This window comes from Massilia sp. BAP21 (assembly GCF_057801335.1).
Map to the genome: position 1 here is coordinate 2,749,159 of NZ_CM173596.1, position 57,026 is coordinate 2,806,184.

At 65.5% G+C, this 57,026-nt stretch carries 49 protein-coding genes and 2 tRNA genes (2 of these 51 only partly in view); 31 read left to right on the forward strand and 20 right to left on the reverse strand.

All coding sequences use genetic code 11. From position 1 onward, the window contains the following. Positions 1-770: the 3' end of a TonB-dependent siderophore receptor gene (locus ACWYRN_RS12165; protein WP_488692648.1), read on the forward strand. It extends 1,438 nt beyond the left edge of the window; only the last 770 of its 2,208 coding nucleotides appear in the window; its start codon lies beyond the left edge, outside the window; it ends in the stop codon at positions 768-770. A gap of 24 nt (positions 771-794) precedes the next feature. Beyond that, complete coding sequence (locus ACWYRN_RS12170; protein WP_488692649.1) at positions 795-2,078, forward strand: PepSY-associated TM helix domain-containing protein; 1,284 nt, start codon at positions 795-797, stop codon at positions 2,076-2,078. 212 nt (positions 2,079-2,290) lie between these two features. On the opposite strand, the gene hemL is transcribed toward ACWYRN_RS12170, so the two are convergent. Continuing rightward, entirely contained in the window at positions 2,291-3,586 is a 1,296-nt protein-coding gene (hemL, locus tag ACWYRN_RS12175) for a glutamate-1-semialdehyde 2,1-aminomutase (protein WP_488692650.1), read from the reverse strand. A gap of 18 nt (positions 3,587-3,604) precedes the next feature. After that, positions 3,605-4,429, reverse strand: coding sequence for a bifunctional hydroxymethylpyrimidine kinase/phosphomethylpyrimidine kinase (thiD, locus tag ACWYRN_RS12180; RefSeq protein WP_488692651.1), 825 nt, complete (start codon positions 4,427-4,429; stop codon positions 3,605-3,607). Between the two features lie 95 nt (positions 4,430-4,524). Between thiD and ACWYRN_RS12185 the strand changes: the two genes are divergently transcribed. From ACWYRN_RS12185 to ACWYRN_RS12210, 6 genes are all read left to right on the forward strand, one after another. Further along, the gene (locus tag ACWYRN_RS12185) at positions 4,525-4,677 is read left to right on the forward strand and encodes a rubredoxin (RefSeq protein WP_488692809.1); all 153 of its coding nucleotides are present in this window, start codon (positions 4,525-4,527) and stop codon (positions 4,675-4,677) included. A gap of 325 nt (positions 4,678-5,002) precedes the next feature. Then, entirely contained in the window at positions 5,003-5,398 is a 396-nt protein-coding gene (locus ACWYRN_RS12190) for a response regulator (protein ID WP_488692652.1), read from the forward strand. 22 nt (positions 5,399-5,420) lie between these two features. Then, on the forward strand, positions 5,421-5,789 hold the full coding sequence (locus ACWYRN_RS12195) for a response regulator transcription factor (protein WP_374041351.1): 369 nt from the start codon (positions 5,421-5,423) through the stop codon (positions 5,787-5,789). After that, positions 5,789-6,355, forward strand: coding sequence for a chemotaxis protein CheW (locus ACWYRN_RS12200; RefSeq protein WP_488692653.1), 567 nt, complete (start codon positions 5,789-5,791; stop codon positions 6,353-6,355). The genes ACWYRN_RS12195 and ACWYRN_RS12200 overlap by 1 nt, the downstream gene beginning before the upstream one ends. A gap of 82 nt (positions 6,356-6,437) precedes the next feature. Beyond that, complete coding sequence (locus tag ACWYRN_RS12205; RefSeq protein ID WP_488692654.1) at positions 6,438-8,771, forward strand: methyl-accepting chemotaxis protein; 2,334 nt, start codon at positions 6,438-6,440, stop codon at positions 8,769-8,771. 14 nt (positions 8,772-8,785) lie between these two features. Then, positions 8,786-14,545: a hybrid sensor histidine kinase/response regulator gene (locus ACWYRN_RS12210; RefSeq protein ID WP_488692655.1), complete on the forward strand. Its 5,760-nt coding sequence runs from the start codon at positions 8,786-8,788 to the stop codon at positions 14,543-14,545. Between the two features lie 94 nt (positions 14,546-14,639). On the opposite strand, the gene ACWYRN_RS12215 is transcribed toward ACWYRN_RS12210, so the two are convergent. Beyond that, complete coding sequence (locus ACWYRN_RS12215) at positions 14,640-16,106, reverse strand: cryptochrome/photolyase family protein (protein ID WP_488692656.1); 1,467 nt, start codon at positions 16,104-16,106, stop codon at positions 14,640-14,642. 256 nt (positions 16,107-16,362) lie between these two features. Here ACWYRN_RS12215 and ACWYRN_RS12220 point away from each other — a divergent pair, with 256 nt between their 5' ends. The 6 genes from ACWYRN_RS12220 to ACWYRN_RS12245 are packed head-to-tail and all read left to right on the forward strand — an operon-like array spanning position 16,363 to position 20,958. Then, positions 16,363-16,983 carry a YqgE/AlgH family protein gene (locus tag ACWYRN_RS12220; protein ID WP_229437482.1) on the forward strand — a complete coding sequence of 207 codons (621 nt, stop codon included), beginning with the start codon at positions 16,363-16,365 and terminating at the stop codon, positions 16,981-16,983. Between the two features lie 2 nt (positions 16,984-16,985). Continuing rightward, positions 16,986-17,378: a Holliday junction resolvase RuvX gene (gene ruvX, locus ACWYRN_RS12225; RefSeq protein ID WP_488692657.1), complete on the forward strand. Its 393-nt coding sequence runs from the start codon at positions 16,986-16,988 to the stop codon at positions 17,376-17,378. Further along, positions 17,365-17,892 (forward strand): bifunctional pyr operon transcriptional regulator/uracil phosphoribosyltransferase PyrR, encoded by a 528-nt coding sequence (gene pyrR, locus ACWYRN_RS12230; protein ID WP_229437298.1) that lies wholly within the window; start codon positions 17,365-17,367, stop codon positions 17,890-17,892. Before ruvX ends, pyrR begins: the two co-directional genes overlap by 14 nt. Beyond that, a complete protein-coding gene (locus ACWYRN_RS12235; RefSeq protein ID WP_488692658.1) occupies positions 17,876-18,853 on the forward strand; it encodes an aspartate carbamoyltransferase catalytic subunit in 978 nt (325 codons plus the stop codon). The genes pyrR and ACWYRN_RS12235 overlap by 17 nt, the downstream gene beginning before the upstream one ends. Before the next feature lie 11 nt (positions 18,854-18,864). Continuing rightward, positions 18,865-20,148, forward strand: coding sequence for a dihydroorotase (locus ACWYRN_RS12240; RefSeq protein ID WP_488692659.1), 1,284 nt, complete (start codon positions 18,865-18,867; stop codon positions 20,146-20,148). 60 nt (positions 20,149-20,208) lie between these two features. Then, complete coding sequence (locus ACWYRN_RS12245; protein WP_488692810.1) at positions 20,209-20,958, forward strand: lysophospholipid acyltransferase family protein; 750 nt, start codon at positions 20,209-20,211, stop codon at positions 20,956-20,958. Positions 20,959-20,965: 7 nt separating this feature from the next. On the opposite strand, the gene ACWYRN_RS12250 is transcribed toward ACWYRN_RS12245, so the two are convergent. Continuing rightward, positions 20,966-21,811, reverse strand: a complete 846-nt coding sequence (locus ACWYRN_RS12250; protein ID WP_229437294.1) for a symmetrical bis(5'-nucleosyl)-tetraphosphatase — start codon at positions 21,809-21,811, stop codon at positions 20,966-20,968. Between the two features lie 237 nt (positions 21,812-22,048). On the opposite strand from ACWYRN_RS12250, the gene rfbC reads away from it, so the two are divergent. From rfbC to ACWYRN_RS12285, 7 genes are all read left to right on the forward strand, one after another. After that, the gene (gene rfbC, locus ACWYRN_RS12255; RefSeq protein WP_488692811.1) at positions 22,049-22,600 is read left to right on the forward strand and encodes a dTDP-4-dehydrorhamnose 3,5-epimerase; all 552 of its coding nucleotides are present in this window, start codon (positions 22,049-22,051) and stop codon (positions 22,598-22,600) included. Positions 22,601-22,912: 312 nt separating this feature from the next. Continuing rightward, the gene (locus ACWYRN_RS12260; protein ID WP_488692812.1) at positions 22,913-24,010 is read left to right on the forward strand and encodes a glycosyltransferase family 4 protein; all 1,098 of its coding nucleotides are present in this window, start codon (positions 22,913-22,915) and stop codon (positions 24,008-24,010) included. A 76-nt stretch (positions 24,011-24,086) separates the two neighbouring features. Next, positions 24,087-24,398, forward strand: coding sequence for an H-NS histone family protein (locus ACWYRN_RS12265; RefSeq protein ID WP_229437292.1), 312 nt, complete (start codon positions 24,087-24,089; stop codon positions 24,396-24,398). A gap of 286 nt (positions 24,399-24,684) precedes the next feature. Continuing rightward, positions 24,685-26,070 carry a phosphomannomutase/phosphoglucomutase gene (locus ACWYRN_RS12270; protein WP_488692660.1) on the forward strand — a complete coding sequence of 462 codons (1,386 nt, stop codon included), beginning with the start codon at positions 24,685-24,687 and terminating at the stop codon, positions 26,068-26,070. An 11-nt stretch (positions 26,071-26,081) separates the two neighbouring features. Further along, positions 26,082-27,062, forward strand: coding sequence for a lipopolysaccharide heptosyltransferase I (gene waaC, locus ACWYRN_RS12275; protein ID WP_488692661.1), 981 nt, complete (start codon positions 26,082-26,084; stop codon positions 27,060-27,062). Further along, the gene (waaA, locus tag ACWYRN_RS12280; RefSeq protein ID WP_488692662.1) at positions 27,059-28,342 is read left to right on the forward strand and encodes a lipid IV(A) 3-deoxy-D-manno-octulosonic acid transferase; all 1,284 of its coding nucleotides are present in this window, start codon (positions 27,059-27,061) and stop codon (positions 28,340-28,342) included. Before waaC ends, waaA begins: the two co-directional genes overlap by 4 nt. A gap of 97 nt (positions 28,343-28,439) precedes the next feature. Further along, positions 28,440-28,934, forward strand: a complete 495-nt coding sequence (locus ACWYRN_RS12285) for a YcxB family protein (protein ID WP_488692663.1) — start codon at positions 28,440-28,442, stop codon at positions 28,932-28,934. Between the two features lie 233 nt (positions 28,935-29,167). On the opposite strand, the gene ACWYRN_RS12290 is transcribed toward ACWYRN_RS12285, so the two are convergent. From ACWYRN_RS12290 to ACWYRN_RS12320, 7 genes are all read right to left on the reverse strand, one after another. Beyond that, complete coding sequence (locus ACWYRN_RS12290; protein ID WP_488692664.1) at positions 29,168-30,088, reverse strand: M48 family metallopeptidase; 921 nt, start codon at positions 30,086-30,088, stop codon at positions 29,168-29,170. Positions 30,089-30,132: 44 nt separating this feature from the next. After that, a complete protein-coding gene (locus ACWYRN_RS12295; RefSeq protein WP_290422285.1) occupies positions 30,133-30,825 on the reverse strand; it encodes a lysophospholipid acyltransferase family protein in 693 nt (230 codons plus the stop codon). Positions 30,826-30,893: 68 nt separating this feature from the next. Continuing rightward, positions 30,894-31,451, reverse strand: a complete 558-nt coding sequence (gmhB, locus tag ACWYRN_RS12300) for a D-glycero-beta-D-manno-heptose 1,7-bisphosphate 7-phosphatase (protein WP_488692665.1) — start codon at positions 31,449-31,451, stop codon at positions 30,894-30,896. 12 nt (positions 31,452-31,463) lie between these two features. Next, positions 31,464-33,560 (reverse strand): glycine--tRNA ligase subunit beta, encoded by a 2,097-nt coding sequence (glyS, locus tag ACWYRN_RS12305; RefSeq protein WP_488692666.1) that lies wholly within the window; start codon positions 33,558-33,560, stop codon positions 31,464-31,466. 25 nt (positions 33,561-33,585) lie between these two features. Beyond that, positions 33,586-34,500, reverse strand: a complete 915-nt coding sequence (gene glyQ / locus ACWYRN_RS12310; protein ID WP_488692667.1) for a glycine--tRNA ligase subunit alpha — start codon at positions 34,498-34,500, stop codon at positions 33,586-33,588. 103 nt (positions 34,501-34,603) lie between these two features. Next, on the reverse strand, positions 34,604-36,184 hold the full coding sequence (gene lnt / locus ACWYRN_RS12315) for an apolipoprotein N-acyltransferase (RefSeq protein WP_488692668.1): 1,581 nt from the start codon (positions 36,182-36,184) through the stop codon (positions 34,604-34,606). Then, positions 36,184-37,068, reverse strand: coding sequence for a CorC family transporter (locus ACWYRN_RS12320; RefSeq protein ID WP_229437282.1), 885 nt, complete (start codon positions 37,066-37,068; stop codon positions 36,184-36,186). Before ACWYRN_RS12320 ends, lnt begins: the two co-directional genes overlap by 1 nt. Positions 37,069-37,231: 163 nt before the next feature. Here ACWYRN_RS12320 and ACWYRN_RS12325 point away from each other — a divergent pair, with 163 nt between their 5' ends. Both ACWYRN_RS12325 and ACWYRN_RS12330 read left to right on the forward strand, forming a co-directional pair. Further along, complete coding sequence (locus ACWYRN_RS12325; protein ID WP_488692669.1) at positions 37,232-37,684, forward strand: (2Fe-2S)-binding protein; 453 nt, start codon at positions 37,232-37,234, stop codon at positions 37,682-37,684. Positions 37,685-37,693: 9 nt separating this feature from the next. Next, positions 37,694-39,928 (forward strand): xanthine dehydrogenase family protein molybdopterin-binding subunit, encoded by a 2,235-nt coding sequence (locus ACWYRN_RS12330; RefSeq protein ID WP_488692670.1) that lies wholly within the window; start codon positions 37,694-37,696, stop codon positions 39,926-39,928. Between the two features lie 159 nt (positions 39,929-40,087). Here the strand turns inward: ACWYRN_RS12330 and ybeY are convergent, their stop codons facing one another. From ybeY to miaB, 3 genes are read right to left on the reverse strand one after another with little or no spacing between them, the layout of a single operon-like run. Next, positions 40,088-40,558, reverse strand: a complete 471-nt coding sequence (gene ybeY / locus ACWYRN_RS12335) for an rRNA maturation RNase YbeY (protein ID WP_488692671.1) — start codon at positions 40,556-40,558, stop codon at positions 40,088-40,090. Then, entirely contained in the window at positions 40,539-41,612 is a 1,074-nt protein-coding gene (locus ACWYRN_RS12340; protein ID WP_488692672.1) for a PhoH family protein, read from the reverse strand. Before ACWYRN_RS12340 ends, ybeY begins: the two co-directional genes overlap by 20 nt. Next, entirely contained in the window at positions 41,609-42,970 is a 1,362-nt protein-coding gene (gene miaB / locus ACWYRN_RS12345; protein WP_488692673.1) for a tRNA (N6-isopentenyl adenosine(37)-C2)-methylthiotransferase MiaB, read from the reverse strand. Before miaB ends, ACWYRN_RS12340 begins: the two co-directional genes overlap by 4 nt. Before the next feature lie 627 nt (positions 42,971-43,597). On the opposite strand from miaB, the gene ACWYRN_RS12350 reads away from it, so the two are divergent. Further along, positions 43,598-43,987 (forward strand): hypothetical protein, encoded by a 390-nt coding sequence (locus tag ACWYRN_RS12350; protein WP_229437276.1) that lies wholly within the window; start codon positions 43,598-43,600, stop codon positions 43,985-43,987. 329 nt (positions 43,988-44,316) lie between these two features. Then, a complete protein-coding gene (locus ACWYRN_RS12355) occupies positions 44,317-44,880 on the forward strand; it encodes a DUF1697 domain-containing protein (protein WP_488692674.1) in 564 nt (187 codons plus the stop codon). A gap of 31 nt (positions 44,881-44,911) precedes the next feature. Here ACWYRN_RS12355 and ACWYRN_RS12360 read toward each other — a convergent pair whose 3' ends face one another. Beyond that, on the reverse strand, positions 44,912-45,187 hold the full coding sequence (locus ACWYRN_RS12360; RefSeq protein WP_488692675.1) for a hypothetical protein: 276 nt from the start codon (positions 45,185-45,187) through the stop codon (positions 44,912-44,914). A 632-nt stretch (positions 45,188-45,819) separates the two neighbouring features. On the opposite strand from ACWYRN_RS12360, the gene ACWYRN_RS12365 reads away from it, so the two are divergent. Then, positions 45,820-47,778, forward strand: coding sequence for an AAA family ATPase (locus tag ACWYRN_RS12365; RefSeq protein ID WP_488692676.1), 1,959 nt, complete (start codon positions 45,820-45,822; stop codon positions 47,776-47,778). Positions 47,779-48,112: 334 nt separating this feature from the next. Here the strand turns inward: ACWYRN_RS12365 and ACWYRN_RS12370 are convergent, their stop codons facing one another. Beyond that, the gene (locus ACWYRN_RS12370; protein ID WP_488692677.1) at positions 48,113-49,813 is read right to left on the reverse strand and encodes a cation:proton antiporter domain-containing protein; all 1,701 of its coding nucleotides are present in this window, start codon (positions 49,811-49,813) and stop codon (positions 48,113-48,115) included. 173 nt (positions 49,814-49,986) lie between these two features. Between ACWYRN_RS12370 and ACWYRN_RS12375 the strand changes: the two genes are divergently transcribed. The 5 genes from ACWYRN_RS12375 (at position 49,987) to ACWYRN_RS12395 (ending at position 55,225) form a co-directional block, all read left to right on the forward strand. Further along, a complete protein-coding gene (locus ACWYRN_RS12375; RefSeq protein ID WP_488692678.1) occupies positions 49,987-51,168 on the forward strand; it encodes a lipid-transfer protein in 1,182 nt (393 codons plus the stop codon). After that, positions 51,168-52,313: an acyl-CoA dehydrogenase family protein gene (locus ACWYRN_RS12380; protein WP_488692679.1), complete on the forward strand. Its 1,146-nt coding sequence runs from the start codon at positions 51,168-51,170 to the stop codon at positions 52,311-52,313. Before ACWYRN_RS12375 ends, ACWYRN_RS12380 begins: the two co-directional genes overlap by 1 nt. A 79-nt stretch (positions 52,314-52,392) precedes the next feature. Next, complete coding sequence (locus ACWYRN_RS12385) at positions 52,393-53,544, forward strand: CaiB/BaiF CoA transferase family protein (protein ID WP_488692680.1); 1,152 nt, start codon at positions 52,393-52,395, stop codon at positions 53,542-53,544. A gap of 31 nt (positions 53,545-53,575) precedes the next feature. Next, positions 53,576-54,844, forward strand: a complete 1,269-nt coding sequence (locus tag ACWYRN_RS12390; protein ID WP_488692681.1) for a DUF445 domain-containing protein — start codon at positions 53,576-53,578, stop codon at positions 54,842-54,844. A 72-nt stretch (positions 54,845-54,916) separates the two neighbouring features. Continuing rightward, the gene (locus tag ACWYRN_RS12395; RefSeq protein WP_488692682.1) at positions 54,917-55,225 is read left to right on the forward strand and encodes a putative signal transducing protein; all 309 of its coding nucleotides are present in this window, start codon (positions 54,917-54,919) and stop codon (positions 55,223-55,225) included. A gap of 337 nt (positions 55,226-55,562) precedes the next feature. On the opposite strand, the gene ACWYRN_RS12400 is transcribed toward ACWYRN_RS12395, so the two are convergent. The 4 genes from ACWYRN_RS12400 to mutL form a co-directional block, all read right to left on the reverse strand. Beyond that, positions 55,563-55,639 (reverse strand) — tRNA-Met (locus ACWYRN_RS12400). Positions 55,640-55,708: 69 nt separating this feature from the next. Further along, a tRNA-Met gene (locus ACWYRN_RS12405) sits at positions 55,709-55,785 on the reverse strand. 81 nt (positions 55,786-55,866) lie between these two features. After that, positions 55,867-56,829 (reverse strand): tRNA (adenosine(37)-N6)-dimethylallyltransferase MiaA, encoded by a 963-nt coding sequence (miaA, locus tag ACWYRN_RS12410; protein ID WP_488692683.1) that lies wholly within the window; start codon positions 56,827-56,829, stop codon positions 55,867-55,869. A gap of 2 nt (positions 56,830-56,831) precedes the next feature. After that, a protein-coding gene (gene mutL / locus ACWYRN_RS12415) for a DNA mismatch repair endonuclease MutL (RefSeq protein WP_488692684.1) crosses the window boundary here: on the reverse strand, positions 56,832-57,026 show its final stretch. It continues 1,725 nt past the right edge of the window; only the last 195 of its 1,920 coding nucleotides appear in the window; its start codon lies off the right edge, out of view — the gene reads right to left on this strand; it ends in the stop codon at positions 56,832-56,834.

Below are 57,026 nucleotides of genomic sequence, written 5' to 3' on the forward strand. Positions count from 1 at the left end.
CCTACACGGTCAAGCACGACCACGAAGTCACGCCCTACGCCGGCCTGGTCTTCGACATCAATTCCAACTACTCGGCCTACGCCAGCTACACCGACATCTTCCAGCCGCAGAACCGGCGCGACCTGGCCGGCAACCTGCTCGACCCGGTGGTCGGCAAGAACATCGAGGCCGGCATCAAGGGCGAGTTCTTCGAGAAGCGCCTGAGCGCCTCGCTGGCCGTGTTCCAGATCAAGCAGGATGGCCTGGGCCAGGAAGCGGGCCTGGTCGACCGCGACGGCGCCGGCCCGAACGCGCCGGAAACCTATTACCGCGCCGTGGCCGGCGCCAAGAGCCGCGGCTTCGAGTTCGATTTGAGCGGCCGCCTGGCGCCGGGCTGGAACGCCACCGCCGGCTACACCCAGTTCCGCGCCAAGGATGCCGACGGCAACGACTTCAACAGCATCTACCCGCGCCGCCTGCTGCGCGTGTTCACCACCTACCGCCTGCCCGGCGCCTGGGACAAGCTGACGATCGGCGGCGGCGTGAACTGGGAAGGCCGCACCTGGACCGTCGACCCGCTGGCGCCGCCGACCACGAACGGCATCATCGAGCAGAAGGACTTCGCCCTGGTCAACCTGATGGCGCGCTACGAATTCAGCCCGCAGCTGTCGGCCCAGCTGAACCTCGACAACGTGACCGACAAGACCTACTTCGGCATGTTCGCGGCCTACGGCGGCGTCAACTACCGCGCACCGCGCAGCGCCTCGCTGACCGTGCGCTACCGCTTCTAACCGGTTCGACAGAGAGAGGCCGACATGCGCGCATCCTGGACCCTGGTCCACCGTTATCTCGGCCTGCTCACGGCCGCCTTCCTGTTCCTGAGCGGCGTCACCGGCGCCATCATCTCCTGGGACCACGAGCTCGACGACCTGCTCAACCCGCACCTGATGGAGGCGCACACCCCGGGCAAGCCCCAGGACGCGCTGCTGCTGGCGCAACAGGTCGAGGCGCGCTACCCGGACATCCGCGTCTCCTACATTCCGCTGCACGTGGAAGCAGGGGAGTCGCTGGCGCTGGGCGTGTCGCCGCGCTACGACGCGAAGACCGGCGAACTGACCCGGCCGGGCTTCAACCAGGTCTTCGTCGACCCGGTGACGGGCGCGGAACTGGGCAAGCGCGAGTGGGGCGCGGTGTGGCCGATCACGGAGGAGACCTTCGTTTCCTTCCTCTACCGCCTGCACTACACCCTGCACATTCCCGAGATGTGGGGCATCGACCGCTGGGGCATCTGGCTGATGGGCGCGATCGCCATCGTCTGGATGGTGGACAGTTTTGTCGGCTTCTACCTCACCCTGCCGGTGCGCAAGCGCCAGGCGGCGGTGGCGGCGGCGGCCTTGCACAACAAGCTGGAGCCGAGCGGTAAATCCTGGTGGCAGCGCTGGCAGCCGGCCTGGAAGGTGCGCTGGAAGGGCGGTTCGTCGAAACTGAACTTCGACCTGCACCGCGCGTTCAGCCTCTGGACCTGGGTGCTGCTGTTCATCCTGGCCTTTACCGCCTTTTCGCTGAACCTCTACCAGGAGATCTTCTATCCGGTGATGAGCAAGGTGTCGCAGGTGACGCCGACGCCCTTCGACACCCGCAGCATGGCCGACAAGCAGCACCTGATCGAACCGAAGGTGCCGATGGCCGAGGCGGTGAAAGGGGCCAACGTCGAAGGCGCGCGGCGCGGCTGGGAAGACCCGGTCGGCGGCATCTATTACTCGCAGGAGTACGGCATCTACATGGTCAGCTTCTTCCAGCCGGGCGGCGACCACGGCACCGGCGGCGTGGGGCCGGCCCTGCTGTACTACGACGGCGTGAACGGGGCGCTGCTGGGCGAGCGCCAGCCGTGGAAGGGCACGGCGGCGGACATCTTCGTGCAGGCCCAGTTCCCGCTGCATTCGGGGCGCATCCTCGGGCTGCCGGGGCGGATCCTGATTTCCTTCATGGGCGTGGTGGTGGCCATGCTGAGCGTGACCGGGGTGATCATCTGGTGGCGCAAGCGCGCGTCGCGCAGGGTGGTGGTGGCGCAGCGTAAAACAGTCATGGCCAGGGCGTAACCCGTACGGTGGGCACGCCGTGCCCACGCGGATGGCTGCGTCACGTTTGCCGCTGAACGCGGCATTGAAATGATAAAACCCGACACGTTAGCGCGGATCATCCGCATACGTCTCGGGTGGGCGGATGTTTCGATGGTAACCGCGTCAACGAGACGCGCACATCCGCGTGGGCACGGAGTGCCCACCGTACGGTTCAAGCCGCAGGCCTGGCTTCAGACCAGCTTGGCAAATACCCGCTTCGCCGCCTCCACCGTCTCGGCAATCACCGCATCATCATGCGCCGCCGAGACAAACCCCGCCTCGAACATCGCCGGCGCGAAGTACACGCCTTCCTCCAGCATGCCGTGGAAGAAGGCATTGAAACGCGCCTTGTCGCCGGCCATCATCTGGCCGTACGAGCTTGGCACGGTCTCGCTGAAATACATGCCGAACATCCCGCCCACCGAGTCGCCGCAGAAGGCGATCCCCGCTTCCTGCGCCGCCGCCGTCAAGCCGGCAACCAGCTTCTGGCCGGTGGCGGTCAGCTTCTCGTAGAAGCCCGGTTCCTGGATCAGCTTCAGCGTGGTCATGCCCGCCGCCACCGCCACCGGATTGCCCGACAGCGTGCCGGCCTGGTACACCGGCCCGATCGGCGCCATCTTCTGCATCAGTTCCGCCTTGCCGCCGAATGCCGCCACCGGCAGGCCGCCGCCGATGACCTTGCCCAGCGCGGTCAGGTCCGGCACGATGCCGTACATCTCCTGGGCGCCGCCGAGACCAACGCGGAAGCCGCACATCACTTCGTCGAAGATCAGCACCGCGCCGTGTTTGGTGCACAGCTCGCGCATGCGGCCCAGGAATTCCGGCGTGGCGCGGATCAGGTTCATGTTGCCGGCCACCGGCTCGACGATCACGCAGGCAATGCTGTCGCCCATCGAGGCGAATGCCTCTTCCAGCTGGGTGACGTTGTTGTAGTCCAGCACCAGGGTGTGCTTGACGAAGTCTTCCGGCACGCCGGCCGAGGTCGGGTTGCCGAAGGTGAGCAGGCCCGAGCCGGCCTTCACCAGCAGGGAATCCGCGTGGCCGTGGTAGCAGCCCTCGAACTTGACGATCTTGTCGCGCCCAGTGGCGCCACGGGCCAGGCGCAGCGCGCTCATGGTCGCTTCCGTGCCGCTCGAGACCAGGCGCACCTGCTCGATCGACGGCACCAGCTTGATGATTTCCTCGGCGATCTCGATCTCGCCTTCGGTCGGCGCGCCGAACGACAGGCCGTTGGCGGCCGCGTCCTGCACCGCCTTGATCACTTGCGGATGGGCGTGGCCGACGATCGCCGGGCCCCAGGAGCCGATGTAGTCGATGTAGCGCTTGCCGTCGGCATCCCAGAAGTAGGGGCCTTCGGCGCGGGTGATGAAGCGCGGGGTGCCGCCGACCGAGCGGAAGGCGCGCACCGGGGAATTCACGCCGCCCGGGGTGCTTTGCTGGGCGCGTTCGAACAGGATGTCGTTGCGGGAGGTGTGTTCAGTAGTCATCTTGGGAACCTTGTCTTCTTATTGCCGGCCCAGTACGAACTGGGTGCGGTGGAAACGATTGGGGACGAACTTGCCCATGCCGAAGCGGCGGGCATGGCGCAGGGCGCCGTAGGTGTACTCCTGGGCGGCGGCCAGGGCCTCGGGTGCATCCAGCCCCTGCGCCATCAGCGCCGCCAGCGCGCCCGACAGGGTGGTGCCGGCGCCGACGAAGGGCCCCGGCAAATGCTGCCAGTCGATGGTGGTGACCATGCCGTCGCGGTCGAACAGGGAGTTTGCGCGGTTGTGGCCGCTGCCCTGGGTGCAGGTGACCAGCACGTACTGGCAGCCGCGTCCGGTGAGTTCGGCGACCTCGGCCTCGAGCGAGCTGTCGGCGCCCGGCTCGCGCCAGGATTCGGCCATGCGGCCGAGTTCGGATTGCGACAGCATCAGCACCGTGGCCTGGGGCGCCAGGATCTGGCGGATCGCGGCGACCGTGTCCTCGTCGGACATGCCGGCGTCCGGCAGCGAGGACAGGAAAGGGTCGACGATCAGCGGCACGTCGGCGTAGTCGGAGACGATCTCGGCAATGGCGGCGGCCTGCTCGATGCTGGCGATCGCCCCGATCTTGACGGCGGCCACCGGCATGTCTTCGAGCACGACGCGCGCCTGGTCGGCCATCCAGCCGGTGTCGAGCTCGTGCATTTCTTCGACGCGCGCGCTGTCGGCCACCAGCAGGGCGGTAGGAACGGAAAGGGCGTGGCAGCCGTGGGCCGCGAAGGTGGCAAGGTCAGCCTGCACGCCAAGCGCGCCGACGGGATCCAGCACGCCAAAAGTGAGAATCAGCGGAGACGATTGGTTTTGCACGACGGGTAGATTAAGATACCTGATTCCCCATTTTACTAGATAGAAGGAACGACACCGTGAGTAACGAAACGACGGCGACCGCGTACCAGACCTGGATGTGCCTGATTTGCGGCTGGGTCTACGACGAAGAAGCGGGCGCGCCGGAAGATGGCATTGCGCCTGGGACACGCTGGGCCGATGTGCCGATAAACTGGACTTGCCCGGAATGCGGCGCCCGCAAGGACGACTTCGAGATGACGGCGATCTGATACGGTAGGGTGGACGGCTTTGCCGTCCACGCGTCGATAGGCAAGGTGTAATCGGTCGTACCCGTACCGATCACTGGTGCCATCACCAGCACGAATGATCCTAGCGTAGCGATCACCGCGTGGACGGCGGAGCCGTCCACCCTACGATTTCATGGCAAATCTGCCAATCAAGTTATCAAAACCACCCACACCGATAACTGATTTTCTAGCCCTTCCAGCAAGCTTTTTCATCCCCGTTTTGCCCGTAGTTGACTCTGTGCAACACTTTGCGCACAAGCCTACAGCCCTATGCTATCGTTGCGTTCCATGCTGAAGTGAAACGAACATGACGACATCGCAGCACACCAGGCGCCCCACCATCATGGTGATCGATGACAGCAACACGATCCGTCGATCCGCCGAGATCTTCCTGACCCAGGCCGGGTACGAGGTCGTGCTGGCCGAGGATGGCTTCGATGCGCTGGCCAAGATCAACGACCATCACCCGGCGCTGGTGTTCTGCGACATCCTCATGCCGCGCCTGGACGGCTACCAGACCTGCGCCCTGATCAAGAAAAGCGCGCGCTTCCATGCCACGCCGGTGGTCATGCTGTCGTCGAAGGACGGCCTGTTCGACCGGGCGCGCGGCGCGATGGTCGGTTCCAGCGCCTACCTCACCAAGCCATTTTCCAAAGAATCCCTGCTTGCGGCAGTCCGCGAGCATACGGCCCCAGCGGCCTGATTAACCGAGTACGGAGCCCACCGTGGCCATACACAAGATCCTGATCGTCGACGATTCCCCGACCGAACGCTATTACCTGACCGATATCCTGGTGAAGAACGGCTTTTCCGTGTCCACCGCCGAAAACGGCGAAGACGCGCTGCTGAAGATCCGCGCCGACCGTCCCGAGCTGATCCTGATGGACGTGGTCATGCCGGGTGCGAACGGCTTCCAGGTCACCCGTTCGATCGCGCGCGACCCGGAACTGTCCGCCGTGCCGGTCATCATCTGCAGCAGCAAGAACCAGGAAACCGACCGCATCTGGGGCATGCGCCAGGGTGCGCAGGATTACCTGGTGAAGCCGGTCGATCCGGAACAGCTGCTGGCGCGCATCGCCGCCCTCGGCGCCTGATGAGCGCCGCCACCGGCCTGGATGCGGCGCCGGCCGCCCCGTTTTCCTCGGCCACCGCGTCGGCCAACGCCCTGCGCCGCACCCGCCTGCGCGATTACCAGACGCAGCTGCTGGCGCGCGTGCAGGCGGCCCAGGGCGGCGCCGCCCAGGCCGTGCACCAGCTGGGCGTGTCGATCGGCGGCCAGCGCTATCTGCTGGAACTGACCGAGGCCGGCGAAATCGTGCCGCCGGTGGCGCTGGCGCGCGTGCCGCGCACCCAGCCCTGGTACCTGGGCCTGGCGAATATCCGCGGCAGCCTGCTCGGCGTGATCGACCTGGCGCGCTACCTCGACCCGCACCAGGGCGCCGCCGGCCCGGACGCGCGTTTCCTGTCGCTGTCGCCGCGCCTGGGCCTGAAGTGCGCGCTGTTGGTGACCCAGGTGCACGGCCTGCGCCGCGCCGAAAGCATGACGCCCGACACGGGAGGCGGCGCGATGCGCCTGCTCGACGCCGACGGCCAGGCCTGGACCCCGCTGTCGCTGGCCGCCCTGGTACAGGAAGAACGCTTCCTGCAGGTCGGGCTGTAGCCGCCGGCCGGCGCCGGGCAGGAACACCGCAAGCATCACCTTCATCACAACAACAATCCACCCGCTGGACCAGGGAGCCGCAATGGGAATCATGTCGTTGAATTTTCTGTCGAAGGGCAAGACCGGAGACGAAACCGTGCTGTCGTCGCCGGATACCGAGTTTGGTGAAGGCGTCGGCGGCGCGCTGGGGCTGGCCGGCGGCGGCGTCCTGGGCGCATCCGGCGCTGCTGCTGCCCCGGCCGCCGAAACGGCTTCCGGCTCGGCCGGCGATGCCATGCGCCGCCTCGGCCACCTGGTGCGCCCCGGCGCCTCCAGCGCCGACGATGAGGAAGAAAGCAACCTGAGCCTGCCCCTGATCGGCCACCTGTCGCTGCCGCGCCAGCTGCGCATCCTGCTGGTCGCCTTTGGCGGCGGCATCCTGCTGACCATCCTCGGGATGTGGCAGAACGCCAACGTGAATGCCCGCGTCGCCGCCCAGATCCAGGTCGCCAGCGAAATCCAGCTGCACTCGCAGCGCGTCGGCAAGGCCGCGCCGAATGCGCTGTCCGGCAACGCCGACTCGTTCACCCAATTGGCCGAAAGCCGCAACGAAGTGAATCGCGACCTGCGCCTGCTGAGCGGCGGCGGCAGCGTCGGCAACGTCACCGTGCCGGGCGCCAGCGGACGCCAGGGCGCGCTGCTGGGCCGGGTGCGCGCCACCTGGACCGCCTCCGAGCTCGGTTCGGCCAACATCCTGCAGATGAAGGGCGCGCTGATCGGCTTCGACAAGAGCGTGAAACAGCTCGACGCGCTGGCCACCGAGATGCTGGTGCTGACCGAAGACCTGATGGCCCAGAACGTCGAACGCGGCGCCAGCGCGCGCGAACTGGCCGCCATCGGCCGCATGATGATGCTGACCCAGCGCTTGGCGCGCGGCGCCAACAGCTTCTTCGCCATCGGCGTGCCGCGCGACGACGCGGCGGTGCGCATCGGCGCCGACAGCGCCGCCTTCGAGCACGCGCTGGAAACCCTGCTGAGCGGCGCGGCTGCCCAGCGCAACGACGATTTGCGCGACAAGCTGCGCCAGATCCAGGTGCGCTTCGAGGCCTTCCGCAAGGACTTCACCCCCTTCCTCGACAACCCGGTGGCGTACTCGAAGGCGCGCGCCGCGGCCCGCACCATCCACCGCGACAACGAGGAAATGAAGAAGCAGGTCGCGGCGCTGGAAGCGAGCTACCGATCGCAGCAATCCTCGTCGAATCCGTGGTTCTGGCTGCTGGTGGCGGCCTCGGTGTTCACCCTGGCCACGGCGTTCTCGATCAGCCGCGTCATGCTGCAGGACTCGCGCAACCGCACCCGCGGCGCCGAGAACCGCCGCCGCGAAGCCGAGGCCAGCCGCCAGCTGGCCCAGGCCAAGGAAGAAGAAGCCAAGGCCACCAACGACCAGAACCAGGCCGCGATCCTGCGCCTGATGAACGAACTGCAGGACGTGGCGAACGGCGACCTGACCGTGCACGCCACCGTCTCGGAAGACATCACCGGCGCGATCGCCGACTCGGTCAACTTCACCGTCGAGGAATTGCGCGGCCTGGTGCAGCGCGTGACCGGCACCGCCGAGCAGGTGACCCAGGCCTCGAACGAAGCCCAGGACGTGTCCACCGAACTGCTGGGCGCGACCGAGGCGCAGTCGCGCGAGATCGAGGACGCGTCGTCGACCGTCCTGCGCATGGCGAACGAGATCACCGACGTGTCGAAGTCGGCCAACGAATCGGCCGACGTGGCGCGCCAGTCGGTGGTGGCGGCGGAGCAGGGCTCGGCGGCGGTGCAGAATGCGATCCTCGGCATGAACGAGATCCGCGAGCAGATCCAGGAAACCTCGAAGCGCATCAAGCGCCTGGGCGAATCCTCGCAGGAGATCGGCGAGATCACCGAGCTGATTTCCGACATTACCGAGCAGACCAACGTGCTGGCGCTGAACGCGGCGATCCAGGCGGCGTCGGCCGGCGAAGCGGGGCGCGGCTTCTCGGTGGTGGCGGAAGAGGTGCAGCGCCTGGCGGAACGTTCGGGCGAGGCGGCCAAGCAGATCGGCGCCCTGGTGCGCACCATCCAGACCGATACCCACGACGCCGTGGCGGCAATGGAAAAATCGACCCAGGGCGTGGTCGAGGGCGCGCGCCTGTCGGATGCGGCCGGCGCCGCGCTGGCCGACATCTCGCGCGTCTCGAACCGCCTGGCCGAACTGATCCAGGGTATCTCGTACGCCACCGGCTTGCAGGCGACGTCCGCGAACGGCGTGGCGCACAATATGCAGCACATCCTGTCGGTGACCGAGCACACCCAGGCCGGCACGCGCCAGACCGCGCAATCGATCCGCCAGCTGGCAGCGCTGGCGCAGGAACTGAAAAACTCGGTGTCGCGCTTCCGCGTGGCCCAATAATGTAGCCAACGAACATGACTTCATCCCTGCCAGCGAGCACCTTCGATACCGGCCCGTTGTCCTGGGTGATCGGCGAAATCCGGGACGCCCTCGAGCGCTCGGGCAGCGCGTTGAACGACGCCGCGGCGCGTTCGCCCGAGGCGCGGCCGACCCTGCTGCTGCATGCGAAGACCCACCTGCACCAGGCCCACGGCGCGCTGCAGATGGTCGACGTGGAAGGCGTGGAACTGCTGACCGCCGCCGCCGAGCGCGCCCTCGACGGCTTCAAGGACCGCTCGCTAGCCTGCACGCCCGAGAACACGAAGACCGTGCGCGACGCCTACGGCGCGATCGGCGAATACCTGGACGAGCTGGTGGCCGGAGCCGCGCCGCAGCCGGTACGCCCGCAGCCGGTACGCCTGTTCCCGTATTACCGCGCGCTGCAGGAACTGCTGGGCGCGGAGCGGGTGCATCCGTCGGACTTGCTGGTGGTGGACACGTCAGTCACGCTGGACCTGCCGCCATCGAATGACGTTGGCGCTCCAGACTACGCAGGCTGCCGCGCGCGCTTCGAAAAGTCGCTGCTGCCTTATTTGAAGAGTACCGATCCCCGGCATGCGCAGGCCCTGGCCGACGCCATCGCGCCGCTCGCCGCCAGCGGCGACAATCGTGCGCGCACCTCCTGGACGGCGCTGCATGCCTTTGCCGCGCTGGCCGGCAGCGGCGCCTTGCCCGCCGACCTGTACGTGAAGCAGCTGTTCGGCCAGGTCAATCTGCAGCTGCGCCGCCTGTCGCAAGGGCAGGCCAGCCTGCCGGATGCACTGCTGCGCGATGCGCTGTTCTTCATTGCCGCCGTTCCCGGGCATGAGGACGAGGCGGCCGAGGTGGCCGCATTGCGCCGCGCCTTCGGCCTGGACGGCGCCGTGCCCGCCAACTATGCCGAGCGCCGCTACGGCAAGGTCGACCCGGCCGTACTGAAGGAAGCCAAGGAAGCGCTGGCGCGCTCGAAGTCCGACTGGGACCAGCTGGCGGTGCACGCCGACGGCACGCGCGAGGCCGACTTCAACGCCGCCCTGGCCACCCTGGCCGGCGCCAGCGACAAGCTCGGCGCGCCGGCGCTGGCCCAGCTGCTGCGCGAACTCGGCCAGGCCGCCAGCGACTCGATCGCCTCCGGCCGCAGCGACCAGTTCGGGCTGGAGATGGCGGCGGCCATGCTGTTCGTCGAACATGGCCTGGACCAGGTGCGCCAGCTGCCCGAGGACTTCGGGCAGCACGCCGAAGTGGTCGGCCAGCGCCTGCTGGCCCTGGCCGCCGGCGCCACGCCGCCGGACGCGCCGCAATGGCAAAGCGAACTGGCCGGCCGCATCCAGCAGGGCCAGACCGTGGCCGTGCTGGCCGGCGAGATCAAGAGCGGGCTGCGCCAGGTCGAGAAGCTGCTCGACGAATACTACGACCAGCCGCAGCTCAAGCGCGGCGCGTTGGAACAGGCCGCGCCGCTGCTGCATCAGATCGAGGGCGCCCTGCGCATCCTCGACCAGGACGAGGCCGCGCGCGCCGCGGACCACGTGCGCGACGCCGTGCGCAACCTGGGGCAGGGCGATGGCGACGTCGCCGCCCAGGCCGCGCCGCTGCACAACATCGCCCGGAATATCGGCGCGCTCGGCTTCTTCACCGACATGCTGGCCCAGAACAGCGCCAGCGCCAGGAGCCGCTTTGCCTTCGATGCCGAGGTGGGGCTGCTGCGCGAACTGAGCATCGAGCAGGCGCATGCGCAGGAGAATGGGCAACATGCCGCACCGGCCGCGCAGGCTCCTGCGGCACCGGCAGCCGGGCCGGCGCCAGAACCGGCAGAGCAGGCCGCGCAGCCGGACGCCATCGACGCCGAGCTGCTCGAGATCTTCGTCACCGAAGCCGGCGAGGTGCTGGACACGGTGGACGGCACGCTGCCCCAGCTGCACGCCAATCCGGCCGCCCAGGATGCGCTGACCATCGTGCGCCGCGCCTTCCACACGCTCAAGGGCAGCGCGCGCATGGTCGGCCTGGACGAATTCGCCGCCGCCGCCGCCGCGCTCGAACGCGTGATGAACGTCTGGCTGGCCGACGGCCGCGCCGCCACGCCGGACCTGCTGGCGCTGGCCGCGCATGCGCACGCGCAGCTGCTGCCCTGGGTGGCCGAGCTGGCCCGTAGCGGCCAGTCGGCGCGCAGCGGCGCCGGCCTGATTGCGGCGGCCGAGCGGGTGCAGGCCGGCGGGGCCTTCGTGGCGGACAAGGCGGCGGACGAAGCGCCGCAACAGGAAGCGCCTGCCGTCGAGCCCGGGCCGGCCGATGCCGCAGCCGAACCACATGACGAGCTGCAGGCCGCGCCGGAAACCGAAGCCGAACCCGCGCCGGAAACCGACGCCGAAGCCGGGCTGGAAGCGGAGCAGCCCGCCCAGCCAGCCCCGACGAACGTGTTCGCACTGCCGACCGCCACCCGGCCGCTGCCGGCGCAGGACGACAGCGTACGCTGCGTGGGCGCGCTGGAAATCCCGCTGGCGCTGTACAACATCTATGTCGCCGAAACCGACGAGCTGCTGCGCACGCTCGAGCGCGATTTCGGCGAATGGCGCCACGAGCCGGGCCGCGGGGTCACGCCCGATGCCTTGACAGCCGTGCACACGCTGGCCGGCACCTCGGCCACGGTCGGCTTCGGCGCCCTGCGCGACCTGGCCCAGGCCCTGGAAGCCACGCTCGAACACCTGGGCGAACCGGCGCCGCTGCTGGAGGCCGCGCAGCACGACGTGCTCGACGCCGTCCTGGCGCGCGTGCGCGCGATGCTGCAGGCCTTTGCGCGCGGCGAGCTTGCCCCTGGCCAGCCGGAACTGCTGGAAGCGCTGGCGGCGCTGCGCGCCCGCTTCACGGCGCAGCAGGCCGACGACCTGTACGGCGACGTGCCGCAAGACCTGGCGCAGGACCTGGCACAAGACCACCCGCAGGACCCGCAGCAGGACCTGGCCCGGCACCTCGACGCCCTGTTCGCCGCCACCTACGACAGCCTGATGGCCGACCCGCCGCCGGAGACAGTGTCCAGCGCGGCGCCCGCGCCGGCCGCCAGCCCCGCAGGCGCCGCCGCGACCGACGACATCGACGCGCTCTTCGGTTTCGATATCGACGATCTGTTCGACAGCCCGGCGCCGGCCGCCCCGGCGGACGAATCGGTCACCGAACCGGCCACTGAGCCGGCCACCGAGCCGGCCGCCGAATCGCTCAGCGACACCGAAGCGCTGGCCGCGGCCGAAGCCGATTTCGTCGACAGCATCGAGCTGGCCGAACCCGAGCCGATCGAACTGCCGATCGAACTCGACATCGCCGCGCCAGAGGAAGTGCACGCTGAACCCGAGCCGGAACCGGTAGCCGAAGCGGCCGAAGCCGCCGAAGCCGCCGAAGCAGCGGACGCCGCCGATAACCTGGCCGTGCCGGAACTCGAAGCCGTGGCGCTGCCGGTCACCCTGGACGCCTCCATTGCCGCACCGCTGGCCGGCGAGCCCGTCCTGCACGACGAGCTCGACCCCGACCTGCTGCCGGTCTTCCTGGAAGAAGCGGCCGACCTGCTGCCGCAGATCGGCAACGGCCTGCGCCAGTGGCAGCAGGACCCGAGCGACACGGCGCCGGCGCAAGGCCTGCTGCGCACCCTGCACACGGTCAAGGGCAGCGCGCGCATGGCCGGCGCGATGCGCATCGGCCAGCACACCCACGAACTGGAAACCCAGATCGAGAACATGGTCCACGCCGGGACCACGGCGCCCGGCGCCTTCGACGAACTGATGGCCAGCTACGACCAGGCGCTGGTGCTGTTCGAGCAGCTGGTCAAGCCGGCCGCGCTCGAGGCCGAGGGCAGCGAGGCCGGCGCGTCCCAGCCTGCCGCCGTGGCCGACGCTCCGATCCTGCCATCCTTGCCGGCCGCCCCGGCCGACACCCAGGGCGAGGCGCGTACGCCGCTGGTGCGCGTGCGCGCCGACATCCTCGACCGCCTGGTGACCCAGGCCGGCGAGGTCTCGATCACGCGCTCGCGCCTGGAAAACCAGATGGGCGTGCTGAAGACCGCGCTGAACGACTTCTCCGACAACCTGGGCCGCCTGCGCCGCCAGTTGCGCGAAGTCGAGATGCAGGCCGAATCGCAGATCGCCTCGCGCATGTCGATCGCCGGCGAGCGCGAATTCGATCCGCTCGAATTCGACCGCTTCACGCGCCTGCAGGAACTCACGCGCATGATGGCCGAGAGCGTGAACGACGTCGCCTCGTTCCAGGAGTCGCTGGCGCGCAGCGTCGACGGTGCCAACGAGGAACTGGCCGCGCAGTCGCGCATGACGCGCGATTTGCAGCGCGACCTGATGCGGGTGCGCATGGTGCCGTTTGCCAGCCTGTCGGAACGCCTGTTCCGCGTGGCGCGCCAGACCGCCAAGGAAACCGACAAGCGCGTGAACCTGGATATCCGCGGCGGCGGCGTGGAAATCGACCGCAGCGTGCTGGAACAGATGGCCGCGCCTTTCGAACACCTGCTGCGCAACGCCATCGTGCACGGCATCGAGCCGCGTGCAGCGCGCACGCAGGCCGGCAAGAACGAGACCGGCGAAGTGCTGGTGCAGGTCAGCCAGCAGGGCAACGAAGTCGTGCTGCAGTTTAGCGACGACGGCGCCGGCCTCGACCTGGAACGCATCCGCGCCAAGGCGCGCGCGCAAGGGCTGGCCGAGCCGGACGCCGAACTGTCGGACAAGGATGCGGCGGAGCTGATCTTCGCGCCGGGCTTCTCGACCGCCGACACCCTGACCGAGCTGGCCGGACGCGGCGTCGGCATGGATGTGGTGCGCTCGGAAGCCCAGGCCCTGGGCGGACGCGTGGTGATCGCCTCGAACGCGGGGCAGGGCACGCGCTTCACCATCCACCTGCCGCTGACCCTGGCCGTCACCCAGGTGGTGCTGGTGGCCAGCGCCGGCAAGACCTATGCGCTGCCCTCGACCCTGGTCGAGCAGGTGCTGCCGGTGCGCGAACCCGACCTGCAGGCCGCCGCCGCGGCCGGCGTGCTGGAGGTGCAGGGCCAGGTGCTGCCTTTCCACTACCTGCCGGCGCTGCTGGGCGAAGGCGAGACCTTCGAACCCGGCATGCGTTCGCGCCCGGTGATGCTGCTGCATAGCGGCGGCGAGCGCATCGCGCTGCAGGTCGACGAGGTGCTGGGCAACCGCGAGGTGGTCATCAAGAACCTCGGCCCGCAGCTGGCGCGCGTGCCGGGCATCGCCGGCGCCACGGTGCTGGGCTCGGGCGACATCGTGCTGATCCTGAACCCGCTGGCCCTGGGCCGCAACGCCGATACCGCCACGCCGATGGTCGACGTGCCGCTGCACCCGGTGCCGGCGGTGCACAAGCCGACGGTAATGGTGGTCGACGATTCGCTGACCGTGCGCCGCGTGACCCAGCGCCTGCTGGAGCGCGAAGGCTACCGCGTGGCCCTGGCCAAGGATGGCGTCGACGCGCTCGAGCAGCTGCCCGGGGTGCGGCCCGACCTGATGCTGGTCGACATCGAGATGCCGCGCATGGACGGCTTCGACCTGGTGCGCCACGTGCGCGGCGATGCGGCTACCCAGGCCATCCCGGTCATCATGATCACCTCGCGCACGGCGGACAAGCACCGCAACTACGCGATGGGACTGGGCGTGAATGCCTACTTCGGCAAGCCGTTCCAGGAGCCGGTGCTGCTGGGGGCGATTGCGGGCTTGTTGGGTGGGGAGATGCCGCCGGCAAGCGGCAACCAGAATTGGTAGGGTGGACGGCTCTGCCGTCCACGCGTTCACCGACGGTAAAACATCGTGAACGATCATCTGCCGCTTGAACGCGTGGACGGGAAACCCGTCCACCCTACGTCCCTTCGTTCTCCGCTGCGGGCGCCTTGACCACCGCAAACCGCGCCAGCGTCTTCTCGCGCGCCTCATCGTGCTTGACCACCCGCTCGGGATAATCCCTCCCGAGCACCACCCCGCACGCCGCCAGTTCATCCGCCGGCACCAGCCACGGCGCATGCACATCCCGCGCATCGAGTTTCGCCAGCTGCGGCAGATACTGCCGGATGAACTCCCCGCGCGCATCGAACTTCTCCGACTGCCGCACCGGGTTGAAGATCCTGAACCACGGCTGCGCATCGCACCCGGTGGACGCCGCCCACTGCCAGCCCCCGACGTTCGACGCCATGTCGTAGTCGTTGAGCTTTAGCGCAAAGTAGCGCTCGCCCCAGCGCCAGTCGATTCCCAGGTCCTTGACCAGGAAGCTGGCCGTCACCATGCGCAGGCGGTTGTGCATGAAGCCGGTGCGGTTCAGCTGCAGCATGGCCGCATCGACCAGCGGATACCCGGTGCGTCCCTCGCACCAGGCCGCGAACAGCGCATCCGCCTCCGCCCCGGCTTCCCACGCCACCGCATCGAAAACCGGCTTGAACGAACGCTCGGGCAGGTGCGGATGGTGCGACAGGATCATCGCGTAGAAATCGCGCCAGATGAGTTCCGACAGCCACACCGGCGCACCGGCGCCGCCGGCCCCCATGGCCATCATCTGCTGCAGCGTGCGCACCAGGTGGCGTACCGAGGTGGTGCCGAAGCGCAGGTGGATCGACAGCTGCGAGGTGCCGCTCTGCGCCGGGAAGTCGCGCGCCGTGCCGTAGTCGGCCAGGCGCGGCAGGAAGCCTTCGAACAGTTCCGTGGCGCCCGCCATGCCGGCCGGGGCGGGCAGGGGGCCGTCGTCGAAGCCGAGTTCGGCCAGGCTCGGGATGTGCGATTCCCCTGGCGGCGCCAAGGCGGCCGCATGCGGTTCGACCATCCACGGCGCCACCGCTGCCGGCTCGGCCGCCAGGCGCCTGATCCAGGCATTCTTGTACGGCGTGAACACGCCATACACCTTGCCTGCCTGGGTCAGCACCTCGCTCTTCTCGAACACCACCTGGTCCTTGAAACCCAGCAGTTGGCGCCCGTCCGCGGCCAGCGCTTCGGCGACGGCGGCATCGCGTTCGATGGCGCCTGGTTCGTAGTCGGCATTCGCATACACCGCTTCCGCCCCGAGTTCGGCCGCCAGCGCGGGAATGACCGCGCGTGCCGGGCCATGCTTCACGATGAGTCCACCGCCAAGGCGGCGCAGCTCGGCGTCCAGCTCGACCAGGCTGGCGTGGATGAAACGTACGCGGCGATCGTCGCGCGGCAGGCTGGCCAGGATGTCGGTATCGAAGACGAATACGCAGTAGACGGCGCTGGAAGCGCGCAGTGCATGGTGCAGCGCGGCATGGTCGAAAGCGCGCAGGTCGCGCCGGAACCAGACCAGGGACTTGCTTAGTGGAATCATTGTGTGTTCAGTCAACGCGCCGTAGAAGGCGACGCGCTATTTTACTGGCTTGTATCCTTCCGCTTGTATCCTTCGTTACGGCCGCTGTGTGGGCCTGCCTGCCGCGCGCAAACCACGCTGCCGGGTGGCCGCCCGGCGTTTCAGTGTAAACTAATGAAAAACCCAATGTTGTAGTCTGGATACTAGTGGACAATCAGCGCGTCAGCCAAGAGAGAGTCAGCGTATGAAGAAGAGTAAAGTCGTCACCACTCTGCCCATGGCCGGCCTGTCACAGGGAAGTGAAACCCTGGGAAACATCGGTCCGGCCGCGTCTGGGTTGAATTTAGCTAACCATTTCCTCATCGCCATGCCGTCCATGGAAGACCCGATCTTCGGCGGCGCGGTGGTGTACATCTGCGAGCACAACGAAAAAGGCGTGCTCGGGGTCGTCATCAACAAGCCGACCGACATGACCATGGACGTGCTGTTCGACCGCATCGACCTGAAGGTGGCCGACGGCCTGCGTTCCGGCGTGGTGGACGAGCCGATCATGTTCGGCGGCCCGGTCCAGGACGACCGCGGCTTCGTGCTGCACAGCCCGGGCGGGCGCTATTCGTCCTCGCTGAACGTCACCGAGGAAGTCGCCTTTACCACCTCGATCGACGTGCTGGAAGCCGTCGCCGGCGGCACCGGCCCGGAGCGCATGCTGGTCTCGATCGGCTATGCCGGCTGGAGCCCGGGGCAGCTGGAAGAAGAACTCGCGCGTAACGGCTGGCTGACGGTGGGGGCCGACGCCCACGTGCTGTTCGACCTGCCGATCGAGGAGCGCTACAATGCCGCCATCAAACTGCTGGGCATCGACCCGATGATGCTCGCCACCGAGGCCGGCCATGCGTGACAATGCCTGACATCGTTTTTGGATTCGACTTCGGCGTCAAACGCATCGGCATTGCGATGGGCAACACCCTCACCGGGCAAGCCCAGCCGCTTTCCATTGTCGATGCCGTCGACAACGCCACCCGCTTCAAGCTGATCGGCGCGCTGATCGACGAATGGCGCCCGGCGCGCCTGGTCGTCGGCGAGCCGCGCCATCCCGACGGCGCCGAGCACGACATGACCCTGCGTGCACGCCGCTTCGCCAACCAATTGAACGGCCGCTTCAACCTCCCCGTCGAACTGGTCGACGAACGCTATTCCTCCGCAGTCATCCCCGCCAAGCGCGGCGAGCGCATCGACGCGAAAGCGGCCGCCATCATTTTGCAACAGTACTTTGACGACCATGCCAACAACTAACATCGACTTCGATGCCGAGGCGCTGTACCGCACCCTGCTCGAACAGGTACGCACCGGCCTTGCCGGCGTGCCGGATGCCGCCATCGTCGGCATCCATTCGGGCGGCGCCTGGCTGGCCGAGCGCCTGGCCGGCGACCTCGACCTGAAGAACCGCCTCGGCTTCATCGACGTCTCGTTCTACCGCGACGACTACGCGAAAAAGGGCCTGCACCCCGACGTGAAGCCGACCCACATCGGCTTCAACGTCGACGGCGCCACCATCGTGCTGGTTGACGACGTGCTGTTCACCGGCCGCACCACGCGCGCCGCGATCAACGTGCTGTTCGACTACGGCCGTCCGCAATGCATCCGGCTGGCGGCACTGGCCGACCGCGGCGGGCGCGAATTGCCGGTGGCGCCCGACTTCGTCGGCGTGCGCACCACGCTCGAACCGGGCCAATCGCTGTCGCTGGCGCGCGACGCGGCCGGCCAACTTTCGCTGACCATCGAAGACGACAATGCCGAAACTGCATAATCATCCGCAACTCAACAAGAACGGCGAGCTGCAGCACCTGCTGACCATCGAGGGCCTGCCGAAGGCGATCATCCACCACATCCTCGACACCGCCCAGAGTTTCGTCGGCATCTCCGACCGCGAAGTGAAAAAGGTGCCGCTGATGCGCGGGAAAAGCGTGTTCAATTTGTTCTTCGAGAACAGCACCCGCACCCGCACCACCTTCGAGATCGCCTCCAAGCGCCTGTCGGCCGACGTCATCAACCTGAACATCCAGGCCTCGTCGACGTCCAAGGGCGAATCGCTGCTCGATACCATCGACAACCTGGCGGCCATGCACGCCGACATGTTCGTGGTGCGCCACGCACAGTCGGGCGCGCCCTACCTGATCGCCGAGCACCTGAACCGCATGGGCCAGAAGGACATCCACGTCGTGAACGCCGGCGACGGACGCCATGCGCACCCGACCCAGGGCCTGCTCGACATGTACACGATCCGCCACTACAAGCAGGACTTCACCAAGCTGCGCGTGGCGATCGTCGGCGACATTTTGCACAGCCGCGTGGCGCGTTCGGACATCCACGCGCTGACCACGCTCGGCGTGCCGGAAGTGCGCGCCATCGGCCCGCAGACCCTGCTGCCGGGCGGCCTGGAGCACATGGGCGTGCGCGTGTTTAACAACATCGAGGAAGGCCTGAAGGACGTCGACGTGATCATCACGCTGCGCCTGCAGAACGAACGCATGTCGGGCGCGCTGCTGCCCTCGGCCCAGGAATACTTCAAGAGCTACGGCCTGACGCCGGAGCGCCTGGCGCTGGCGAAACCCGACGCCATCGTGATGCACCCGGGTCCGATGAACCGCGGCGTGGAAATCGATTCGGCGGTGGCCGACGGCAAGCAGGCCGTGATCCTGCCGCAGGTGACCTTCGGCATCGCGGTGCGCATGGCAGTGATGAGTATTTTGGCGGGAGGCAGGGCTTGAACTTCGCACGCATGAAACTTCATATCAAGAACGGGCGCCTGATCGACCCGGCAAACGGCATCGACCGCGTCGCCGACCTGTTCATCGCCGACGGCAAGGTGGCGGCGGTGGGCGAGGCGCCAGAGGGCTTCGCGGCCGACAACACCATCGACGCCAGCGGCATGGTGGTCGCCCCCGGCCTGGTCGATCTGTCGGCGCGCCTGCGCGAGCCGGGTTACGAATACAAGGCCACGCTGGAGTCGGAAATGCAGGCGGCGGTGCAGGGCGGCGTGACCACCCTGGTCTGCCCGCCCGACACCGACCCCGTGCTCGACGAGCCGGGCCTGGTGGAGATGCTGAAACACCGCGCGCGCAACCTCGACCTGGCCAACGTCCACCCGCTCGGCGCCCTCACCATGGGCCTGAAAGGCCAGGCGCTGACCGAGATGGCGGAACTGACCGAGGCTGGCTGCATCGGCTTTGCCCAGGCCGAAGTACCGATCCTGGATACCAACGTGCTGCTGCGCGCGCTGCAGTATGCGAAAACCTTCGGCTACACGGTCTGGCTGCGTCCGCAGGACGCCCACATCGGCCGCGGCGGCGTGGCCCACAGCGGCCCGCTGGCCTCGCGCCTGGGCCTGTCCGGCGTGCCGGTGATGGCCGAGACCATCGCCCTGCACACCATCTTCGAGCTGGTGCGCTCGACCGGCGCACGGGTCCACCTGTGCCGCATCTCGTCGGCCGCCGGCATCGAGCTGGTGCGCGCAGCGAAAGCCGAGGGCTTGCCGGTCACCTGCGACGTCGGCGTGCACCACCTGCACATGACCGACGCCGACATCGGCTTCTTCGACTCCAACGCGCGCCTGACGCCGCCGCTGCGCAGCCAGCGCGACCGCGACGCCATCCGCGCCGCCCTGGTCGACGGCACGATCGACGCCATCTGCTCGGACCACACGCCGGTCGACGACGACGAAAAGCTGCTGCCGTTTGCCGAGGCCTCGCCCGGCGCCACCGGCCTGGAACTGCTGCTGTCGCTGACCCTGAAGTGGGCCGAGGAACTGCACGGTAACGAGGCCCTGCTGCGCGCGCTGGCGAAGATCACCTCGCAGCCGGCGCGCACCGCGGGCCTGGCGGCCGGCCAGCTATCCCCGGGCGCGGCGGCCGACGTGGTCGTGTTCGACCCGGATGCCCGCTGGACGGTCGATGGCGCGGCCCTGGCCAGCCAGGGCAAGCACACGCCTTTCCTCGGCTTCGAGGTCACCGGGCAGGTGCGCGCCACGGTGGTGGGTGGGCGCATCGCTTATCTGCGTTCATAACGGCGCTAACAGGCACGGCGCGGCGCTCCACGGCGCCGCGTTCAGCTTTCCTCCTCCATGATCCGTTTGCGGCTAGCCTGGCGCCTTGCGCGTGTTTTCCTGCACCTGCTGGTGGGGCTGGGTGCCTGCGCGCTCGTCTTCCCGTGGGCGCGGCGCGGCCTGCGCGACGCCATCACGCGGCGCTGGTCGCGCCGGCTGCTGGCGATCTGCGGCGTGCGCGTGGAGCAGGCGCCGGACAGCGCGGTGCTGGAGCACGCGCTGTTCGTCTCGAACCACATCTCCTGGCTCGACATCTTCGTCATCAATTCGCTGTATCCCTGCCGCTTTGTCGCCAAGGCCGAGATCCGTGCCTGGCCGGTACTGGGCTGGCTGGTCGCGGCCGCCGGTACCGTGTTCATCGCGCGCGGCAACCGGCGCGAATTGCGCCACATCTTCAAGGGCATCGTCGGCGTGCTGGCGCTGGGCGAGCGGGTGGCCTTCTTCCCGGAAGGGACGGTGGCGCACCAGGGGCAGGTGCTGCCTTTCCATGCGAACCTGTTCGAGGCCGCGATCGATGCCGGGGTGGCGGTGCAGCCCTGCGCGCTGAGCTATCTCGACGAGACGGGGGCGTGGCATCCGAACGTGGATTACGTGGGCGAGATCACCTTTGTCGACAGCATTTTCACGATCCTGCGCGGCGGGCCGATCAGGGCGCGCTTGCAGCCGCTGGCGCCGATCGACGCGGTGGGGGCGCACCGGCGCGAGCTGGCGCAGGCGGCGCATGACGCGGTGGCGTCGGCACTCGGCAGTACGACGGTCCGCCCCGGGTAAAACCCGGTCACGCCTTGCCGGCGTGCGGCCGATACTCCGGACAATCCACCTGCAACAGCGTCCGGTCGTCCAGGCACACCGCCGTCAGCTTCCCGCCCCACACGCAGCCGCTGTCCAGTCCCACCAGGTTCGGCCTGAGCACCAGCCCCAGCGCCGACCAGTGCCCGAACACCACCGTCACCTCATTCGTGCGCCGACCCGGCAGATCGAACCAGGGCACCAGCCCCGAACCTTCCGGCCCGTTCTCGCTTTCCTTGTGCGCGAAGTCCATGGTCCCATCCGGCAGGCAGAGGCGCATGCGGGTGAGGGCGTTGACGATGCAGCGCAGGCGCGGGATGCCTTCCAGTTCGTCGTCCCAGCGGTCCGGCTGGTTGCCGTACATCTGGGACAGGAAATCGATCCAGTGCCCGCTGCGCAGCATGGCCTCGACTTCGCCGGCCAGGGCCATGGTCTGGGCCGCGTCCCATTGCGGCGCCACGCCGGCGTGCACCATCAGGTGGGCGTCGACGAACATCGCCAGCGGCCGTTGGCGCAGCCAGGCGATCAGCTCATCGCGGTCGGGGGCGGCCAGGATCTCGTCCAGGGTGTCGGACTTGCTCGCCTTCTGGGCGCCGACGGCCACCGCCAGCAGGTGCAGGTCGTGGTTGCCGAGCAGGGCCTCGACCCGGCCCGCGCTCGCTTCCGACAGCGCCTTCATGCGCCGCAGCGCCATCAGCGATTCCGGGCCACGGTTGATCAGGTCGCCGACAAACAGGATGCGGGCCTCGCCCCCCGCATCGTCGGCGATCTTGTCGAGCAGGGCCTGGGCCTCGTGGGCGCAACCCTGCAGGTCGCCTATGACATATGTTTTCATCGTGTGTGCTTGTTGCGCGCGGCGGCTGCGCGCCGCCGTGCCTGTTCTTGTTCGATAATGCCGGCAGGTGCCGTGCCTGCATACTAAATGATTTCAGCGGCGGCCGGTTCGCGCGCGGCTTGCAGCGGCGGCCGAACGCCCCGACAATGGCGGCCCCGCCCAATCCGAAAGAGCTGTTTCCAATGCCAGACACCCCATCGAATTCCCGCTGCAGCTGCCGAATGGATTGGTGCTGACATGAAGGTGCTGGCCACTGCCTTTCCCGGAGTCCTGCTGATCGAACCGGCCGTGCATGCGGACGAACGCGGCGTGTTTTTCGAAACCTTCAATGCGCGCGCCTTTGCGCAGGCTAGCGGCTTGCACGTGGAATTTGTCCAGGATAACCAGTCGGTATCCCGGCCGAATACCGTGCGCGGCCTGCATTACCAGGTCGGACAGGCGCAGGGCAAACTGGTGCGCGTGGTAAAAGGGGCGATATTCGACGTGGTGGTCGACATGCGCCGTGGTTCGCCGCATTTCGGGCGCGCGATGTCGGTCGTGCTCAGCGAGGAAAACCGGCGCCAGTTATGGATACCGCCCGGTTTTGCCCATGGTTTCCTGGCCCTGGGCGAAGGCGCCGAATGCGCCTACAAGATTACCGAATACTGGTCGCCTGCGCATGAGCGCATTCTTTTATGGAATGACCCGGCATTGGGAATCGACTGGCCCCTGGCAGGGGCGCCGGTGATCTCGGAAAAAGACCGCAAGGGCCAGCTTTTGCAGGACGCCGAGGCTTATGATTTTTCCTGAGGTTTGCTCCTCCGGCTCAATATCGCGTCCGCAAGACGTTTCTCCACGTTTGTTTCTGTAAGTTAGCTCCGTCGGCATTTCCGCCACACCCGATTTCGCTCAATCGTGCCTCCAGGCGGCGCGATAAACTGATGTGTTCGGGCTGGGAAGCTTATCCGGTTACAATGTAAATACGCTTTCTGCAGGAATGGCGCAATGCCCCCCAGGGGCGGCATTGCGGCAGGTACCCGCGTGTGTTTCGTATTGTCGTACAGCCCGGCCATATTGCGCGCCGCAGGCCGCTGCCTGCCGAGTCGGAACCGCTGGATAACCATGTTCTCTTTCCTGGTAAGCTTTATCTGTTCCACCCTGCTGACCCTGCTTGTCATCAAGCAGGCAAAATTGCACGAGCCCGCGCTCGACAGCGATTTCCAGGGTGTGCAGCGCTCCCATACGCACCTGGTGGCGCGTATCGGCGGCTTGCCGATTTATTTCGCGGTCGTCGTCAGTGCATCCATTTCGATCTGGCGCGAGCCGCCGCTGCTGCACACGATGCCGGCACTGCTGTTCTGCGCCCTTGTCGCCTTCAGCGGCGGGATCGTCGAGGATTACACCGGCACCGTGCGCGCCTCGCGCCGGCTGCTGCTGACCATGGCGGGCGCCTGGCTGGCTTACCTGCTGCTGGATGCGAAAATCGCGCGCCTCGATCTGCCGTTCGGCGTTTATTCCCTGTCGGCCTGGATCGTCCTGCCGCTGACGGTATTGGCCGTGGCCGGCATTGCGAACGCGGTGAATATCATCGACGGCTTCAATGGCCTGGCCAGCATGGTGACCATCTGCATGCTGCTCTCGCTCGCCTACGTGGCCTTGCAGGTGGGCGACGTATTCGTGCTGGTGGCGGCATTGACGGTGGCCGGCGCCACCGCCGGTTTCCTGGTCTGGAATTACCCGGTGGGCCTGATATTCCTCGGCGATGGCGGCGCCTACTTTATCGGATTCATGCTCGGCGAGCTGGCATTGCTGCTGGTGATGCGTAATCCCGAAGTATCGACCTGGTATGCGGCATTGCTGCTGATTTATCCGGCATTTGAAACGGTATTTTCCGCTTATCGGCGCATGTTTGTGCGCGGCAAATCGCCTGCCGTCCCCGATGGGATCCACCTGCACAGCCTGATTTTCCGGCGCGTGGTGAGGTGGACGGTGGGCAGGAAAGAAGCGCGCGCACTGCTGAAGCGCAATGCGCGGACCTCGCCGTATTTGTGGCTTTTTTCGCTCATGGCGGTGATACCGGCGACTTTATTCTGGCAGAATACAAGCGTACTGATAATTTTCTGTTTATTGTTCGTTATCAGCTACCTCTGGCTGTATGCGCGTATTGTTCGATTCAGGTCCCCACGCTGGCTGATTTGGCGCAAGAAGGACTGGCAATAAATCGCCAATGTAGTATATTGCGACATTTGGTGAGAATTCACCTGAATTGGATTAACCCAACTCTCGAGGAACGAAGATGGATCTGTCAAATATGTCGGTAGGTGATTTGCGCAACCTGCAGGAGCAAATCAAACAGGAAATGAAAAAGCGCGAAGTACAGGAAGTGCAGAAGGCGCGCGAACAAATCCTGGCAATTGCCCAGAGCGTGGGCGTACCGCTGAAAGATCTGATCGCCACCAATGCCCGCGGTGCGAAAACCGGCTCGGTCGCCGTGCGTTACCGTCACCCGGATAACCAGTCCCAGCAATGGACCGGCCGCGGCCGTCAACCGAAATGGGTCAAGGAATGGGTCGAAGGCGGCAAGTCGCTCGACAAGCTGCGCGTTTGATGCGGTAATGCGCATTCGATTCGCCCGCTCGATGCTCGTCTGATATTTATTCGGCGCACACGCGGCGCGTATTCGATTCGCATTTGATTCGCAGATAAGGCTTCCGTTCGCCGGCGCTCGCCGGCGAATGCACCGCGCAATGCGGCCAATGGGTTTCCCCCATTGGCCGCGCTTGCCGCTACAATACTCCCTGTTTTGTCATCCCTCTAACATTTGGCGAAGCTGCGCGCTTTCCGCACAAGCGGTGGCCTGTGCATGCTCGACGCCGGACTCATCAAGGTAAAACATGGTTGCTCTCTCCAAGACGATTTTCAAGGCATATGACATCCGCGGCGTGATCGACAGCACGCTCGACGCCGGCGTGGCGCGCAGCATTGGCCTGGCCTTCGGCAAGGCCGCGCTGGCCAAGGGCGAGCGCAAGGTCGTGATCGGCCGCGACGGCCGCCTGTCGGGCCCGGCCCTGGCCGCCGCCCTGGCCGAAGGCCTGCAGGCCGCCGGCGTCGACGTCGTCGACCTCGGCATGGTCGCCACCCCGATGGTCTATTTCGCCACCAACGTCCTCGAGGGCACGCGCTCGGGCATCATGGTCACCGGCAGCCACAACCCGCCCGACTACAACGGCTTCAAGATGGTGCTCGCCGGCGAAGCGATCTACGGCGACGCCATCACCGGCCTGTACGACAGCATCCAGGCCCACGACGGCAAGGACGCGGAGCAGAAGGGCGCCTATTCGACCCACGACATCCGCACCGCCTACATCGAGCGCATCGTCGGCGACGTGAAAGTGGCGCGCCCGATCAAGATCGCGGTCGACTGCGGCAACGGCGTTGCCGGCGCCTTTGCGGGCGATTTGTACCGCGGCATGGGCTGCGAAGTCGTCGAACTGTTCTGCGAAGTCGACGGCCACTTCCCGAACCACCACCCGGACCCGGCGCACCCGGAAAACCTGCAGGACCTGATCCGCGCGCTGCAGAGCAGCGACGCCGAGATCGGCCTGGCCTTCGACGGCGACGGCGACCGCCTGGGCATCGTCACCAAGGATGGCCACATCATTTATCCGGACCGCCAGATGATGCTGTTCGCGGCCGACGTCCTGGAGCGCAACCCGGGCGCCGAGATCCTGTACGACGTGAAGTGCACGCGCCATCTGGGCCCGTGGATCGAGCAGCACGGCGGCCGTCCCCTGATGTACAAGACCGGCCACTCGCTGGTGAAGGCCAAGCTGAAGGAAACCGGTTCCCCGCTGGGCGGCGAAATGAGCGGCCACATCTTCTTCAAGGACCGCTGGTACGGCTTCGACGACGGCCTGTATTCGGGCGCGCGCATGCTGGAACTGCTGACCCGCCACGCCGACCCGTCGAGCGTACTGAACGCGCTGCCGATCGCAACCAGCACCCCGGAACTGCACCTGCACCTGCAGGAAGGCGAGAACTTCGCGCTGATGGACAAGCTGCGTGCGGATGCGAAGTTCCCGAGCTCCGAGAAGATCAACGACATCGACGGCCTGCGCGTCGAGTACGCCGACGGCTTCGGCCTGGCGCGTTCCTCGAACACCACGCCGGTGATCGTGCTGCGCTTCGAGGGCGAGAATCCGGAAGCGCTGGCGCGCATCCAGGATGAATTCCGCAGCGTGATCCTGGCCGCCAAACCGGAAGCCGAACTGCCGTTCTGAAGCGAGCCTGCATGAAGATTTTGCTGGTGCGGGTATCGTCGCTGGGCGACGTCCTGCATAACCTGCCGATGGTGGCCGACCTGCTGCGCCACCATCCGCATGCGACGATCGACTGGGTGGTCGAGGAGGGCTACGTCAGCCTGGTGCGCCTGAACCCGCACGTGCGCAAGATCATCCCGTTCGCGCTGCGGCGCTGGCGCAAGGGCCTCGGCAAACCCGAGACCCGCGCCGAGATGAAAGCCTTCTGGCGCAGCCTGCGCGAGGAAGAATACGACCTCGTGTTCGACACCCAGGGCCTGCTGAAGACCGGCGTGATCATGGGCGCCGCGCGGGTCAAGCCGGGCGGACGCAAGATCGGCCTGGCCAACGGCAGCGAAGGCTCCGGCTACGAGGGCATCTCGCGCTTCTTCCACACCGAGAGCATTCCGCTCGACCCGCGCACCCATGCGGTGGCGCGCGGGCGCCTGGTGGCGGGCGCCGCGCTCGGCTACGCGGTCGACACGCCGCCCGACTTCGGCCTGCCGGCGCCGGACACCGTGCCGAGGCCTGACTGGCTGCCGCAAGAAGGCTATGCCGTGTTCTTCCATGGGACCGCGCGCGACGCCAAGAAGTGGGCGCCGCAGAACTGGATCGCGCTCGGGAATGCGCTGGCGCCGATGCCGGTGCTGCTGCCCTGGGGCTCGGACAAGGAAAGACAGGAGGCCGAGGCGCTGGCCGCCGGTATCCCGAATGCTCGCGTGCTGCCCAAACTGTCGATGATGGATGCCGTGATCGTGGCCCAGCAGGCCGCGCTGGCAATCGGCGTCGATACCGGCCTGACCCACATCGCCGCCGCCTTTTATCGGCCGACGGTGGAAATCTATGCCGACTCGCCGAAGTGGAAGACCGAGGGCAACTGGTCGCCGCGCATCGTCAATCTGGGCGAGATGGGCGCGCCGCCGTCCGCCGACGATGTCATCGCCGCCGCCCGTGGCCTGCTGCAAACCGTATGAACCGTTCCCTGTATTCGCTGCTCTGGTGGCTGGCGCTGCCGCTGGTATTGGGGCGCCTGTGGTGGCGCGGACGCAAGGAGCCGGGCTACCGCCGCCACATCGGCGAGCGCCTGGGCTTTTATGGCGCGCGCCTGCCCGAACGCCGGACCTTCATGCTGCACGCCGTGTCGGTGGGCGAAACGCGCGCCGCCGAACCGCTGGTCGAAGCACTGCTGGCGCGCTGGCCCGATTGCCGCATCCTGCTGACCCACATGACGCCGACCGGCCGCGCCACCGGCGCCGCGCTGTTCGGCAAGCACGGCGAGCGCGTCGTGCAATCCTTCCTGCCCTACGATACCGGCTTCATGGTGCGCCGTTTCCTGCGCCACTTTCGGCCGCGGGTCTGTATCCTGATGGAGACCGAGGTCTGGCCGAACCTGATCGCCGGCTGCGCGCGCGAGAAGGTGCCGGTGGCGCTGGTGAATGCGCGCCTGTCCGAGCGCTCGCTGCGCCGCGGCCAGCGCTTCGGCGGCATCATGATGGATGCGGCGCGCGCGATCACGACCGTCGCCGCCCAGACCGATGACGATGCGCAGCGCATCCGCTCGCTGGGCGCGCCGCAGGTGGCGGTCACCGGCAGCATCAAGTTCGACGTGCTGCCGCCCGAGGCGGCTTTAACGAAGGGCGCCTGGCTGCGCGCGCGGATCGGCGCACGGCCGACCTTCCTGTGCGCTAGCACGCGCGACGGCGAAGAAGAATTGATCCTCGATGCCTGGGGGCGGCTGGCCGGCAAGCCGGGGCATGCGCTGCTGGCGATCGTGCCGCGCCATCCGCAGCGCTTCGACGAAGTGGCGCAGCTGGTGGCGGCGCGTGGGCTGTCGCTGCAGCGGCGGTCGCAGCTGGTGGACACAACAGCGGACACCGCAGACGTCGACGCCGACGTGCTGCTGGGCGACTCGATGGGCGAGATGTTCGCCTATTACGCCGCCTGCGACTGCGCCTTCATCGGCGGCAGTCTGCTGCCGCTGGGCGGACAGAACCTGATCGAGGCCTGCGCGCTGGGTAAGCCCGTGCTGGTGGGCGAGCACACCTTCAACTTCCTGGACGCGACGAACGAGGCGGTGGCGGCCGGCGGCGCGGTGCGCGTGGCCGATGCCGATGCACTGGTGACGCAGGCAGCGTACCTGCTGCGGGACGCCGGGGCGCGCGCGGCGATGGGTTCGCAGGCTGCGGCCTGGGCCGGGCGCCATCGCGGTGCAACCCTGCGCACTGTTGAACTCTTGCAACGGGTTATTGCCTAGCTTTTGATACCATTGCTTTTTGAGTTCGGTAGAAAAGGGGATGCGCATGTTGTCGTCAAATCACCCGGGACCGGCACGCAATGGACAACCAATGGCCATGATGGCCCATCAACCTGCCGATGGCAGCGAAGAAGGTTTCTACAGCGCTGCCACCACCTCTGGGGCGCCCTCCAACCCCGCTGCAGCCGCCTTATGCGACCTGCATTTCTTTGTCCGCTACACGCTGCGCGAATACATCGGCTTCATGTGGCAGCACGGCGGCTTCCTGATCCGGCGCCGCCGCATCCGCTGGCCTGCCAGCCTCTACCTGCGCATCAAGAGCACTGCGGGTGCCGCCATGCACTTCGTGCTGCTCGGGCGCGGCAAGCGCACCTATGAATTCACCATCGACCGCCACGGCATCGTGCGCACCAGCGGCGGCGTGACCCTGATCGACTGGGCCGACGTGACGGCCGTGCGCACCTATTCGCGCGGGTTCATGATGGTCCTGAAGCGCGGGACGCTGCCGATTCCCTTCCGCTGCCTGAACGAGGCGCAGCAGCGCGGGATGCAGTTGCTGGCGGATGCAAGGCGCGAGAATGCGTTGCGCTGACGGCGGGAACAGCCGGGCGGTTTTCTAAGGTTCCATACAGCGTGGGCACGAGTGCCCACCCTACGAAAACCAACGCCATTGATGGTGTTGTGGTCTTGGTAGGGTGGGCTCTTGAGCCCACGCTGTATAACTTTCGATCATTCGATATGCATGATCGAGATCCGTAGGGTGGGCACTCGTGCCCACGCGGTACGCCATCCGATCATTCGAAACGGAGCGCGAACGCGCCCGCCTCACTCCGCAAACAACACCGGCATCTCATGCGAGCGCCGCCGCAACTCCAGCCGCGCGCCGTCGTAATCCGCATAGACCGACCCCACCACCGCCCAGAACGCCGGGCTGTGGTTCATCTCGCGCAGGTGGGCCAGTTCGTGCACCACCACGTAGTCGATCAGCGCCAGCGGATAGTGAATCAGGCGCCAGCTCAGGCGAATATTTCCCGCCACCGTGCACGAGCCCCAGCGCGTACCGGCCGACGACAGGGTCATCGAGCGGTAATGCACATCCAGCTGCGGCGCATACAGGTCCAGGCGCTCGGTGAACAGGCGCTTTGCCTCGGCATGGAACCACAGTTTCACGCGTTCCTTCAACTGCCACTCCGTCAGACCCTGCGTGACGCCGATCTTCAGCTCGCGCGCTTCAGGATCGAACACGCAGTGGCTGCGCGCCGCCGGTTCAAGGCGCAGGGTGATCTCGCCGCCCAGGTAAGGCAGGCGCGCGCCGTCTTCCCAGCGCAAGGGTTCGCGCTGGGCGTGGCGTGCGCGCCGTTCGCCGCGTTCGTGCAGCTTGGTCAGGATCCAGCGCTGCTTGGCGCGGATCGCTTCCTCGATCGAGGGCTGCGTGGCGCGCCGCGGCGCCGTCACGTGCAGGCCGTCGTCGTCGATCATGAAGCCGATCGAGCGGCGCGTGGAGCGTTTCAGTTCATAGTCGACCGCGTACTGGCCCAGCACGATGCGCTTTAGGGGCGGATCGTCGGGCGTGCGCGGCGGGGAGGGAAGCGTGATGCGGGGCGGCGCCGGGGGCGCCTTGAACAGGGGCTGGGGCGGGGGCGGCGCCGGCCTGGCTGCGGGCGGCGCGGGCGCCCGCCATGGGTCGAGGCGCGGGTCGCGTGCGAACAGGTCCAGCTGGGACCCGTCCGGCTTGGGTGTGCTCATGCTTTGCTGCGAAGAAGAGGCGGTGATCAGGTTCCCGACTTCGTTCAGCCACCGGTGTAGACGTGGGGCGAAATGACGCGCATTTCTGATTCTATCCAATTTTCGACCTCTTGCATCAGGCTGTCGGGAGTGTGATTCAGCGGCGATATCGGCTTGCCGATCGAGACGGTCACCAAACCGGGACGCTTGATGAACGAATTCTTCGGCCAGCACTCACCTGAATTATGCGCGATCGGCACGACAACGGCACCGGTTTCGATGGCAAGCCGGGTGCCACCGCTCTTGTACTTTCCCTTTTTTCCAACAGGGATGCGCGTCCCTTCGGGGAACATGATGATCCACTGGCCGTCCGCGAGGCGGCGCTTGCCGTGGCGGACCACGTGGGCAAAGGCGTTCTTGCCTTCCTTGCGGTCGATCGGGATCATGCGCAGCAAGGCCATCGCCCAACCGAAGAAGGGAATGTACAGGATCTCCTTCTTGAAGACGAAGACCAGCGGGCGCGTGAGGTTCGGCAGCAGGGCGATGGTTTCCCAAGCCGACTGGTGCTTCGAGAGGACCACGGCCGGCGCGTCCGGCAGGTTCTCGTAGCCCTTGAATTCGTAGCGGATGCCGCAAATGACTTTCGCGCACCAGATGATGAAGACGTTCCAGCGCGAGGTCACCCAGAAGCGCTTGTTGTAGGGCAGGGGCGCGGCCAGGAAGCAGACGCAGGCCCAGATCACGGTGGCGAGCACCATCACGATGGTAAACAGCAGGGAACGCAGGAACGGGACGACGGTACGCAAGAACGTGCTCTCTTTCGGAGTCAGGTGGGGCTGGTAGTGGACGGTGTTTTCAAAAAGGCAGTGACCATCGCGGCCAGGTCCGGGAACACCTGGGTGCCGGGTGGCAGGCCGCCGGTCTGGTGGGTCTTTTCGCCCTTGCCGGTCAAGACGAGATAGGGAATGCAGCCGCTGATGAAGCCGGCCTGTAAATCGCGCAGCGAGTCGCCCACCGTCGGCACGCCTTTCAGGCTGACCTTGAAGCGCTTGCTGATCTCCTCGAACATGCCGGCCTTCGGCTTCCTGCAGTCGCAGTTGTCGATGGCCGCATGCGGGCAGAAGAACACCGCGTCGATGTCGGCGCCGACCAGCTGGGCGGCGTTGTGCATCTTCTGGTGGATCGCGTTCAGGGTCGGCATGTCGAACAGCTCGCGCGCGATGCCGGACTGGTTGGAGGCGATGATGACGCGGTAGCCGGCCTGGTTCAGGCGCGCGATCGCCTCGAGCGAGCCGGGAATCGGCACCCATTCGGCCGGACTCTTGATGAAGTCCGGCGAATCGTGGTTGATGACCCCGTCGCGGTCGAGGATGATCAGCTTCATGGTGCGATTGTCTTAGGCGGCCAGCTTCGAGATGTCGGCCACGCGGTTCATCATGCCGTGCAGCTCGGCCAGCAGGGCCAGGCGGTTATTGCGCAGCGCCAGGTCCTCGGCCATCACCATCACGTCGTTGAAGAAGGCGTCGACTTCGTCGCGCATCTGGGCCAGCGTCTTCAGGGCGCCGGCGAAGTCGCTCGCGGCAAAGGCGCTGTCCACGCTCGACTCCAGGCTGCCCATCTTGGCGGCCAGCGCGCTTTCGGCCGGTTCCACCAGCATTTCGCGCTTGATGGCGGCGTCCTGCGGCATCGCTTCCTCGTTCTTCTTGAGGATGTTGGTGATGCGCTTGTTGGCGGCGGCCAGCGAGGCGGACTCCGGCAGGGCGGCGAATGCCTGCACCGCTTCCAGGCGCTGCACCACGTCGTCGACGCGGTCGGGGTTCTGGGCCAGCACGGCCTCGACTTCGTTCGGCGTGAAGCCGCGCTCGCGCAGCATGCCGCGCAGGCGATCCAGCATGAAGGCTTTGACTTCGGCGGTCGGGTCCTTGAACGCAGCCTGGCCTTCGAAGACCGATGCAGCATCAGCCAGCAGCTCGGACAGCGACAGCGGCAGGCGCTTCTCGACCAGCATGCGCATCACGCCCAGGGCGTGGCGGCGCAGTGCGAACGGGTCCTTCTCGCCAGTCGGCTGCAGGCCGATGGCCCAGATGCCGACCAGGGTTTCCAGCTTGTCGGCCAGGGCGACTGCCAGGCCGGTGTTCGTGGTCGGCAGGGCGTCGCCGGCAAAGCGCGGCTGGTAGTGTTCGGACGCGGCCAGGGCGACTTCCTCGTGCTCCCCGTCGTGGCGCGCGTAGTAGGTGCCCATGATGCCTTGCAGCTCAGGGAACTCGCCGACCATGTCGGTCAGCAGGTCGGCCTTGGCCAATTGGGCGCCGCGCTCGGCCAGCTGCACGTCGTAGCCGAGGCGCTTGGCAATCGCGCCGGCCAGGCGCGTCACGCGCGCGGTACGCTCGGCCTGGGTGCCCAGCTTGTTGTGGTAGACCACGTTGGCCAGCAGCGGCAGGCGCGATTCCAGGGTCTTCTTCTTGTCCTGCTCGAAGAAGAACTTGGCGTCGGACAGGCGCGGACGCACGACACGCTCGTTGCCGCCGACGATGGCCGACGGCTCATCGGTCGCGATGTTCGACACGATCAGGAAGCGCGAGCGCAGGCGGCCAGCAGCGTCGGTCAGGGCGAAGTATTTCTGGTTGGTCTGCATGGTCAGGATCAGGCATTCCTGCGGCACGGCCAGGAATTCGTCCTCGAACTTGCATTCATAGACGACAGGCCATTCGACCAGGGCCGCCACTTCATCGAGCAGCGATTCCGGCATCAAGACCTGGTCACCGGCCGCTTTTTCCAGCAGCTGGGTGCGGATGCTTTCCTTGCGCGCTTCGGCGCTGGACAGGACCTTGCCTTCGCTTTCCAGCACGCTTGCGTACTGGTCGGCGTGCGGCACCGTGATCTGGCCGCCATGCGACAGGAAGCGGTGGCCCATGGTGACGCGGCCGGCTTCCAGGCCGAGCAGGTTCAGGGGCAGTACCTGGTCGCCGTGCAGGGCCAGCAGCAGGTGTACCGGACGCACGAATTGCACGGTGGCGCCGTCCGGACGCTGGTAACTCATGACCTTCGGGATCGGCAGCTTGGCGACGGTTTCCTGCAGCACGTCCTGCAGGGCGCCAGCCAGCGCGCTGCCGCTCGCGGTGTAGGTGTAGAAGAAGGATTCGGCCTTGCCGTCCTGGGCGCGTTCGAGGTCGCTGATCTGCAGGTCGGGGAAGCCGAGGGCAGCCAGCTTCTTGGCCAGCGGGGCGCTCGGGTTGCCTTCCTTGTCCAGGGCCACCGAGACCGGCAGCACCTTTTCGCGGATCGATTTGTCGGGCGAGGTGGCACGCACGTTGGTGATGCTGACGGCCAGGCGGCGCGGGGTGGCGTGGGCGGTGACGAGGGAGTCGCCTTCCAGGAAGTCGCGCGCCTTCAGGCCATTCGCGATGCCGTTGGCAAAGGCGGCGCCGAGCTTGACGAGCGCCTTCGGCGGCAGTTCTTCGGTCTGGATTTCGACGAGGAGAGTCTGGTTCATATTCATGTTCTTATCTGGTCGACGATCAGGCGGCAAGCTTGGAGGCGCCAGGCGCCATCGGGAAGCCGAGCTTCTCGCGCGAATCGTAGTAGGCCTGTGCCACCAGGCGCGACAGGGTGCGCACGCGGCCGATGTAGGCGGCGCGTTCGGTCACCGAGATGGCGCCGCGCGCGTCCAGCATGTTGAAGCTGTGCGAGGCCTTCATGATCTGCTCATAGGCCGGCAGGGTCAGTTCCAGTTCGATCAGGCGCTTGGCTTCGGATTCGTGGTTGGCGAAGGCCTGGAACAGCAGCTCGGTGTTCGCGTGCTCGAAGTTGTAGGTCGACTGCTCGACTTCGTTCTGGTGGAAGACGTCGCCGTACGACAGCGTCTTCTTCACGCCATTCTCTTCCCATTCCGTCCAGACCAGGTCGTAGACGTTTTCCACGCCCTGCAGGTACATCGCCAGGCGTTCGATGCCGTAGGTGATCTCGCCCAGCACCGGCTTGCAATCGAGCCCGCCGACTTGCTGGAAATAGGTGAACTGGGTGACTTCCATGCCGTTCAGCCAGACTTCCCAGCCCAGGCCCCAGGCGCCCAGGGTCGGGCTTTCCCAATCGTCCTCGACGAAGCGCACGTCGTTCTTCTTCAGATCCAGGCCCAGGGCTTCGAGCGAGCCGAGGTAGAGGTCGAGGATGTTTTCCGGCGCCGGCTTCAGGACCACCTGGTACTGGTAATAGTGCTGCAGGCGGTTCGGGTTTTCGCCGTAGCGGCCGTCTTTCGGGCGGCGCGAAGGCTGCACGTAGGCGGCGCGCCAGGGCTCGGGGCCGATCGCGCGCAAGAAAGTGCCGGTATGGAAGGTGCCGGCGCCGACTTCCATGTCATACGGCTGGAGCAGGGCGCAACCTTGCTTGTCCCAGTAGGTTTGCAAGGTCAGGATGATTTGTTGGAATGTGAGCATCTCGATGGGGCGCCGCAGACGTCGAAGCCGCGGTCACGGTAAGTTTGCCAAATGACCAATTCTAGCGGGTTTTACCGGCCTTCTGGGGCCGGATTCGACTCATCTATACGGGATTGGCCTTTTTCTGTCGGTAATGTCGCCCGGCGAACCAGGCGCCGGCCAGCGCCAGGGCGCCAAGCGTCAGGAAACCCAGGTTGCCGAAGCGGATGAAGGGCGTCATGCCGGTCGTGCCGCGCACGGTGGCCGTGAGCGTGCCTTCGGTGTAGAAGGGCAGCAGGTGGGTCACCTGGCCGCGGTGGTCGATCACGGCGGTGGCGCCGTCGTTGGTCGCGCGCAGCATCGGGCGGCCAGTTTCCAGGGTGCGCATGCGCGAGATCTGCAAGTGCTGGGGCACTGCGCTCGACTGGCCGTACCAGGACAAATTCGACATGTTCAGCAGCATCGTCGCCGGACGCGGCGCCGCGCGCAGTTGATACGCGATCTCTTCGCCGAATACGTCTTCGTAGCAGATGTTCGGCAGCACCAATTGGTCCTTCACCGCGAACGGCGCCTGCAGCGCCTTGCCGCGGGTGGCGTCGTTCAGCGGCAGGTTCAGCATGTCGGTGAACCAGCGGAAGCCGGGCGGGATGAATTCGCCGAAGGGGACCAGGTGGGCCTTGTCGTAGCGGTAGGACTGCGCCGATGGCGCCGGGCCGACCGTGACCACGCTGTTGGCATACTGCTGCGGCCCATCGAGCAGCGGCATGCCGATGGCGAGCGTGCTGCCGCTGGAAGTGGCAAAACTCTGCAGGCTGTTCAGGTAGCCCGGGTCGAGCTGGTGGCGGAACACCGGCACCGCGGTTTCCGGCGTCGCAATCAGGTCGGCCGGCGCGGCCGTGATCATGCCGTGGTAGCGCTGCAGGATGCTGGTGAGGAAGGCGTAGTCGAACTTCTGGTCTTGCGGGATATTCCCTTGCAGCAGGCGCACGGTGAGCGGGTTGCCGGTGACCTGGGTCCATTCCACGGTGCGCAAACCGGCGCCGGCCGCCATCACGATCGCCAGCAGGGCGATGGCGGGCACGCGCGCGCGCTGGGTCAGCATCACCAGGCAGCCAGCGCACAGGGCGACGACCACGCCGATGCCGTACACGCCGATCAGCGGTGCGTAGCCGGCCAGCGGCGAGGCGTCGTGGGCATAGCCCGACACCGACCATGGGAAGCCGGTGAACACCCAGCCGCGCATCCATTCCGACACGCCCCAGGCCACCGGCAGCACCAGCAGCACGAAAGCCGAGATCGGCAGCGACCAGCGCTGGCGCAGCCAGGCCGAAATACCCGTGGCAAATGCGCCGAACAGGCCCATGTAAAGGCCGAGCAAGACCACGCCGATCACGCCGAGGATGCCCGGCAAATGGGCGAAGCGGGTCATGAAGGTGTACAGCCAGAACATGGCGCCGACCGACCAGCCGAAGCCGAAGGCCCAGCCGAGCAGGGTGGCGCGCTTGACCGAGCTGCCCAGGCCAACCTGGTAGAACAGCCAGCCTAGCAGAATGAACTGGATCGGCCACCAGCCGAAGGGCTCGAAGGAGAACAGGGAAGCGCCGCCGGCAAGGGCGGCCACGACCAGGGAAGCCGCGGACGGCTTCGTCCCGCGCGCAGCGGGATTAGCCGGCGTGGCCGGGGCAGAGCGGCGACGCAGCAGCATCAGTCGTCGTCGTCTTTGTGCAGGGACGGCGGCAGTTTTTCGACCAGCAGCACGTGGATCTGGCGGGCGTCGGCGCGTAGCACCTCGAATTGCAGGTTGCCCAGGGTGAACTCTTCACCCTTGTGCGGCATGCGGCCGAGGTGGCTGGCCACGAAGCCGCCGATGGTGTCGGCGTCGTCGGCCGGCAGGTCGGCGCCGATTTCGTCGTTGAACTGTTCGATCTCGGTCAGCGCTTTCACGCGCCAGCGCGGGCCTTGCTGGCCTTCCTTGATCGACAGGACATTGTCTTCTTCCTCGTCGAAATCGTATTCGTCCTCGATGTCGCCGACGATCTGCTCCAGCACGTCCTCGATGGTGATGAGGCCGGCCACGCCGCTGTACTCGTCGACGACGATGGCCATGTGGTTGTGGTTGGCGCGGAAGTCGCGCAGCAGCACGTTCAGGCGTTTCGATTCCGGGATGAAGATCGCCGGGCGCAGCATGGCGCGCACGTCGAAGGTTTTCTCGGTGTAATAACGCAGCAAGTCCTTGGCCAGCAGGATGCCGACGACCTTGTCGCGCTCGCCTTCGATGGCGGGGAAGCGCGAGTGCTGGGTTTCCAGCACGATCGGCAGCCATTCCTCGATCGGGTCGGTGATGTCGATCACGTCCATTTGGGAACGTGGCACCATGATGTCGCGTGCCGACAGGTCCGAGACCTGGAACACGCCTTCGATCATCGACAGGGCGTCGGCGTCGATTAGCTTGCGCTCGTGTGCTTCGTGCAGCACTTCGAGCAGCTCGGTGCGATTTTCTGGCTCAGGGGAGATGAGTGCGGTCAGTCGTTCGAAGAGCGACCGGTGGGGTTTGGCGTCCGATCGGACGTCACTGGGATACTCGGGCATAGTTGGCGTGAAGCCGTTGTTGCGATGGGCATAAGCATACACCAAAAGCGGGCTTGCCTGAATTTTGCGCAGCCGTGTGCTCGCTCCGCCGTTCTCTGGACTTCTCCAGCAAGACTGCTGCACATGGCATATAGTGCTTGTTCAAATTATAAAAGGAGCGCCCATGCCAGCCCTGACCATCAACGGCAACACCACCACCCTCGACGTGCCCGACGACATGCCCCTGCTGTGGGCCCTGCGCGACGTCGCCGGCCTCACCGGCACCAAGTTCGGCTGCGGCGTCGCCCTGTGCGGCGCCTGCACCGTCCACCTCGACGGCCAGGCCATCCGTTCCTGCATCACGCCGGTCTCCGCCGCGGTGGGCAAGCAGATCGTCACCATCGAGGCGGTCGGCAACGACCCGGTCGGCGCCAAGGTGCAGGATGCCTGGCGCCAGATTGACGTGGTCCAGTGCGGCTACTGCCAGTCGGGCCAGATCATGTCGGCCACGGCCTTGCTGAAAGCCACGCCGAAGCCGAGCGACAGCGACATCGACAATGCCATGAGCGGGAATATCTGCCGCTGCGGCACCTATGGACGCATCCGCCACGCGATCAAGATCGCGGCCGCCAAATAAGGAGCGCACATGAGCCAAGTCAAAAAAGAACAAAGCATCCTGGCTTCGCGCCGCCGTTTCATGCAGCTCGGCGCCACGGCCGGCGGCGGGTTGCTGTTCGGCTTTTCGCTGTTCGGCTGCAACAAGGAAGACGACCGCAAGGAAGCGCCGCCGGAAAAAGCCGTGGGCCAGGCTTCCACCAAACACTCCGATACCCCGGCCGGGCTGGCGCGCGACGCCTTTATACGCATCGACCGCGACGGCATCGTGACCCTCAACATCCACAAGGTGGAAATGGGGCAGGGCACCTTTACTTCGATGCCGATGCTGCTGGCCGAGGAGCTGGGCGCCGATTTGGCCAAGGTGAAGCTGGAGCAGGCGCCGGCCAACAACGAGCTGTATGCCGACCCGCTGCTGGGCGGCCAGGTAACCGGCGGCTCGACCTCGGTGCGCGGCGCCTGGCGGCCGCTGCGCGAAGCCGGCGCCATGGTGCGCGCGGTGCTGGTGCAGGCGGCGGCCAAGCAATGGGATGTCGACACCGCCGACTTGCAGGTAGTGGCCGGCACGGTGCGCCACCAGGCGTCGGGGCGCTCGGCCCACTTCGGCGAACTGGTCGATGCGGCCTCGACGCTGACGCTGCCGAAGAACGTCAAGCTGAAGGACCCCGAGCAGTTCGTGTTGATCGGCAAGGCCATGCGCCGCCTGGATTCTCCGGCCAAGGTGAATGGCACGGCCCAGTTCGGCATCGATGCGCGCTTGCCGAACATGGGGATTGCCGCCGTCGCCGCCTCGCCGGTGACCGGCGGCAAGCTGGTGGCCGTGGACGAGCAAAAGGCGCTGGCCGTGAAGGGCGTGCGCCAGGTGCTGCGCCTGGAGGGAGCGGTGGCCGTGGTGGCGGACCACTTCTGGGCCGCGAAGCAGGGCCTGGCGGCGGCTGCCCCGCGTTTCGAGGATGGCGCGCATGCCGCGGTGGCCTTGCAGGGCATCGTGGCCGACATGCTGAAGGTGTCGCAGGGTGAAGGCGCGGTGGCGCGCGACGAAGGCAATGCGCTGAAGGTGTTGAATGACGAAGGCGGCGGACGCAAGATCGAAGCCGTCTACGAACTGCCCTTCCTGGCCCATGCGACCATGGAGCCGATCAATTGCACCGTGGACTTGCGCGCCGATGGCTGCGACCTCTGGGTCGGCACCCAGGTGCCGGCCCTGGCCCAGGGCGCGGCGGCCAAGGTGTCCGGGCTGCCGGTCGAGAAGGTGAAGGTGCATAACTACTATATTGGCGGCGGCTTCGGGCGCCGGCTGGAAGTCGATTACGTGATCCAGGCGGTGTCGTTCGCCAAGCTGGCCAAGGGGCCGGTAAAATTCATCTGGACCCGCGAGGAAGATATCCAGCACGACATGTACCGTCCTTATTATGTGGACCGGCTGGCGGCGCGCCTCGACGACAAGGGTAAACCTGCGGCCTGGTTCCACCGCGTGACCGGTTCCTCGATCATGGCGCGCTTTGCGCCGCCGGCGGTGAAGAACGGCGTCGATCCGGATGCGGTGGAAGGCGCGGCCGATTTGCAGTATGCGATTCCGGCGATGCGCGTGGAATACGTGCGCCATGAACCGCCGGGCGTGCCGACGGCTTTCTGGCGCGGCGTGGGGCCGACCCATAACGTGTTCGTGGTCGAGAGTTTCATCGACGAGCTGGCAGGAGCGGCGAAGCAGGACCCGGTGGCGTTCCGGCGCGCCTTGCTGGAGAAATCGCCACGCACGCTGGGTGTGCTGAACCTGGCGGCGGAGAAGGCGGGCTGGGGCAAGCCGCTGAAACCGATTGCCGGGCGCAAGGTCGGGCGTGGCGTGTCGACGCAGTTTGCCTTCGGTAGCTACATGGCGCAGGTGGCCGAGGTGTCGGTGGGGCCGGACGGCGACGTGCGCGTGCACCGGGTCGTGTGCGCGGTCGATTGCGGGCAGGCGATCAACCCGGACGGGATCATCGCGCAGATGGAGGGCGGAATCGTGTTCGGGGCGTCGGCGGCGTTGTGGAACGAGATCACGCTAGACAAGGGGCGGGTGCAGCAGACCAACTTTGGCGATTACCGCATGATGCGTATCAACGAGGCGCCGGTGGTCGAGGTGCACATCGTGAACAGCCGGGACGAACCGGGCGGGATCGGCGAGCCGGGGACAGCAGGGATTGCGCCGGCGTTGACGAATGCGGTGTTTGCGGCGACCGGGAAGCGGATTCGGAAGTTGCCGGTGGGGGAGCAGTTGAAGGCGTAAGGTGGGAACGGCGGTGCATGCGTGTTGTGAACCGCCGTTGTAGTTGTAGGGTGGGCACTTGTGCCCACGCGGTCTCATCGCTTGCCGGGTGATGGATATGGCAATGGACCGCTACCGGTGCGTCCGCGTGGGCTCAAGAGCCCACCCTACAAACCCCGATCACTTCTCCGCGTACGGATCCGGATAGCCCAGCGCTTCCATCACGTCGCGCTCGAACTGTTCCATCTCTTCCGCTTCTTCGTCATGCTCATGGTCGTAGCCTTGGGCATGCAGCACGCCGTGCACCACCAGGTGCGCTGCGTGTTCTTCCAGCGTTTTCTTCTGCTCGTCGGCTTCGCGCTGCAAGACGTCGGTGCACAGCACGATGTCGGCCTGCACCGGCTCGTCCTCGGCCAGTTCCTCGCCTTCGTTATAGGCAAAGGTCAGCACGTTGGTGGCGTAGTCCTTGCCGCGGTAGTCGCGGTTCAGGGTTTGCCCTTCGGCGGCGTCGACGAAGCGGATCGCCAGTTCGGCCGGGCCCAGCAGGGCAGGGCGCACCCAGCGTTCCACCATCTCCGGGGTGATCGTGGTTTCCAGGCGCGCGTCCGGGTACTGGACGTCGAGTTCGAGATTATGGTTTTTTTCTTGCATTGCGGGCAGTCGTGGTTTTAGGGAGCGCGCCCAGTTCCTGGACTTCGCTGGCTTTGTCGTAGGCGTCGACGATGCGGCCCACCAGCGGGTGGCGCACCACGTCGGCGCTGGAGAACTGGGAGAAGGCGATGCCGCGCACGTCGCGCAGCACGTGCATGGCGTCGACCAGGCCCGAGCGCTGGGTCTTGTGCAAATCGACCTGGGTCACGTCGCCGGTGACCACGGCCTTGCTGCCGAAGCCGATACGCGTGAGGAACATCTTCATCTGCTCGACCGTCGTGTTCTGGGCTTCGTCCAGGATCACGAAGGCGTGGTTCAGCGTGCGGCCGCGCATGTAGGCCAGCGGCGCGATCTCGATCACCTGCTTTTCGAACAGCTTTTGCGTGCGGTCGAAACCGAGCAGGTCATATAAAGCGTCGTACAGCGGGCGCAGGTAAGGGTCGACCTTCTGGCTCATGTCGCCCGGCAAAAAGCCGAGGCGCTCGCCGGCTTCCACCGCCGGGCGCGTCAGGATGATGCGTTTCACCGCATCGCGTTCCAGCGCATCGACCGCGCAGGCCACGGCCAGGTAGGTCTTGCCGGTGCCGGCCGGGCCGATGCCGAAGCTGATGTCGTGCTCGAGCACGGCGCGCAGGTACTGGATCTGGTGCGGCGTGCGGCCGCGCAAGTCGCTGCGGCGGGTCTTCAGGGTCGGGCTGACCAGTTCCAGGTTTTCTTCATCGCGTTCCGGTTCGGCGTCGGCGGGGGCTTCCGCCGGCTTGGCGCCTTCGATCGTCGGACGCAGACCGGCGCGCTGTTCCACCAGGGCCAGCTGCACTTCCTCGATCGGCACGACCTTGTTCGCCACCGCATAGAAGCGTTCGAGCAATTCGACCGCGCGTTCGGCGTTCGTGCCGGTGACGATGAATTTCTCGCCGCGGCGGAAAATGGTCACGTCCAGCGCTGCGCCGATCTGGCGCAGGTTTTCGTCGAGCGGACCGCACAGGTGGGCAAGCCGGGTGTTATCGAGCGGCTCGGGAATGAAGTACGAAGGCTGGGTAGGAGAGGTTTTCAACTGGCTTTGGCAATCGTATCGAGATTGGCGACGAGTTCGCCGCGCAGGGAATAATCCAGGGTTTCGGTCACGCGCAGGTCGACCAGCTGGCCGACCAGTGCGTCGCCGGAAGCGCCCGGGGCGAAATAAATGACGCGGTTGTTTTCGGCGCGGCCCTGCAGTTCGCTCGGGTCGCGCTTGGACGGTCCTTCGACCAGGATGCGCTGGACGGTGCCGACCATGGCGGCGCTGAGCTTGCGGGTGTTCGCGTCGATCTGGGCCTGCAGGCGCTGCAGGCGCGCCAGCTTGACCTCGTGCGGGGTGTCGTCTTCGAGGTTGGCGGCCGGGGTGCCGGGGCGCTTGCTGAAGATGAAACTGAAACTATTGTCGAAGCCGACGTCCTGCACCAGCTTCATCATGGCCTCGAAATCGGCATCAGTTTCGCCGGGGAAGCCGACGATGAAGTCCGATGAAATGGTGATGTCCGGACGCACCGCACGGATGCGGCGGATGATGCTCTTGTATTCCAGCCCGGTGTAGCCGCGCTTCATGGCTTGCAGGATGCGGTCTGAACCGTGCTGCACCGGTAAATAAAGGTGGTTGACCAGTTGCGGGATCTTGGCAAAGGCGTCGATCAGGCGCTGGGTGAATTCCTTCGGGTGGCTGGTGACGAAGCGCAGGCGCTCGATGCCGGGAATATCGGCAATGTATTCGAGCAGCAGGGCAAAGTCGGCCGTGTCGCCGCCTTCCATGGCGCCGCGGTAGGCATTCACGTTCTGGCCCAGCAGCATGATTTCCTTTACGCCCTGGGCAGCCAGGCCGGCGACTTCGGTCAGCACGTCCTCGAAGCGGCGCGAGACTTCCTCGCCGCGGGTGTAGGGCACGACGCAATAGCTGCAGTATTTGCTGCAACCTTCCATGATCGACACATAGGCGACCGGGCCTTCGACCTTGGCTGGAGGCAGGTGGTCGAACTTTTCGATTTCCGGGAAGCTGATGTCGACCTGGGCCGTGCCGCTGCTGCGGCGCTCGCGGATCATCTGCGGCAGGCGGTGCAGGGTTTGCGGGCCGAACACCATGTCGACGTGCGGGGCGCGCTTGACGATGGCCTGGCCTTCCTGCGATGCCACGCAGCCGCCGACGCCAATGATCAGGTCGGGACGCTGGCGCTTCAGTTCGCGCAGGCGGCCGAGGTCGGAAAACACTTTTTCCTGCGCCTTTTCGCGCACCGAGCAGGTATTGAACAGGATGACGTCGGCGTCGTCCGGTTTATCGGTGCGCACGAGACCATCGGACGCGCCGAGCACGTCTGCCATTTTGTCCGAGTCGTACTCGTTCATCTGGCAACCGAAGGTCTTGATAAATACTTTTTTCTGCATGGAATGCTTCGTTAAAAGAAATGCTTGCGCTTTGACAAAGCGTCAAGCGAGTTTACCGTAAAACCCTGTTTGCAGCCGAAAAGCGGCGTGCGGGGAGGGTGGAATGAATGCTACTAAGAATCACTTATTGCCTGAATAAATCACGTTGCCAATCTATCCAGATTGTTAAATTGCGCTGAGGAATCAAAACGCGAAAGGCAAGGCAGAGTCAGGGTTTGCTCAGGATATTTCCTGTTGTAAATCAATACGTTCGGCTCGAATTCTTTCACACAAATTAACGGAAGAAATCTCTTGCGTGCGCCACAAATTATCCCCATGTGTTGAAATGCTTATGTGACAAGCTTTCCGCACGATAGCTTGATTTCCAACAATGACTCATGTGCTCAGGACGGATGTTCAAATACGGTACGGGTCTGATAATTTGTTTGAAAGACAAGTGCGTTTGGGGGAGTGTTAAGCAGAGCGCATGCGCGCCGGCATGTTTCTTAAGTGAAGATTCAGATTGGGTCTGCAGACTGGTTCTGAATGTTGGCTCAAGAGCGTGTTCGGGAACTTATGTTGACCGAAGCACAGTCTTTACAAAGTTCGTAAAGAACTATTTTAAACTACACTCACGAGGTAAAAATCATGGCACATCATGCTTTGTCTTCACAGGAAAGCTACAACCCTAACCATCTGCTCGACATCCTGCTGGGCAAGATGCAACTGAAAAACGACGCTGCGCTGTCGCGCATGTTGGAAGTGGCCCCGCCGGTCATCAGCAAGATCCGTCACCACCGCCTGCCAGTTGGCGCTTCGCTGCTGATCCGCATGCACGAAGTCACCGGCATGAGCATCCGCGACCTGCGCGACCTGATGGGCGACCGCCGTACCAAATACCGCCTGTCCGACGCCCAGGGCCGTCCGAAGCCAGAAGAGAAGGCAGCGCAGGCCGCAGCGGCAGCCCAGCAGCAACAGCAACAGCAGCAATCGCAAGGCAACGAAGCGTCGCCGTCGACCGGTAATTATGCGCACTGATACCGGCGGCATGGCAGATTCTACTGCCGTGCCACCGGTGATGCGCGGCAGCTGCCCGGCGCGCTAAGCGCCGCGCACGCTGCCAGCTTTCCTCCTCGTCCTTTCCGGACGCATTGTTTTTCCCAGTCTCGACATTTTCCGGCGCCCATCAGGGCAGGCCGGTGTTTTTGCGCGTCCCGTGCATGACCGGGCGATTGGGCAGCCCAGGCAGGCAGGTCCTGGATGCGGTATTCCCGCGCTGTCCCGGCGCCGTGCGGGCCGCACTGCGCGCCGAGGTCTGCTGAAATAAAAATGGTGCCGCCCGGCCCGAACGGCGGTAGCATGCCCGCATGACCAGTAAACGCTACATTGCCCTGTTACGCGGCATCAACGTAGGCCGCGCCAAGCGCGTGGCCATGGCCGACCTGCGCACCCTGGTGGCCGACCTCGGCTATACCGACGTGCGCAGCCTGCTCAACAGCGGGAACATCGTGTTCGGCGCCGGCGACATCGACTCCCTTGCCGCCGCGGCCGCTATCGAGGAAGCGATGGTCGTCAAGCTCGGCGTGGCGGCGCGCGTGATGGTGCTGGCCGGCGAAGACCTGGCCGCCGTGCTGGCGGAAAACACCCTGCTGCCGCTGGCCACAGACCATGCGCGCCTGCTGGTCTTCGTGCTGCCGGATGCCGCCGCACGCGCGGCGATCGCGCCCCTGTGCGAACGTGACTGGGGCGAGGGCGCCCTGGCCATCGGCCAGCGCGCCGCCTATGTGTGGTGCCCGGATGGCGTGCTCGACAGCCCTTGCGCCGCGGCGCTCGGCAAGCAACTGGGCGACACGACCACCTCGCGCAACTGGAACACGCTGTGCAAGCTGTATGCGCTCTGCACGGAAGCGGCGCCGGCCAGCGGCGCCTGAGATCCGCCTTGTAAAGGCTTTATTGACGGCGTTATTTGAACTTCTCGTTGCTGTCGCGGCGCCGTGCCCGATAGCCGAGCAGCACCAGGCCGACCAGCATCATGGCGAACACTTCCGGCTCCGGCAGTTCCGACATGTGAGAGGGCGGGACGACAGGCTCGAAACGCGGCGCAGGCGCCAGGTTCGACACCTGGGGCGGGTGCACCGTGGCGCCGGCATGCGGCGCGGGCGTCAGGTCGATGACGGCGGCTTGCGCCGCACTTCCGGCCATCAGGCCCAGCATTAAGGCAAATAAGAATCTGTTCACGATTGTTCCCTTCCTTGCAGATATTGCTGGGTACAAACGCCTTACGGGGAGCAGGGCTGACCGTGAAGCTCCTCAAAAAGCATAACAAAAACCGCTGACACGTTCACGTTTGATTGGCGTTCGATTCGCGCCGGATTGGATGCCGATTCGCGTTCGATACGCAGGTACAGCGCGGCGCATCAGGGCTCACGGCGAATGGCCAACGGCGCGCCGTAGAACCGGCATGCTGCTTCGTCATGTTAAAGAAATGCGACACCCTCCAGGACAGCGCATATCAAGAAACCAAGACTTTGCGTATAAACGGTTAAAACCAATGCAAGCTCTTGCAGCAATGGATAGACGCTTTGACGATACTTTTGACAGGCTCATAACGAAATGGCTTGTCAGCGTTTCCAGCTATGCCCTTGATCAAAAAAATTTAAGCCAGGCGTATACATCTCGGTTTTCTTTGCGGGTATAGTTTCCCTATCCCTGTTGCCTATCGGCATCAAAAAGATGTCGAATGCTTATCAGTTCGACTCCATGCGGCGCCTGAATACGCCGCCGCCATTCCGACAAGCGCACCCCGGAAGGCCGCCTCCGCTTCACGCACTGTTGCATCACGCGCACAATACATTTCTAGAGTACCGAATATGCCCAACTTTGCCCGACTCCAGATCGCTTTCAAGAACGTGTACGTGCGCATTGCCGCCGCCGTGATGCTGGGGGCGATCGCTGGCGTGGCGATCTGGTCGGCGGACAAGCCGCAAGACCCTAGCCCGGTCGTCCACTCGCAGGACATTTCCGAGATCACGCGCCTGGCCACGCAAAAGGACAAGCTCGATTACCTGATGGTGGCCAAGCCGCTGTCGGAGTCGCCGCGCTACGTGTTCAAGTTCAAGGGGGCGCCCGAGCTGCACGTGGTCAAGGTGCCGAGCACCTCGCACCTGAGCCTGGAGCGCGAAGTCCTGCTGAAGAACGCCATTCCGTATTCGATCGCCAAGGACGACTACCTGGCCTCGCACAAGGCCGTGCTCGAAGAAGAAGGCTCGGCCGGCGCCCACGCCGTCGACTTCCTGAAGCGCCACGCCTTCGAGATCGTGCTGCTGCTCCTGATCGTGTATTGCCTGAAGTTCGGCATCCCGGGCATGGGTGCGAGCTCGACCATGATCACCCCGGACAAGCTGAAGGGCAGCATGGACGACCTGATCGGCATGGACGACATCAAGCAGGAAGTGCTGCACCTGGAAGACATGATCCGCAACCGCGACGAATACGCTTCGCACAACATCGACAAGCCCTTCAACGTGATGCTGACCGGTCCTGCCGGTACGGGTAAGACCAAGCTGGTCGGCTACCTGGCCAAGCGCCTGAACATGCCGCTGATCTCGGCCTCGGGTTCGGCGCTGGAATCGGGTTACGTCGGCGGCGGCTCGAAAGCCCTGAACGCCCTGTACCGCAAGGCCTGCGCCAAGGGCAAGTGCATCATCTTCCTGGACGAAGCGCAAAGCCTGTTCATGCCGCGCGGCCGCAGCGAAAAGAAATGGGAAGACGACACCGCCAATACCCTGCTCGGCCTGCTGGACGGCGTGAAGAGCGACAAGGGCCAGGGCGTGATCTGGGTCGTCGCCTCGAACTTCGACGATGCCTCGACCGAGATGGACGAAGCGATGCTGCGCCGCTTCTCGGTGAAGATCAACTTCCGCCTGCCGAACAAGATGGAACGCCGCGAACTGCTGAAGAGCTTCCTGGCGCGTAAAAAGGCGGGCCTGGTCGACTACGACGACCTCGACCTGGACCAGGTGGCGGAAATCACGCAGAACCTGAGCCCGGCGCTGCTGGAAACCGTGGTCGAGCGTGCATCGATGCTGTCGATCCAGGAAAAGACGATCATCAACACCGATTTGCTGTTCCGTGCCTACGAGCGCGCCACCATCGGCCTGACCGATCGCGCCACCACCGCCGAGAAGCACAAGCAACGCGAGCGCATCGCCCTGCACGAACTGGGCCACTTCTTCATGCAGATCGACCCGCACCTGCGCGCCGGCCTGTCGCTCGACGAAGTGAAGGAAAAGTCGCACCTGCTGAAGATCTCGACTGAAGCCGTGTCGAAGATCGGCGCCCTCGGCTACGTGCTGCAGTCGGGTGACGACATGTCGCTGCGCACCCTGGAAGAACTCGAGCGCGACGTGATCGGCCTGTACGGCGGCATGGCGGCCGAAGAGCTGTTCTACGGCGCCCGCGGCATCTCGGTCGGCGCCCAGAACGACATCGAGAAAGTGACCAAGATGCTGAACCTGATGGTCAACCGCCTGTCGATGTACTCGCGCTCGAAGATCGACTACAGCCAGCTGCAGAACGACGCCAGCGGCGAGCACACCCTGCGCCAGATGGAAGAAAAGGCCGACGAACTGTACAGCTACACCCTGGGCGCGATGCGCGACTACCGCGCCATGATCGAGTCGATCAAGGACACGCTGCTCGACCAGTACGTGCTGTCGAAGGACGCCGTGTTCGAATTGCTGGAAGAGCGCAAGGACCTGCTGCAGTTCGCGCCGAAGCATGCGAACCTGAAGCTGTGCTCGGAGACCGGCGAGATGGTTGCCGCGTAAGCTACGGCTTCAATGGAAAAAAGCCCGCTGAGCGCAATGCGCCAGCGGGCTTTTTGTTCGATGTTTGGGCGTGCAATACCTGTTAACTGTGAACGAATCGCGTACGCCAACGTAGGGTGGACACTCCGTGCCCACGCGGTACGCACGTATCCGGCGGACTGCAGCAGTGAGGTGCTGCTCGTGATGTGGGCGACGGCCGCAAACCTCTCGACTGGCGTATTCCAACATCATCGCAACGCCGGCGGGCGAATCTTCCCCGCCGCAGGTGCAAGGCCAGGCACGTAACCGCGTGGGCACGGAGTGCCCACCCTACAGTAAGCGCTAACGCTCTTGATTAATGCGCGTGCTGCACATCCTTCAAGGTATCGAGCACATACCGCGTCATGCTCCCCGCCAGCTCGTGCTCGCCCAGGAACACCTTGCCGCCGGTATCCTCGCGCAGCAGTTCCGCTTCCTGCTCGTTATGCGTGCGCACCACCACGCGCACCGTCGGATTGAGCGCCTTGGCCGTCTCGATCATGGTGCGCACGTGGAAGGTGTCCGGCGTGGCGATCACCAGCACCGCCGCGCGCGCAATATGCGCCTGGATCAGCACCGCCGGTTCCGCCGCATTGCCCACCACCGCCGGCTGGTCGCGCTTGCGCAGCGCGTCGACGATCTCGCGGTTCTGCTCGGCCACCACGTAATGGATGCCCTGCGCGCTGAGCGCGTCGGCGATGCGCCGGCCTACGCGGCCGTAACCGACCAGCACCACCTGGCCGCTGAGGCGCTCGTGCGGCACCGTCATGGGCAGTTCGGCCAGCGGATCGGGCGAGGATTCGAGCTTGCGCACCGCGGAGGAATTGGCGCGCAGCCAGCGCTGCAGCGGCTCGATGGCCGTGAACAGCAAGGGGTTCACCGCAATCGAGATAATGGCGCCGGCCAGGATCAGGCTTTGCCCTTCCTGCGGCATCAGGCCCAGCGAAATGCCGAGCGCGGCCAGGATGAACGAGAACTCGCCGATCTGCGCCAGGCTGGCCGAGACCGTGATCGCGGTATTGAGCGGATAGCGCAGCGCCAGCACCAGCAGCATCGCCGCGATCGACTTGCCGAAGATGATGACGGCGACCACGCCCAGCACCTTCAGCGGGCTGTCGACCAGCACCATCGGATCGAACAGCATGCCGACCGACACGAAGAACAGCACCGAGAATGCGTCGCGCAGCGGCAGCGATTCTTCGGCCGCGCGGTGCGACAGATCGGACTCGCGCAGCACCATGCCGGCAAAGAAGGCGCCGAGTGCGAACGACACGCCGAACAGTTCCGACGAACCGTAGGCGATGCCGACGGCGGCGGCGATCACCGACAGCGTGAACAGTTCGCGCGAATTGGTCTTGGCCACGCGCCAAAGGAACCAGGGGAAGAGCTTGCGCCCGACCAGCAGCATGAAGGCGATAAAGGCGCCGACCTGCAGCAGGGTCTTGCCCAGTGCGTACCAGATCGAGACATCAGCGTCGGCGCCCTTGCCGCCGAGCGGGCCGGCGATCGCCGGCAGCAGCACCAGCACCAGCACGGTCACCAGGTCTTCGACCACCAGCCAGCCGACCGCGATGCGGCCGTTCATGGAATCGAGGATGCCGCGGCTTTCCAGCGCGCGCAGCAGCACCACGGTACTGGCCACCGACAGCGCCAGGCCGAACACCAGGCCCGCCCCCAGGCTCCAGCCCCACAGCCAGGCCATGCCGATGCCCATCGCGGTGGCCACGGCGATCTGCAGGATCGCGCCAGGCAGGGCGATCCTGCGCACGTCGAGCAGGTCGCGCAGCGAGAAGTGCAGGCCCACGCCGAACATCAGCAGCATCACCCCGATTTCAGCCAGTTGCGAGGCCAGCGACACATCGGCAACGAAGCCTGGTGTGGCTGGGCCGATGACGATACCGGCGGCCAGGTAGCCAACCAGCGCGGGTAACTTCAGGCGGACGGCGATCATCCCGAAGAGAAGGCCGAAGCCCAGCGCGGCGGCAATGGTGGTGATCAGACTGAGTTCGTGATGCATGCAGTACAGCTCCTTATCAAGGTGGAATCGGAGCAGTATAAGCGACGTAGCAATTTCCTTGCCGAAAAAATAGAGAGGAGCCTCGGACATTCACGTCTTCTGCGGCAGTGCTATCTGTCTATAATCGAACGACAGAAAAGGACCACAGGTCCATACACAATCAGGAGACGAGCATGAGCAAGGTTTATGTGACCGGCGTCGGGATGATCCCGTTCGCCAAGCCCGGCGCCAGCGCGCCATATCACGAGATGGGCGCACAGGCCGCCCGCGCCGCCCTGCAGGATGCCGGCATCGACTACAACGACATCGAGCAGGCCTACGCCGGCTACGTGTACGGCGACTCGACCTGCGGCCAGAAGGCCTTGTACGGCGTCGGCATGACCGGCATCCCCATCGTCAACGTCAACAACAACTGCTCGACCGGCTCCACGGCCCTGTTCCTGGCGCGCCAGGCGATTGCCAGCGGCGCGCTTGACTGCGTACTGGTGCTGGGCTTCGAGCAGATGAGCCCCGGTGCCCTCGGCTCGGTGTTTACCGACCGCCCGGCGCCCTTCGACGACTTCGACGCCGTCACCGACCGCCTGGTCGGCAAGCCCGAGATTCCGCTGGCGCTGCGCTACTTCGGCGGCGCGGGCCTCGCGCACATGGAAAAGTACGGCACGCCCCTGGAGGCCTTTGCGCGCATCCGCGCCAAGGCCAGCCGCCACGCCATCAACAATCCGCTGGCGCTGTTCCGCAAGGAAGTCACGGCCCAGGACGTGCTCGACGCCCCCGCCATCTGGCCCGGCGTGATGACGCGCCTGATGGCCTGCCCACCGACCTGCGGCGCAGCAGCCGCCGTGCTGGTCTCGGAAGACTTCGCGAAAAAGCGCGGCCTGCGCGCCGACGTGCACATCGCGGCCCAGGCCATGACCACCGACCGCGCCAGCACCTTCGACGCAAACGACATGATGCGCCTGGTCGGCTACGACATGAGCCGTGAAGCCGCCGCCAAAGTGTACGAACAGGCCGGCATCGGCCCCGACGACGTCGACGTGATCGAGCTGCACGACTGCTTCGCCCACAACGAACTGATCACCTACGAAGCCCTGGGCCTGTGCCCGGAAGGCGGCGCCGACAAGTTCATCCGCGAGGGCGGCAACACCTACGGCGGCAAGGTCGTCACCAATCCTTCGGGCGGGCTACTGTCGAAAGGCCACCCGCTCGGCGCCACGGGCCTGGCGCAATGCTTCGAGCTGACCCAGCAACTGCGCGGCAGCGCCGGCGCGCGCCAGGTGGAAGGCGCACGCACGGCCTTGCAGCACAACCTGGGCCTGGGCGGCGCCTGTGTCGTGACCATGTACCGCGCGGGCTGATGATGGAGATCGTACCTTCCTGGACCAACCCGGAGCTCGATGGCTTCCGCGATGCCGTACGCCGTTTCGTCGCCAGCGAAATCGCCCCGCACGGCGAGCGCTGGCGCCAGCAGCAGCACGTCGACCGCGACCTGTGGCACAAGGCAGGAGAGATGGGCCTGCTGGCCGCCGACATCCCCGAGGAATACGGCGGCGCGGGCGGCAACTTCGCCCACATGGCCGTGGTGTTCGAGGAGCTGGGCTACGCCGGCGACATGGCCTTCGGCCTGCACGTGCACGCCATCGTCGCCCACTACCTGCTCAACCAGGGCACCGAGGAACAAAAGCGCCGTTACCTGCCCAAGCTGGCCAGCGGCGAAATGGTGGCCGCGATCGCCATGTCGGAACCGGGCGCCGGCTCGGACCTGAAAGGCATCCGCACGGGCGCCGTGCGCGGCGCCGACGGCTACCGCCTGAACGGCTCGAAGACCTTCATCTCGAACGGCTACCTGGCCGACCTGATCCTGGTAGTGGCCAGGACCGACCCGGCCGGCGGCGCGAAAGGCATCTCGCTGATGCTGCTCGAGACGCGCGACAATCCGGGTTTTCGCGTCGGCCGCATCCTGGAAAAAGTCGGGCAGAAGGGCCAGGACACCTGCGAACTGTTCTTCGACGACGCGCACGTGCCGCTGGCGAACGTGCTCGGTGGCGAAGAGGGCAGGGGCTTCGCCCAGCTGATGACCGAGCTGCCCTACGAGCGCACCATCATCGGGGTGGCCGGCGTGGCCGCCATCGAGCGCGCCCTGCACCTGACGGTGGAGCATGCAAAGGAGCGCCGCGCCTTTGGCCAGCTTCTGATCGAGATGCAGAACACCCGCTTCGTGCTCGCGGAAATGAAGACCGAAGCCACGGTGGCGCGCATCTTCATCGACCGCTGCGTCGAAGACATGCTCGCCGGCCGCATGGACACGGTACGCGCCTCGATGGCCAAGTACTGGATCTCGGATTTGCAATGCAAGGTGGTCGACGGATGCGTGCAGCTGTTCGGCGGCTACGGCTACATGCTCGAATACCCGATCGCCCAGATGTACGTCGACGCCCGCGTCCAGCGCATCTACGGCGGCGCCAACGAGATCATGAAAGAGATCATCGCCCGCTCCTTGTAGATACAGGATCTTGTAGTTTTCGTAGGGTGGGCACTTGTGCCCACGCGGTACACCGTCTGATCACTCGAAAATTAATCACATGCCCGGTCCCCTCCACGGTATCAAAATCATCGAACTGGTCGGCATCGGCCCCTGTCCCTTCGCCGCCATGATGCTGGCCGACATGGGCGCCGAGGTGATCCGCATTGACCGCAAGCAGTCGCCCGGCGCCGCCAGCCCCTTCCCGTCGCTCGGCACCAGATACGACGTCATGGCCCGCGGCCGCCGCTCTCTCGCCCTCGACCTGAAGCACCCCGAAGCGAAAGAAGTCGTCCTGACACTGCTCGAACAAGCCGACATCCTGCTTGAAGGCTTCCGCCCCGGCGTCATGGAACGCCTCGGCCTCGGCCCCGACGCCTGTCTCGCACGCAACCCGAAGCTGGTCTACGGCCGCATCACTGGCTGGGGCCAGACCGGCCCGCTGGCGCAAGCGGCCGGCCACGACCTGAACTACATCGCCTTGTCCGGCATGCTGCACGCCATGGGCCGCGCGGATTCACCGCCAGCGCCACCCCTGAACCTGGTCGGCGACTTCGGCGGTGGCGCCATGATGCTCGCCTTCGGCGTGGTCTGCGCCGCCCTGGAGGCGCGCAGCTCCGGGGAGGGCCAGGTCGTCGACGCCGCCATGACCGATGGCTCGGCCCTGCTCGGTGCAATGATGTACGGCCTGCGCGCCCACGGCTCCTGGCGCGACGAGCGCGCCGCCAACATGCTCGATGGCGGCGCCCCGTTTTACGACACCTACGCCTGCCGTGATGGCAAATTCCTCTCCGTCGGCGCCATCGAGCCGCAGTTCTATGCCCAGCTGCTGGCGCTGACCGGCGCCACCGACCTGGATTTCTCGAACCAGTGGCGCCAGAAACGCTGGCCCGAGCTGAAGGCCAGATTCGCCGCGCTGTTCGCCACCCGCACCCGCGACGAATGGTGCACCCTGCTCGAAGGCAGCGACGCCTGCGTCGCCCCCGTGCTCGACATGGCCGAAGCGCCGCAGCACCCGCACAACCGCGCACGCGGAGCCTTTATCGACATCGACGGCGTCACCCAGCCGGCCCCGGCCCCGCGCTTCAGCCGCACCGTGCCCGAAGCCGGCGCCGCGCCCGCTACGCCCGGCCAGCACAGCGCCGAGGTGCTGGCCGACTGGGGCTGCGCGCCCGATGCAATCGAAAAGCTGAAAACCTTTCAAGTCATATAGGATTGCTACGGAATAAACACTTACCGTAACCATGACGAAAGAACGCGAACTCGACCAATCGAAACGGCTGGCGCTGGCCTTTTTCATCGGCGCCGCCGCGCTGTTCGTGCTGAGCTTTTTCCTGCCGCAGACCTGGTGGACAGGATTATTGAAGGCCTTTTCCGAAGCGGCGATGGTCGGCGCCCTGGCCGACTGGTTTGCCGTGGTGGCGCTGTTCAAGCGCGTGCCGATTCCGGTGGTGTCGCGCCACACGAACATCATCCCGAACAACAAGGCCAAGATTGCCGATAACCTCGCGCTGTTCGTGCGCGAAAAATTCCTCGATACCGAATCCATCGTCGGCCTGATCCGCAAGCACGACCCGGCGCAAAAGGTGGCCGACTGGCTGGTCAAGCCGGCGAATACCGAGCGCATGGGGCAATACCTGGTGAAAGTCGCATCCTGGATGCTCGACTTCACCGAAGACACGGCGGTACAAAATTTCCTGCGCAAGGCCGTGCATTCGATGGTCAAGAGTGTCGATTTATCCAAATCCGCCGGCACCATCCTGGAAAGCCTGACGCGGGGAGGGCGGCACCAGGAACTCCTGAACGAAGGTATTCACCAGTTGGCGAGGCTGCTGGATAACGAAGAAACCCAATCGTATATTTCGCAGGGCATCGTCGACTGGCTGAAGGAGGAATATGCCTTCATCGAAAAGATGCTGCCGTCGGAGCTGATTGGCCGCAAAGGCGCGGATATCGCCGTGCGCCTGGCTTCCGGCATCCTGAACAAGGTGAGCGAAGATCCGCACCACCCGCTGCGCCAGCGCTTCGACGTGTTCACGGCCGAATTCATCGAGCGCCTGAAAGCCGACCCGGCCTTTGCCGCGCGCAGCGACGAAATCAAGAATTACCTGCTGAACGACGAAGCGCTGAACAATTACCTGGCTTCGCTCTGGAACGAGTTGCGCGACTGGCTGAAGCGCGATTTGCAGGGCGAGACCTCGATGCTGCGCGGGCGCATCGAATCCGTCGGCGCCTGGCTCGGCCAGACCCTGGCCGACGACCCGCAACTGCGCCAGTCCCTGAACGAAAACCTGGAACTGGTCTCGCGCGCCGCGGCACCGGAATTCGCCGTCTTCCTCACCCGCCATATCGCTGACACCGTGAAGAACTGGGACAGTGCCGAGATGTCAGAACAAATCGAACTGAATATCGGCAAGGATTTACAATTTATTCGCATAAATGGCACGATCGTCGGCGGCCTGATCGGCGTGACGCTGTACCTGCTGTCGTCGCTGCCAGGTTTGCTGAACTGAGCACGCAATCCGGCGTCATGCCGAAACCGGACAAGGTAGTATTGGCTCATCCATCAACGCAGGGGAGAGCCCATGGATCACGCACTCGACGCATGGCTGGCTGCACATCCGGAAATCGAAGCCATCCCCGGCCGCGATTTGTTCATTGTCGCCCGTTATTTGGTACCGATGGAAGCGTCGCTGATGCAGGGCTGCCTGGAAGCATCGGGTATTCCGGCAGTGCTGGCCGATGCCCACCTGATGCAAACCGATCTATTATTAGCCCCAGCCCTGGGCGGCGTGCGCATCCTGGTGCCGGCGAGTTATTTGCAGCAGGCGCAAGCGGTGATCGAGGCCTATGGCCGCGGCGAATTCGAGTTGGATGAAGACGCCGAAGTTTAATGGTGCCCAGCCGGCGCCAGATTTTTGCGCTGACGTTTCCGTAGGGTGGGCCGGGCCGCGCTAGGCACGCTGTGCCCACGCGGAACGATGAGCATAGGTAGCAGGGTTTCATCCGACGCCCCAATCCCATCGAAACGTATCCGGATGATCATTTGGAAACGCTAACGAATGGCATCTGCGCGATTGAAATGGGGATAACTCGGTGCAGGCTTCCGCGTGGGCACAGCGTGCCCACCCTACGGTCGTCGTCGCGTGAACAAAACGCCGCCGCATGAACAAAAGCCGGCCCATAAACCAAAAAGCCGCCGATTCTTGCGAACCGGCGGCTTGTCGTATCTGGTGGTGATAGGTGGACTTGAACCACCGACCCCAGCATTATGAGTGCTGTGCTCTAACCAACTGAGCTATATCACCGAAACTGCGTGCTGAAAGCTGATAAGCAAATGGCTTGACTCGCATGAGCCAAGCCATCGCTTGGAATCCTGGTGGTGATAGGTGGACTTGAACCACCGACCCCAGCATTATGAGTGCTGTGCTCTAACCAACTGAGCTATATCACCAAAGAGAACGATATTATCCAAGGCGGAACGCGCTCTGTCAAGGCTGCTTCAGCGAAACAGCGCGCGTTTTTCGCGGCAATGCTAATCCGACAAGCCATCCAGGTGGCGCAGCATCGCGCCGGCCGGGTCGGGTCCCATGAAGTCGACCACGATCCGCTCCGGCATCGCGCGCAGCCAGGTCAGCTGGCGCTTGGCGAGCTGGCGCGTGGCGATGATGCCGGTCTCGCGCAGGCCGGCGCGGTCGATCTTGCCGTCCAGGTAATCCCAGGATTGGCGATACCCGACGCAGCGCATCGACGGCAAATTCGGCGACAAATCGCCGCGCGCACGCAGGCGCGCCACCTCGGCCACGATGCCGGTGTCGTCCGACGTGCCCAGCATCTGCTCGAAGCGCTGCGCGATGCGCTTGTGCAGGATGCTGCGGTCCGGCGTCTCCAGCGCAAACGACACCAGCTCGAAGGGCAGCACCGGCTTTGCACGCCGCGCCAGCAGTTCCGACATCGGCTTGCCCGTCAGTTCGATGATCTCCAGCGCGCGGTTGATGCGCTGGGCATCGTTTGGCGCCAGGCGCTCGGCGGTGACCGGGTCGAGCGCACGCAGCCTGGCGTGCATGCCGGGCCAGCCGATCTGTGCGGCCTCGGCATCGAGGCGCGCACGCACGCCGGCGTCGGCCGTCGGCAAGTCGTCCAGGCCCTCGGTCAGCCCCTTGAAATACATCATCGTGCCGCCCACCAGCAACGGTAATGCGCCACGCGCCGCAATCTCGGCCACCAGGCGCAGGGTATCGTTCCTGAACTGCATCACCGAATAAGCGTCGAGCGGGTCGATGATGTCGATCAGGTGGTGCGGCACGGCCGCCAGTTCTTCAGGCGTCGGCTTGGCAGTGCCGATGTCCATCTCGCGGTACACCAGGGCCGAATCGACCGAGATGATTTCCACCGGACGCTCGGGCGCTATGGCGAGGGCGGCCGCGGTCTTGCCCGACGCGGTCGGTCCCATGATCGCCACGGCCAGCGGCCGGGCGTTGCTTGCTTCTTGAACCATCTTTATTGACCGCGCAGGAACAGTTTGTCGAGGGCCGCGATGTCGAGCTGGACCCAGGTCGGGCGGCCATGATTGCACTGGTCGGCGCGCTCGGTGCTTTCCATCTGGCGCAGCAGCGCGTTCATTTCGGGAATGGTGAGGATGCGGTTGGCGCGCACCGCCGTGTGGCAGGCCAGCGTGCCGAGCAATTCGTTCCT

What these genes read in the sequence shown, in the direction of transcription:
- ACWYRN_RS12330 (WP_488692670.1), top strand. Translation starts at nt 37,694, where the DNA reads ATGAGCCAAGTCAAAAAAGAACAAAGCATCCTGGCTTCGCGCCGCCGT.
- ACWYRN_RS12365 (WP_488692676.1), top strand. Translation starts at nt 45,820, where the DNA reads ATGCCCAACTTTGCCCGACTCCAGATCGCTTTCAAGAACGTGTACGTG.
- ACWYRN_RS12185 (WP_488692809.1), top strand. Translation starts at nt 4,525, where the DNA reads ATGTGCCTGATTTGCGGCTGGGTCTACGACGAAGAAGCGGGCGCGCCG.
- ACWYRN_RS12220 (WP_229437482.1), top strand. Translation starts at nt 16,363, where the DNA reads ATGGCCGGCCTGTCACAGGGAAGTGAAACCCTGGGAAACATCGGTCCG.
- ACWYRN_RS12355 (WP_488692674.1), top strand. Translation starts at nt 44,317, where the DNA reads ATGACCAGTAAACGCTACATTGCCCTGTTACGCGGCATCAACGTAGGC.
- ACWYRN_RS12320 (WP_229437282.1), bottom strand. Translation starts at nt 37,068, where the DNA reads ATGCCCGAGTATCCCAGTGACGTCCGATCGGACGCCAAACCCCACCGG.
- miaA (WP_488692683.1), bottom strand. Translation starts at nt 56,829, where the DNA reads ATGGTTCAAGAAGCAAGCAACGCCCGGCCGCTGGCCGTGGCGATCATG.
- glyS (WP_488692666.1), bottom strand. Translation starts at nt 33,560, where the DNA reads ATGAACCAGACTCTCCTCGTCGAAATCCAGACCGAAGAACTGCCGCCG.
- ACWYRN_RS12270 (WP_488692660.1), top strand. Translation starts at nt 24,685, where the DNA reads ATGGTTGCTCTCTCCAAGACGATTTTCAAGGCATATGACATCCGCGGC.
- ACWYRN_RS12295 (WP_290422285.1), bottom strand. Translation starts at nt 30,825, where the DNA reads ATGGTGCTCGCCACCGTGATCTGGGCCTGCGTCTGCTTCCTGGCCGCG.
- hemL (WP_488692650.1), bottom strand. Translation starts at nt 3,586, where the DNA reads ATGACTACTGAACACACCTCCCGCAACGACATCCTGTTCGAACGCGCC.
- pyrR (WP_229437298.1), top strand. Translation starts at nt 17,365, where the DNA reads ATGCCAACAACTAACATCGACTTCGATGCCGAGGCGCTGTACCGCACC.
- ACWYRN_RS12190 (WP_488692652.1), top strand. Translation starts at nt 5,003, where the DNA reads ATGACGACATCGCAGCACACCAGGCGCCCCACCATCATGGTGATCGAT.
- ACWYRN_RS12170 (WP_488692649.1), top strand. Translation starts at nt 795, where the DNA reads ATGCGCGCATCCTGGACCCTGGTCCACCGTTATCTCGGCCTGCTCACG.
- ACWYRN_RS12215 (WP_488692656.1), bottom strand. Translation starts at nt 16,106, where the DNA reads ATGATTCCACTAAGCAAGTCCCTGGTCTGGTTCCGGCGCGACCTGCGC.
- waaC (WP_488692661.1), top strand. Translation starts at nt 26,082, where the DNA reads ATGAAGATTTTGCTGGTGCGGGTATCGTCGCTGGGCGACGTCCTGCAT.
- ACWYRN_RS12265 (WP_229437292.1), top strand. Translation starts at nt 24,087, where the DNA reads ATGGATCTGTCAAATATGTCGGTAGGTGATTTGCGCAACCTGCAGGAG.
- ruvX (WP_488692657.1), top strand. Translation starts at nt 16,986, where the DNA reads ATGCCTGACATCGTTTTTGGATTCGACTTCGGCGTCAAACGCATCGGC.
- ACWYRN_RS12385 (WP_488692680.1), top strand. Translation starts at nt 52,393, where the DNA reads ATGCCCGGTCCCCTCCACGGTATCAAAATCATCGAACTGGTCGGCATC.
- ACWYRN_RS12205 (WP_488692654.1), top strand. Translation starts at nt 6,438, where the DNA reads ATGGGAATCATGTCGTTGAATTTTCTGTCGAAGGGCAAGACCGGAGAC.
- ACWYRN_RS12395 (WP_488692682.1), top strand. Translation starts at nt 54,917, where the DNA reads ATGGATCACGCACTCGACGCATGGCTGGCTGCACATCCGGAAATCGAA.
- ACWYRN_RS12380 (WP_488692679.1), top strand. Translation starts at nt 51,168, where the DNA reads ATGATGGAGATCGTACCTTCCTGGACCAACCCGGAGCTCGATGGCTTC.
- ACWYRN_RS12325 (WP_488692669.1), top strand. Translation starts at nt 37,232, where the DNA reads ATGCCAGCCCTGACCATCAACGGCAACACCACCACCCTCGACGTGCCC.
- ACWYRN_RS12290 (WP_488692664.1), bottom strand. Translation starts at nt 30,088, where the DNA reads ATGAGCACACCCAAGCCGGACGGGTCCCAGCTGGACCTGTTCGCACGC.
- ACWYRN_RS12200 (WP_488692653.1), top strand. Translation starts at nt 5,789, where the DNA reads ATGAGCGCCGCCACCGGCCTGGATGCGGCGCCGGCCGCCCCGTTTTCC.
- waaA (WP_488692662.1), top strand. Translation starts at nt 27,059, where the DNA reads ATGAACCGTTCCCTGTATTCGCTGCTCTGGTGGCTGGCGCTGCCGCTG.
- lnt (WP_488692668.1), bottom strand. Translation starts at nt 36,184, where the DNA reads ATGCTGCTGCGTCGCCGCTCTGCCCCGGCCACGCCGGCTAATCCCGCT.
- ACWYRN_RS12375 (WP_488692678.1), top strand. Translation starts at nt 49,987, where the DNA reads ATGAGCAAGGTTTATGTGACCGGCGTCGGGATGATCCCGTTCGCCAAG.
- gmhB (WP_488692665.1), bottom strand. Translation starts at nt 31,451, where the DNA reads ATGAAGCTGATCATCCTCGACCGCGACGGGGTCATCAACCACGATTCG.
- ACWYRN_RS12350 (WP_229437276.1), top strand. Translation starts at nt 43,598, where the DNA reads ATGGCACATCATGCTTTGTCTTCACAGGAAAGCTACAACCCTAACCAT.
- ACWYRN_RS12210 (WP_488692655.1), top strand. Translation starts at nt 8,786, where the DNA reads ATGACTTCATCCCTGCCAGCGAGCACCTTCGATACCGGCCCGTTGTCC.
- ACWYRN_RS12240 (WP_488692659.1), top strand. Translation starts at nt 18,865, where the DNA reads ATGAAACTTCATATCAAGAACGGGCGCCTGATCGACCCGGCAAACGGC.
- miaB (WP_488692673.1), bottom strand. Translation starts at nt 42,970, where the DNA reads ATGCAGAAAAAAGTATTTATCAAGACCTTCGGTTGCCAGATGAACGAG.
- ACWYRN_RS12390 (WP_488692681.1), top strand. Translation starts at nt 53,576, where the DNA reads ATGACGAAAGAACGCGAACTCGACCAATCGAAACGGCTGGCGCTGGCC.
- ACWYRN_RS12250 (WP_229437294.1), bottom strand. Translation starts at nt 21,811, where the DNA reads ATGAAAACATATGTCATAGGCGACCTGCAGGGTTGCGCCCACGAGGCC.
- ybeY (WP_488692671.1), bottom strand. Translation starts at nt 40,558, where the DNA reads ATGCAAGAAAAAAACCATAATCTCGAACTCGACGTCCAGTACCCGGAC.
- rfbC (WP_488692811.1), top strand. Translation starts at nt 22,049, where the DNA reads ATGAAGGTGCTGGCCACTGCCTTTCCCGGAGTCCTGCTGATCGAACCG.
- ACWYRN_RS12285 (WP_488692663.1), top strand. Translation starts at nt 28,440, where the DNA reads ATGATGGCCCATCAACCTGCCGATGGCAGCGAAGAAGGTTTCTACAGC.
- ACWYRN_RS12370 (WP_488692677.1), bottom strand. Translation starts at nt 49,813, where the DNA reads ATGCATCACGAACTCAGTCTGATCACCACCATTGCCGCCGCGCTGGGC.
- ACWYRN_RS12235 (WP_488692658.1), top strand. Translation starts at nt 17,876, where the DNA reads ATGCCGAAACTGCATAATCATCCGCAACTCAACAAGAACGGCGAGCTG.
- ACWYRN_RS12260 (WP_488692812.1), top strand. Translation starts at nt 22,913, where the DNA reads ATGTTCTCTTTCCTGGTAAGCTTTATCTGTTCCACCCTGCTGACCCTG.
- glyQ (WP_488692667.1), bottom strand. Translation starts at nt 34,500, where the DNA reads ATGCTCACATTCCAACAAATCATCCTGACCTTGCAAACCTACTGGGAC.